This window comes from Ruegeria sp. E8 (assembly GCF_056533985.1).
This window is the reverse complement of the sequence record NZ_JBQFOY010000004.1, coordinates 57,672-113,166: the sequence shown is the minus strand read 5'-3', so window position 1 is coordinate 113,166 and position 55,495 is coordinate 57,672. Positions and strand designations below refer to the sequence as shown.

The window sequence follows — 55,495 nt, the reverse complement described above, 5'->3', positions numbered from 1 at the left end:
CGCAAAACTAGGATACCGACGGGGGCAGAGCAACGGGTTTTGCCGCATTGGCCTTTTACTCGCGCGGTGATCTGCTAAATGGCAATAGGACTGACGAGGCAAGAGGGCAGCATGGCCGACCGTTTCCGCATCACTTTGGCGCAACTGAACCCGACCGTGGGGGACATCGAAGGCAACTCTGCCAAGGCTGTTGCCGCTTGGGAACAGGGCAAGGCGGCAGGTGCTGATCTGGTGGCTTTCCCCGAAATGTTCATCACCGGCTACAACACGCAGGATCTGGTTCTGAAGCCTGTGTTCCACCGCGCCGCCATGGCTGCGGTTGAGGCACTGGCCGAGAAATGTGCCGAGGGTCCCGCGATTGCCATTGGTGGTCCTTGGGTTGACGACGGAAAGCTCTATAACGCCTATCTGATCCTGAAGGGCGGGCGCATCACCAGCAAGGTTCTGAAACATCACCTGCCGAACGAGACTGTCTTTGACGAAGTTCGCCTTTACGATGCAGGCGCCCTGGGTGGGCCGTATTCGGTTGGCAATTTCCGCATTGGCAGCCCGATCTGCGAGGATGGCTGGCACCCTGACGTAGCCGAAACGCTTGAGGAAACCGGCGCCGAGTTTCTGCTGATCCCCAACGGATCGCCCTATTTCCGGGACAAATACGATGTGCGGCTGAACCATATGGTCGCGCGCGTGGTCGAAACGGGTCTGCCGCTGATCTACCTGAACATGGTCGGCGGGCAGGACGATCAGGTCTTTGACGGTGCCAGCTTTGGTCTGAATCCCGGCGGTGAACTGGCGTTTCGGATGCCGGTTTTTGACGAGGCCGTTTCTCAGGTCGATCTTGAGCGCGGCGATGACGGTTGGCGAATTGTGCTTGCTGATATTGTTCCGCAACCGGATGTGTGGGAACAGGATTACCGCGCAATGGTTCAATCCTTGCGTGACTACATGGGCAAAACCGGTTTCAAAAAAGCAGTGCTGGGATTGTCCGGCGGTGTTGATTCCGCGCTGGTGGCGACCATTGCGGTCGATGCCATCGGGGCCGACAATGTCCGTTGCGTCATGTTGCCGTCAGAATATACCAGCCAGACGTCACTGGACGATGCCGAGGCCATCGCCAAGGCGCTGGGCGTGCATTATGACTTTGTGCCGATTTCGGAAAGCCGAACAGCTGTCACCAATACTCTGGCCCCTTTGTTTGCGGGGCTCGACGAAGGGCTGACCGAGGAAAACATTCAATCCCGTCTGCGTGGGCTTCTGTTGATGGCGATCTCGAACAAGTTTGGCGAAATGCTGTTGACCACCGGCAACAAGTCCGAGGTCGCGGTGGGTTATGCCACGATATATGGCGACATGAACGGTGGCTATAATCCGATCAAGGATCTGTACAAAACCCGCGTGTTCGAAACCTGCCGCTGGCGCAACGCCAACCATCGCGACTGGATGATGGGGCCTGAGGGTGAGGTCATTCGCCCCTCGGTCATCGACAAACCCCCAAGCGCCGAACTGCGCGAGGATCAAAAGGACAGCGACAGCCTGCCGGACTATCCGGTATTGGATGGGATACTGGACATTCTGGTCGATCAGGACGGGTCCATCGCCGATTGCGTCGCCGCCGGATTTGACGAGGCGGATGCACAACGGGTCGAGCATCTGGTCTATATCAGCGAGTACAAACGGTTCCAGTCCGCTCCGGGCACGCGCCTGACCAAGCGGGCGTTTTGGTTGGATCGGCGATACCCGATCGTGAATCGCTGGCGCGACCGTCCCTGAAAATCAAAGCTTCACCTAGCTATTTGGAAACAGTGAGGTTTCCCTTGTGGGCATTGTTCCCGAGGGAGCGAGATTTTGCACGAATTTTGGGGAAAGAACACCGCCTCTGACTTGTTTCGGTGACATTTTTCTGCCACATTTTTGCTCAGAAGTTGCCCAATGTGGGGCGGGTGTGACGCATTGTTCGTTGAGGTCACAAAGCTGATTTTACTGAACGCGGCGCATCCGGGGTTGGATGTCTGAGTGAATGGTTTGGTGGTAAAATGTACGAGGAATTTGAAAGACCGTCTCATGGACCTTTGAAATGGCGGACGATGGAATCTCCGCCGCAGGTGCTGGATGAAGAAAAGCTGGATGCAGCGATTGCCGATTTGCTGAAAGAAGATCAGCAGTTCGAGGATCGGACCGTGGCCACGTTACGGCCAGAGTTTCCGAGCTTGAAGCCGCAGGAAGACGTGACTGCACAAGCGGTTTTGAAGGACACGCGCTTGTCCGCAGTGCTTCGTCAGAAATGGGCTGAACTGTCCGGCGCGGCGTAACCTTTACCTGAACTTCTAACTTTTGGCGTCTGGGTCACAGATGCCGAAATTCGGCAGGTCATCCTGGCAATTCGTATTGCCTGCGCCTTGTCTCTTGGTCTCCATAGCAACCAAGCGACAGAGTAAGGCCCTTTGATGACCGCTCCTAAACCGACCCCTGTAGAATCGGACCTTTCCCTTCCCAAGTCTGTCGATGTCGTCGTCATCGGCGGCGGCATCATCGGCGCTTCGACCGCACTGGAATTGGCAGAGCGTGGCGCATCGGTTCTTCTGTGCGAAAAAGGGCAGATCGCCGCTGAACAAAGCTCGCGCAATTGGGGGTGGGTGCGTTTGGGGATGCGGGACCCCAGGGAAATCCCCCTGATGCTAGAGGCTCTGGACATCTGGAAAACGCTCGACGATCGTCTTGAGCGCAAGACGGGGTATATCCGGTCCGGCATTCTGTTTGGCGCGTCTGGCAAGCGGGATGGGGGCAATCTGGAACGTTGGTCGCAGAATGTAGATGGTTTGCAGACCGGAGCGCGGATGGTTTCGGGGGGTGAGTTGGCAGACCTTTTGCGGGGGCACCACGAGGGTTTTGAAAGCGCATTGTATATGCCGCAAGACGGACGCGCCGAACCCCAATGGACCGCCCCGGCCATTGCCGAAGCCGCTCGGAATTTGGGTGCGGTGATCATGACAAATTGTGCCGTGCGATGCGTGGACGTTCAGGTAGGCCGCATCGCAGCTGTGTTCACGGAACGCGGTAAGGTCGCTTGTGGCCGTGTCGTTCTGGCCGGGGGCGCGTGGTCGCGCCTGTTTGCGGGCAATGCCGGGATTGAGGTGCCGCAGCTCAAGGTTCTGAACACGGTAATGCGCACATCTCCGGTCGAGGACGGACCCGAGGCTGCGTTGTGGTCGGATGATTTTGCGATCCGCAAGCGGGCCGATGGTGGCTATACGATCGCGTCCGGCCACGAAAACACAGTAGACATCGTGCCAGACAGCTTCCGTCTGGCGAAGCAATTCCTGCCTGCCTTCGCGCAGGAGTGGAAGTCTCTGCGTTTTCGCCTGTCCAAACGATGGACCATCGAAGCGCGACAGGACCGAAGATGGCTGCCCACCGATGTGACTCCGTTCGAGCATTGTCGGATTCTGGACCCGGAACCCTCGCAAAAAGTACTGCGCAACGCTTGGGCGCATGCCTGCAAGGCATATCCCGCAATGCAGAAAGGCGAGATCGTTCAAAGTTGGGCGGGTATGATCGACGTGACCCCGGACGCCATCCCCGTCATCTCGGGCGTGGAGGAACTGCCGGGAATGTACATTGCCACCGGGTTTTCCGGCCACGGTTTTGGTATCGGACCCGGGGCAGGGCGGTTGATGGCCGATCTGGTTGCCGGAACAACGCCTTGCGTGGATCCGGCCCCCTTTCGCCTGTCGCGGTTCACCGACGGGTCGAAAGTGCGGCCGGATCCGGGGTACTGATGGCTTATCCCATCATCTGATAGCTAACGGGGACAAATCGGAAGCCTTCGCCCCGTGTCTCGACATAGCCTGCGCCGGGGAACGGCATGTGATATCCGACCATCGGCACCTTGTCGGCCGCCAACATGCCAAGAACATTACGGCGCGCGGCTGTAGCGGCGGCTTTGTCCATGTCAAACCGGACTTCCCATTCCGGATGGGCAAAGGACCAGACATAGTGGTTGGCCAGATCTGCTGTCAGCACCAGACGCTGCCCGTTGCTTTCCAGATGGTAAACTGTATGCCCCGGCGTGTGGCCGTAGGCGGCAACTGCAGTGATGCCCGAGGCGGCCTCGTCTCCGTCCCCGATAAAGCTCATTTTTTCCGCCAATGGCGTGACTTTTTCAGCGACCAGATCACCGACACGGTTGCCTGCATCCTGAGCTGCCCAGAAATCATATTCCGGAGTGGCGGTCACATAGCGTGCGTTGGCGAAAGTGGGGGCGCCGTCAGTTGTCATGCCGCCGATATGGTCGGGGTGCATATGGGTAATCACAACTACGTCGATCTGATCCGGGGTTACACCGGCATCTGCCAGCGCCGCCTGAATGCCACCTTGCCCAAGGCCGGTGTCAAACAGAACCAGTTCCGATCCTGTGTTGACCAGTGAGGGGGTAAAGAAAAACTGCGCGGCATCTGCCGGAATAAAGTTTTCTGCCGAAACTTTGGCGAATTCTTCGTCCGATGCTCCGCCGCCGAAAATCTCTTTGGCTCCGTCGCGCGGAAAGCTGCCATCCAGCAGGGTCGTTACAGTGAAATCGCCAACGTGAAAGGACTTGGCGATGGTCGAGTTTGCTTTGGTTTCCGGGCTTGCGGCCAGAACCGGTGCGGCTGCTGAGGCAAAGGGTAAAGCGGCGGCAGCCCCTAAGGCGCTTCGGCGTGTGAGTTTGATCGTCATCTTCGTTCTCCCTGTCAGGACATCATTGGTTCAGTTAGGGCGTCGTGAGGCTCTGGCCAGTTTATACGCTATTCAGATGGGGTGCGTGGTTGAACATTCCGTGTTAATTTTTGTTCATGGCGAGTTCAGGCAACAAGACTGTCCCAACGGATCAAAGCGTTGAAGAGTTTCTGAAGACTGTCGAGCCGGCGCGGCGGGCCGAAGATGCACATGTGTTGGACAAACTGTTTCGCGCGACTACCGGATACGACCCTGTCATGTGGGGGCCGTCGATCATCGGCTATGGCAGCTATCACTACCGCTACAATTCGGGTCGTGAGGGGGATTTTCTGGCAACCGGGTTTTCCCCGCGCAAATCCGCATTGGTGATTTACATCATGCCGGGTTACGCAGATTTCGGTGACATCCTGGCCAGACTGGGCAAACACAAATTGGGTAAATCCTGTCTCTATGTGAACAAGCTGGCGGATATCGATACGGGAGTACTTTCTGAGTTAATCCGCGCCGGGTTGGATGACCTTGGCAGGTTGTGGCCCGTGGAACCTTCCTGAATCACCTGTTGGATCAAGCGGCGGCTGGACAAAAACGCGCCTTTGTGACAAGAGCCGCGCCAACAGGAGACACCCATGACAACCACCCGTTTTGCCCCGTCGCCCACAGGTTACATCCATGTGGGCAACCTGCGCACCGCCCTGATGAACTATCTGATCGCCCGCAAGGCAGGCGGCACGTTCATCCTGCGCATCGATGACACCGACCCCGAGCGGTCGAAGGAAGAATATGTCGATGCCATCAAGCAGGATCTGGAATGGCTGGGTCTTCACTGGGACAAGGTCGAGCGTCAGTCGGATCGATTGGACCGCTATGCCGAAGCCGCAGACAAGCTGCGCGAGATGGGCCGGTTCTATGAGGCGTTCGAAACGCCGACCGAATTGGACCTGAAACGCAAGAAGCAGCTGAACATGGGCAAGCCGCCAGTCTATGACCGTGCGGCTCTGAACCTGTCGGATGCCGAGAAAGAGGCGCTGCGGGCCGAGCGTGGCAATGGGGTCTGGCGCTTCAAGCTGGATCATGAGCGGATTGAATGGACCGATGGCATTCTGGGCGACATCTCGATCGATGCGGCCTCGGTTTCTGATCCGGTGCTGATCCGGGGTGACGGTCAGGTTCTTTACACGATTGCGTCTGTTGTGGATGACACCGAGATGGGCGTGACCGATGTGGTGCGTGGTTCGGACCACGTGACCAACACCGCGACGCAGATACAGATCATCGAAGCACTGGGCGGCACTTGCCCGCGCTTTGCGCACCATTCGCTGCTGACCGGTCCACAGGGTGAGGCTCTTTCGAAACGTCTGGGTACGCTGGCCCTGCGTGATCTGCGCGAACAGGGCGTGCAGCCGATGGCTCTGTTGAGCTTGATGGCGCGTCTGGGCTCGTCTGATCCGGTTGAGCTGCGCTCGGAGATGGCTGAACTGATCGAAGGGTTCGATGTGAACCGGTTTGGCGCGGCACCGACCAAGTTCGACGTGCAGGACCTGTTCCCGCTGACCGCCAAGCACCTGCAATCGCTGCCGTTGGCCGATGTGGCCGATGCTGTTGCGGATGCGGGCGTTCCGGCCGAGTTGGCCGAACCGTTCTGGGCCATGGCGCGCGAGAACATCACCACTCTGGCCGATCTCAAAGGCTGGTGGGATCTGTGCCGCGACGGGGCCGAGCCTTTGATCGCCGATGAAGATCAAGCGTTCATCACCGAGGCGATGTCTCTACTGCCCGAAGGTCCGTTTGATGGTGAGACTTGGGGCACGTGGACCAAAGCCGTGAAAGAGGCAACTGGCCGCAAGGGTAAAGGCCTGTTCATGCCGCTGCGCAAAGCGCTGACCGGTATGGAGCGTGGGCCGGAGATGGCCGCTCTGCTGCCGCTGTTACAGGTAATCCGCGCGCGGAGCAATTGAACACGCCTGTCGGCGCGTGCCTCCGGCGGAGGTATTTTTGAACAGAAGAAGGGGTAGGCGGTCGCGCTTACCCCTTTTTCATGAATGAACGATCAGTTGCGCCGCGGTTTTGCTGAGGCGGTGGTCCACAAAGGCGGTTTCGGACGGGTTGAGCTGTTGGTGGCGCGGATAGCGCGGCTCGGTGCGATCGTTCAGGATCGGGACGTCCCAGCCGCTGGTAGTTGCAAAGAACCGGTCTGCGCCATCTTCTCCGAACGCGCGGAGGTATCCTTGCACGACCACGTCGATATAGCTGAGCAGCAGTGGGTGTTGGTTGCTGGGTTCGTTGTGTCGACCCTGCGGGACGGCATAGACGGCGATTTCGACTTCATGTGTCAGGGGGTGTGAAACTGCCTCAGTCGCTGGAATTCGGTCATACGCCCATTCACGCTGATCCAGAGCGGCCCAGTCATTTTTAGGTACATGCGCAATCATTCCCTCGATCTCAGACTCAGCGTCCGGCACGGCGGTCAGAAAGGCTACGGGGCGCAGATCGGTGTGCCGCCAAACGCGTTTCCAGCCTTTGAGTTTTGCCGGGCGCGGGTCAGGAAAATCGTGGGTGGCCAGGTTCACCAGGCTGCCATAGCCAAAGAAATAGGGGTCAGCCATACAAAGGGCATCCTTTTGATCGATTGATGTATGTCAAACCGCTTTTTTCCCGGACATGCAATAAGGCTGCATCTTGTATTTAGGGAGGCCCTCATGCGGATTACCAAGCGGACGAATATCGCTGTGCGCCTGTTGATGTATTGCGCAGCTCACCCGGACAGACTGGTTACGAAAGCCGAAATCGCCGAGGTGTGCAACATTTCGGAAAACCATCTGGCGCAGGTGATCAATCAGTTGAGCCAGTTGAATTACCTGAGCACCCAGCGCGGTCGCAACGGCGGCATGTCGCTGGCACGCCCGGCGGATCAGATTCGCATTGGGGCTGTGTTCAGGCATGTTGAAGGCGCTCTGCCCATTGCCGAGTGTTTTGCCGATGCGGACAATACCTGCCCGTTGACGGATGCCTGTCGATTGCGGTTGGCGTTGCAAGACGCGGCAGAGGTTTTCTATGCATCCTTGGATGACGTTTCTTTGGACGCGCTCGTGTGCGACAACGATCCTCTGCTCAGGTTGTTGCAGCCCGTGGCTTGCGTGCGGTGAACTCAGTCGCTGGCGCGCAGAATGCGGGCCGGTCGAACAGAGAGTGGGCGTAGGGCAAAAACAAGCCCTGCGCATAACGTGACGCCGATCCCGGCCAGAACGATGCTGAAGGCCGACGACCAGATGATCGTGAAATCGGTGTCGAAGATGTAGGTGGCTACAGCCCAACCGCCCAGGATGCCAACCAGCAGGGCGACGCAGCCTGCAGCGGCCCCAAGCAGGATGGAACGCAAGCCAAAGCTGCGCAGGATACGGCCACGGTCGGCACCCAATGTCTTGAGGATGGCTGCTTCGTACCTGCGGGCGGGTTCACCTGCCGCTGCGGCGCCTATCAGGACCAGAAAGCCGGTCAGCAGGGACACACCCGCGCCATAAGAGGTTGCGGCGGCGATACCCGCCAGCAGGCCTGAGACGCGGTCTATGGCGTCGCGTACCCGAATGGCTGTGATGTTGGGGAACTGGCCTGCGAGGTCCCGCAGGATGGCGGCCTCGGCCTGTTCTTCGGCATAGACCGTTGCGATAAAGCTGTGCGGCGCACCGGCGAGCGCAGACGGGTTCATCGACATGACGAATCCCATGCCCGCCGTGGAAAAATCCACCTCGCGCAATGAGGTCAGTTCTGCTGTGATATCACGCCCCAGGATATTGACGGTCAGTTGATCGCCGAGGTTCAGGCCCATCTCTTCGGCCTCTTCGGCGGCAAAGCTGACCTGGGGCGAACCTGCATAGTCTTCGGCCCACCATTCCCCCGCCGTCACGCGTGCGTTCGAAGGTGGTTCGACCGAATAGGTTACGCCGCGATCCCCTTCTAACACCCAGTGATCTCCGGCCACGTCCCGCGCGGGTTGGCCGTTGATCTGCGTGATGATCCCACGCAGCATCGGTGCACTTTCAATGCGGCTGACGGCAGGATCGGTTTGCAGGCGTTCGGTGAAGCCGGGCATCTGATCCTTCTGGATGTCGACGAAGAAATAGGACGGGGCGACATCCGGCAGATTGCCCGAGATAGCGTTGCGCAAAGTGCCGTCAATCTGTCCGACCGCTGCCAGAACCGACAGGCCCAGCCCGAGCGACAAAACCACCGACCCTGCGCCTTCGCGCGGGTCCGAGATGGCGGACAAGGCCCATCGCAGAGTTGGACGGCCACGCGCCAAAGGCGTACCTGCACGGGCCAGTTTGCGTATTGCATATGCTGCAAGGGTCAGCAGCGCCAGCGCGCCTACAAGCCCACCGTTTGTCCAGAGCGTAAGTTGGGTTGAGCCGCTGAACCAGGACGCAAGCGCGATGAGCAATGCCAGCCCGATCCCCGTGGCCACGACGTAAATCAGACGTGGAAAGGTGCGGGCCGAACTTAACGCATCGCGAAACAGGGTTGCGGCGCGTACATCCTCGGTTCTGGCAAGAGGCCAAAGTGTGAACAGGAATGCGGTGAGCATGCCATAGATTGACGCCTCGATCAGCGGTTGCGGGTAAAGGGAGAATACCGCCGGAACAGGCAGCTGGCTTTCCAGCAGAGGGGCTAGCACAAGCGGTGCCAGCCCACCCAGTGCGAGGCCGATCACGATACCGATGGCGGACAGCACACCGATCTGGATCATGTACGTCTGAAAGATGGTTGCGCGATCCGCCCCCAAGGTGCGTAGTGTAGCAACCGTTTCTGTTTTCTGGGTCAAATAAGCACGCACGGCAGAAGACACGCCGATTCCGCCGACGGCAAGACCGGACAGTCCGACAAGGACCAGAAAGGCACTCAGGCGACTGACAAATTCGGATATTCCGGGCGCACCATTTCGCGCATCAGTCCAGCGCATTCCTGTACCGTCGAAGGCCTCGCTGGCCGTTGCAGACAAATCCGAAAGATTGGTGCCCTCGGGCAAGATCAACCTGTATTTCGTTGAAAACAGGGTGCCAGGTTCAAGCAGGCCGGATGCCTGTAACGCCTCGGTCCGTACCAGGGTGCGCGGTCCAAGGCCAAACCCATCAGCTGCACTGTCAGGTTCATTCAACAAGGCAGCCGCAAGAACGAATTCTTGTGTGCCAAGCGCAAAGCGATCACCGACTGACAGCCCAAGCCGGTCGATCAGTACAGGCTCCATAATGGCCCCAGGCAAGCCGGAAGCGCCGTTCAAGGCGTCTTCCAGCGTGATGTCGGGCTCCAGCTTAACCAAGCCAATCAGGGGGTAGGCGTTGTCGACGGATTTGACTTGCGTCAGTGCCCTTTCCGGCCCGCCGTCGCGTGGCACAACGGCCATCGAGCGGAAATCGACAATTTCGGAAACCTGATCGGACGCCTGCTGCATCCACGCACGCTCGGTCTCATCGGCGAAACGATAGGTAAACTCCAACTCGGCGTCGCCGCCCAGCAGCGCGGCCCCCTCTTGCGCAAGCCCGGTCTGGATGGCCTGACGCACAGACCCGACGGCGGCGATGGCTGCAACCCCGAGCGCCAGACAGGCCAGCAAGATCCGAAAACCCCGCAATCCGCCGCGAAGCTCGCGACGAGCCAGCCGCCCGGCCAGCCGCAGGCTCATTCTGCGGCCTCTTGCCGGGTCTCTTCTGCGATACGGCCGTCGCGCAGGCGGATTACCCGATCACACCGCTCCGCCAGCGCATGGCTGTGTGTCACCAAAACGAGGGTCGCGTCATACTTGCGACGAAGCCCGAACAGAAGATCAACAATCGCGGCGCCATTGGTCTCATCGAGATTCCCGGTCGGTTCGTCCGCTAGCAGGATTTTGGGGCGCGGCGCAGAGGCGCGCGCCAGGGCAACGCGTTGCTGCTCGCCACCTGACAGTTGGGCTGGGTAATGGTCGCGCCGATGTGACAGACCAACAGCGTCCAGCTCTTGCTCGGCCCGGACGAAGGCATCCTTGTGCCCCGCCAATTCCAATGGGGTCGCAACGTTTTCAAGCGCCGTCATCGTCGGGATCAGGTGGAAGTTCTGAAACACCACGCCCATGTTATTGCGCCGAAACCGGGCCAGTGCGTCTTCATCCATACCGGTCAAGTCCTGATCCAAGGCAGAAACCTGGCCACTCGTCGCTTGTTCCAGTCCGCCCATCAACATCAGCAGTGACGATTTTCCGGACCCTGAAGGTCCAATAAGGCCCAATGTCTCGCCCTTGTTCACGTTCAACGTGATGTCATGCAGAATATCGACCCGTCCGGCATTGCCATCCAGCGACAAAGCGGCATTTTGAAGGGCGAGAACAGCAGATGTCATGGGTCTACCCAGTAAAGGAGCGGTCTTTTGGGATATGGAGCAATCACCACGTTGCGCAAGACTTTGATGACATGTCTTTTTACGTGCTGCGCTTTCGCGGCCACAGCTGAACAGGTGGTGATAGCCGCTTTGGGGGATTCACTGACCCAAGGTTACGGTCTGGTGGAGGAGGATGGATTTGTCCCACAGCTTGACCGTTGGCTGCAGGTACACGGGGCGGATGTTCGGGTGATCAATGCCGGGGTTTCCGGAGATACCACGGCAGGTGGGGCCGCACGGGTCGAATGGACCCTGACACCGGATGTAGACGGGATGATCGTGACCTTGGGGGGTAACGACCTGCTGCGTGGGATAGATCCTGCCGTCTCAAGGGCCAATCTTCGCACAATTCTTGAGGTTGCGCGTGATGCGAAAGTTGCGGTTCTGCTCATTGGAATGGAGGCACCGGGCAATTACGGAAGCGATTACAAGCAGGCTTTCGACGGTATGTACCCCGATTTGGCACAGGAGTTCGGGGCTCTCTTTGCCAACAGCTTCTTTGAAGGGCTCGACGCAGAGGGCAATCCCGGAGCGGTGTCGCAGTTCATGCAACCTGACGGAATTCATCCGAATGCAGCAGGGGTGGCAAAGATCGTTGAAGCTCTGGGTCCATCGGTGCTGACGCTTGTGGACCAGGCGGGTGAAGAGGGGTAAGTGCCCCTCAACGCCCGATCAGACGACTGTGACAACGGTTCCGATCGGGACCCGGTTGTACAAATCAATGACATGTTCGTTCAGCATCCGAATGCACCCGTTCGATACTGCATGACCAATGGTTTGCGGCTGAGTTGTGCCGTGAATGCGGAAATAGGTATCGACACCGTTCTGAAACAGATACAGCGCCCGCGCGCCCAGGGGGTTATCCCCGCCACCGGGCTGGACATAGTCATTGTCCTTGAATTTTGCGTAGGCCACCGGGTCACGCTCGATCATCTCTTCCGTCGGACGCCAAGTCGGCCATTCCTTTTTCACGTCGATGGTGGCTGTGCCGGTGAATTCCAGCCCCGCCTTGCCGACCCCGCAGCCATAGCGGACGGCTTTGCGTGGTTCGGTGACGTAGTAAAGATAGAATGAGCGCGGGGCGACCAGCAACTGCCCGGGCACAAACTGCTTTTTGATGCGCACGAATTGCGGCGTTGGATCATATTCGACCGCTTTCTTGGCGCTGGCGATACCCGGCAACAGGCTGACAGCAGTGCTGGCCAGAAAAACACGGCGTGTGAACATCGAAACCCTCATCGAATGACCAAAGAAACCTAAGAACCAGTTTCATCATGATATGATATTTGGTCAATTCTGAGGCAAACATCACGTGGTCGTGATGTGTCCTGCCTGCCACCGGAAGCAGCGGCAGAAAAAAGGGCAAGGAGGCAACCCCTCACCCAAATTCAAGCTTAGGCCAACTGGATGTTGTCAGCGCTTTCGCGACCGTCACGACCGGCGCGCAGCTCGTACGTGACTTTCTGGTTGTCGGCCAGACCGGTCAGGCCCGAGCGTTCGACGGCCGAGATGTGAACGAAGATGTCTTTGCCGCCCTCTTCGGGCGCGATGAAGCCATAGCCTTTGGTGGTGTTGAACCATTTTACGGTGCCTGCGGGCATATCCGTTGTCTCCTAATTGGTGCTGCCCACGGAGTTGCGGCAGCCTGGCGTCGTCGGTCTGGATCGAATGACTGAGCGCCGAAAATGGAGACAGTAGGTCGAAATAGAAAAACGTTAGCCCCTTGGATATGGCATCGGGAAGGGTGTGTGGCAAGAGAGGAGTGTCCGGAACGTATTCTACTGGCGGTGCTTTACAGACCCATTGGATGTATATCGGCCGCGCAACAAGTACCCGACGGTGAGTTCGTGCCTACCCGTCCTACGGCGTACGCTGTATTTCTTGTTTCAGTAGTCAAGTTGTGATAAAATTCGAAGATTATTTAACGTGGATTGAGTTTATGAAAGTTAGCTTGGGATTGCATCAATTTGACGATGCCGCCAATGATCTATGGAAGGCTTTTAGCGGACCTATTTTAAATCTGATTTTGTTTTCTTTTTTATTTCGAGGAATTGCTTATGACGCTGCAAGTAAAATAGACGTCAATCCAGTCAAAGCTCTTATCGAATTACTGACGGAAATTAAGATTGATAGCTTTGACCTAACTGCAGTTAAAAACGCAACAGAAATTGCATGGGCAAATGTTCTGATTGTGTTGTTAGTATTTTTGGTAGCTGCTGTGGTGTTGGATAGGCTGGTTCGCTTACTCGGAAGCTTAATGCCTGGAGAATTTTCGTTAGATGAGAACATTCTCGTGTTTGGTAAAAAACTAGACCCTGTGTTTTCCTTTGTGTGCGTAAGGTCAGACTCTGATGTAAAGCGACCGGATGGTGAGAATGCTGATGCCAAATCTCCTATGATCCCAGATCGCCTTGAGGCTTGGACCATAGCTAGGAACTGGCTAGATGCGCAAAGTGACATGCTGGATTATCATCGACGTAAGTCAGGTTTGCACAATATCCAAAGACGAGCCGAAGAGCTTTTTAGCTATTCGAAGGCTTACATGGTGCTGATCATTGTCTTTCCAATGTCTGCGTGGCTTTACAGAATATTTGTTTTGGATTCTAGCCCGTATGAGCGAGAAAGCCTTTTGAATTTTGAAAGTTTGGCATGGTATTCTCTCGCGTTGGCTTCATTTGTAGCCACAATTGCCGTTCAAAGGGCGCGATATCTTAGAGCTAGTGAACTTCTCGTCGCGAACGATATGACGACATTTTGCTCACTCTGGAAACTCCAAAATGATCGTCTCAGCTCGACCTCACCCTTTGAAGTCTCGCCCACAACCGCCGAGATAAGTGGGAGCGCGCGAGACCGCGACATTGTGTTTATTTACTACGGGAATTGGGAGAGGCTAGCCCGCAGATGGTTCGGGTGGGGTCGAGACGCAGTACTGGCCCTTTGAGCGGTCACCGCGCAAACTTCTTATGCTTCAACCGCTTGGGCTCCAGTGCGTCCGGTCCCAGACGGCGCTTTTTGTCTTCTTCGTAGTCCTCGAAGTTGCCCTCGAACCACTCAACATGGGCGTCACCCTCGAATGCCAGAATATGCGTGCAAATCCGGTCGAGGAAGAAGCGGTCGTGCGAGATGACCACGGCGCAGCCGGCGAAATCGACCAGGGCGTCTTCCAGCGCGCGCAGGGTTTCGACGTCGAGGTCATTGGTCGGCTCATCCAGCAGCAGGACGTTGCCGCCCTCTTTGAGCAGGCGGGCCATGTGGACGCGGTTGCGTTCACCGCCAGACAGCAGAGAGACCTTTTTCTGCTGGTCGCCGCCCTTGAAGTTGAAGGACGAGCAATAGGCGCGGGAATTGACTTGCGCGTCGCCCAGCTGGATGATCTCGGCGCCGCCGGTGATCGCCTCCCACACGGTGTCGTTGTCTTTCAGGTCGTCGCGGGACTGGTCGACATAGGACAGTTCGACCGTGTCTCCCAGCGTGATGGTGCCGCTGTCGGGCTGTTCCTGACCGGTCAGCATCTTGAAGAGCGTCGATTTACCGGCTCCGTTGGGGCCGATGACGCCGACAATGCCACCGGGGGGCAGGGCGAAGTCCAGCCCTTCGATCAGTTGCTTGTCGCCCATGTGTTTCGACAGGCCTTCAACCTCGATCACCTTGCCGCCGAGGCGCTGGCCGTTGGGGATGACGATCTGGGCGCGCGTGAGCTTTTCGCGTTCTGACTGTTCGGCCAGTTCGTTATAGGCGTTGATCCGGGCCTTGGATTTGGCCTGACGGGCCTTCTGGCCCTGACGCATCCATTCCAATTCGCGTTGCAGCGTCTTTTGCTTGGATTTGTCCTCGCGGGCTTCCTGTTCCAACCGCTTGGCTTTTTGTTCCAGCCATGCCGAGTAGTTGCCCTCGTAGGGAATGCCGCGGCCGCGGTCGAGTTCCAGAATCCACCCGGTGATGTCATCCAGGAAATACCGGTCGTGGGTGACGATCAGGATGGTGCCTTTGTAGTCGATCAGGTGCTGTTGCAGCCAGGCGATGGTCTCGGCGTCCAGGTGGTTGGTCGGTTCGTCGAGCAGCAGCATGTCAGGCGCTTCCAGCAGCAGCTTGCAGAGCGCCACACGGCGTTTCTCGCCGCCTGAGAGGTTGGCGATGTTGGCATCGTCCGGCGGGCAGCGCAGCGCCTCCATCGAGACGTCGATCTGGCTGTCGAGGTCCCAGAGGTTCTCGGCGTCGATCGCGTCCTGCAGGGCGGTCATCTCCTCCATCAGCTCGTCCGAGTAGTTCTCGGCGATCTCCATGGCGATTTCGTTGAAGCGATCGACCTTGGCCTTTTTCGCGGCCACGCCCAGCATGACGTTTTCGCGGACGGTCAGGTTTTCATCCAACTGCGGTTCCTGCGGCAGATAGCCGACCTTTGCGCCCTCAGCCGCCCATGCCTCACCCGAGAAATCGGTGTCGAGACCGGCCATGATCTTCATCAGCGTCGATTTACCCGCGCCGTTGACGCCGACGACACCGATTTTCACGCCGGGCAGAAAGCTCAGATGGATGTTTTCAAAGCACTTCTTGCCACCGGGATAGGTCTTGGAGACACCCTGCATGTGGTAGACATATTGATAGGCGGCCATGTCGCGTCCTCTGGGTCGGGGAAATTGAGTTAAACCGCTGGATATCTGAGGCGGGCGGGCGGGGCAAGCTGGTGCTTTTGTGAATTTTGATTGGTGTCGGACTCACCTAAACACGTTTGGCTGAACAAGGAGTGCAAATTGTCTGAACTGGCAAAGTTAATAGCAGGTTGGTCGCAACTGGGGCGCATAGAATGGATCGGTCTGCGCCCTAACCGGCGGGCCGCAGTGGTCACTACGAAAGAAGCGGTGATCTCTGAGGTCGGCCTCTCCGGCGACCGGGGACGTGCCGGGAAACGGGCGGTGACGCTGATCCAGCAAGAGCATCTAGCGGCGATTGGGTCTTATCTGGGGCAGGGGCCGGTGGCGCCTGAGATCCTGCGGCGCAATCTGGTGGTTTCGGGGATCAATCTGGCGGCGCTCAAAGGGCGCGAAGTGCGGGTGGGAGAGGCCATTCTGCGCTTTACCGTGATCTGCGCGCCCTGCAGTCGGATGGAGGAGGTTCTGGGCAAGGGTGGCTATTCAGCCGTGCGGGGGCATGGGGGCTGGTGTGCCGAGGTCATCCGGCCGGGACGGGTCAGGCTGGGCGATTCGGTGCAACCTGTTGATTGACAAGGCGGCTCAGTTCTGAACAACAGCAAAGAATGGAGCGTTACAGCATTCCATATGCGTGGCCCGGTCAGGTCGTCGGGCTGTTCGGTGGGTCGTTTGACCCGCCGCATCAGGGTCATGTGCATGTCACGCTGGAGGCAATAAAGGCCTTTGGGCTGGATCGGGTGTGGTGGCTGGTGTCCCCCGGTAACCCGTTGAAACAGCGCGGACCCGCGCCAATAGACCAGCGGGTGGCCGCGGCACGGGATGTGATGCAGCACCCGAAGGTCGAGGTGACGAATATCGAGTTGCTGACCGGCACGCGTGCGACGGCGGACACTCTGGCGGTGTTACAGCGGCTTTATCCGCAGGTTCGGTTTGTCTGGTTGATGGGGGCAGACAATCTGGCGCAGTTTCACAGGTGGAAAGACTGGCGGCGGATCATGGACAGCGTTCCTGTTGGCGTCGTTGCACGGCCGGGGGATCGGATTTCGGCCCGGATGTCCCCAGCCGCTCGGGTCTATGCGAAATACCGCATCGACGGGCAGGCGCGGCATCTTTTGGGGCGGGCGACGGCTCCGGCCTGGTGTTTCGTGAACGTGCCGATGGTCGATGTCAGTTCGACTGAAATCCGCACTCGCGGGGACTGGAGCGCGGAAGTGTTGCCGGAATAGCCCCATAGGGCGCATAATCTCATGTAGTGGTTGTGTGCATTTGATCTGTGGGATTTTAATTCAGCTATGACCGATCGTTTTTCACGTCGCATGTTTCTGGGGGGATTGGGGGCGTCTCTGATCCCGGCAACGGGTCTGGCGCAGGCACCATTGGTCTCGCTCAGACCACGGGCACGCGGCGTATTGCTGAGCGGCACCGAGCGTCTGGTGGCTGCCGCAGGGCTAAAAGGCGAGGTTGTTTTCGCGGTGGCGGATGTGGCGACTGGCACGCAGCTGGAGGTTTTTGGTGAGGGTGCAGGATTGCCCCCGGCCAGCGTTGGCAAGGCGATGACCGCACTTTACGCGCTGGATGTTCTGGGCGCGGATCATCGGTTCGAAACCCGATTGATGGCCGATGGGCCGATTGAAAACGGAATTCTGCACGGTGACTTGATACTGGCAGGGGGTGGAGACCCGCTGCTGGATACGGATGCGTTGGCTACGATGGCGGCCAACCTGCGCGAAGTTGGGATTACCGAAGTGCGCGGCGCCTTCAAGGTCTATGACGGGGCGCTGCCATTTGTATTCAGTATCGACCCCGGACAGCCGGATCATGTGGGATATAGTCCGGCGATCAGTGGGATTTCGTTGAATTTCAACCGTGTTCACTTTGAATGGAAGCGTGCCGGTAAAAGCTATGACGTGACTATGGATGCCCGCAGCGCGCGTTATGTGCCCGCGGTGGATGTTGCGACGATGCGGGTCGAAAGCCGAAGCTTGCCGATCTACACCTATCAGCCAAGCGCCCGGCAAGATCGCTGGACCGTGGCCAAGGGCGCGTTGGGCAAAGGTGGGGCGCGGTGGTTGCCCGTGCGCAAACCGGCTTTGTACGCGGGTGATGTGTTCCGCACTTTGGCCCGGTCGAACGGTATCGTCTTGAAGCGTGTTCAGGTGACGCGAGAGACCCCGAAGGGTATCGATCTTGTGGTGCATCGCAGCAAAGCGTTGGACAGTATTCTGCGTGGGATGCTGAAATACTCGACAAATATTACGGCTGAAATGGTCGGATTGGCCGCGACAATGGCTCGTGGCGTGGACCCGCAGAATCTGGCGGAGTCAGCGGCTGAGATGAATCTCTGGGCGGCCCAGAGTTTTGGTGTGACCGGAATTGCGATGGTGGATCATTCCGGTCTGGGCGACGCTTCACGCATGGTCCCGGCGGATTTTGTTGCTGCCCTTGTGGCGGCGCAAAAGACAGGCGCATTGCGACCGTTGATGAAACCTTTTGCACTGACGGACCGAAACGGGAGGCCCGTCAAGAACCACCCCATCAAGGTCGATGCAAAGACCGGGACACTGAATTTCGTGTCCGGTCTGGGTGGGTTCCTGACCACAGCCGATGGGGTCGACCTGGCTTTTGCGATTTTTACGGCGGATGTGGCCCATCGCGCCAAGATTCCACGCGCGCAGCGTGAACGTCCCGAGGGCGCGCGCAGTTGGAACCGCAGGTCGCGGAAACTGCAGCGGGCCTTGCTGGAGCGCTGGGGTTCAATTTACGGAAGCTGAAGCCGTTCGTTTCTAAGGATCTGACGATCAGACCGTGTGGCGGGCGCGTGCTCCGCGTTCGATGGCTGCCGCGTGCAGGCGGTCGATATTCAGCTCGTACCGGATTTCTTCCAGCAGGCGCAGCTCGGTCTCGGCCAGCGATCCGTCAGCGGCCGCGACATCACAGGCCAGTGCATAGGCGGTTTCGTTCAGGCGTTCCGGCAGGTTTTCGCGGATCAGGCCAAACAGTGCATCCAGCCCGTCTTCCTGTTCGAACAGGTCAAATACGATCTGAGACACTCGGCGGGTCCGATCAATATCGTACCCTGCGAAAACCGGCAGCATGTTCACGGCAACTTCGATCTTGACCAGCTCTGCCGTCCGGATGTTTTCGTCAGAGGCCGAGACTGCAACCATGATCGCCACAAGGCAATCCTGCGGAGACATCGGGTGGGGCACTTGCTCGGTCATGGGATGGTCCTGATTGGGGTTGTTCGAGGACGCACGATATGAGCGCAGCGGGTCAGGTTCAACACCTTGTTTCACCCACCATGCGTGATCAGGTGTTCATAACCATCATTCCCGAGATCAGAAGTGCGGCCCCCAGCCAATAGCGCAGCCCAAGGGTTTCTCCGAAGAAGAAGTGTGAGGCCAGCGGTACCAGTACAAAACTGAGGGCCATGAACGGGTAGGCCTGCGACAGGGTCAGGTACCGCAGGACATAGACCCACAGAACGGTTGCCGAGCCATATATGGCAAAGGCGGTCAAAAGAAAGGGGTCGAACAGAGTTTGAACGAGCCCCATCAATCCAGAGGCCTCGCGCCCGTCGATCCGGTTCCCAGCCAGTTTGAACAAAATCTGCCCGGCCGAAATCATAACCGGCGTGCACAGCAAACCGACCCAGACCAGCGCCGCTGGGGCGGACGACGTCATTGAGGCAGCTCCATCTCGGGGCGATCTTCGCAATAGTAAATGTCGCGCCCCAAATCCTCGCAGACGTGGATTTGGGGGCTGGGGTGCACTGCGCGCAGAAAGCTGTGCGTATACGGGAAAAAGTTGAAGTGAGGGTTGAAGGTAAACCTGCTTTCCCGTTCGCGTGGTACAACGATGATGACGCGTTTGCGTGCGACGCGGCGCAGTTCAGCTATGGCGCGGCGGTAATCCAACAGATGTTCGATTACATGGGTGCAGATGACGGTGTCAAAGCTGTTATCTTCGAACGGCAGCTCTTCGATCCGGGCGGCGACATAGTCGATATTGTCGATCGCGTCCGCATCATCCACCACGAAATCCACCCCTGTCAGATGCGTAACATCCGGACGCGCGGCCTTGAGGCGTTGCAACAGAACGCCGGTGCCGCAACCGACATCGCAAATACTCTGCCCGACGATGTCTTCGGCGATCCGTTTGATGCAGGCCTCGGAGTTGTCGGTGCCCTGATGCACGCGCGGATGATCGCGATAGAGTTTCTCGTACTCGTCTTCCGTCAGGTAGGTTGCGCGCTCGCGGAATTCTGCAAGGCGCGTGATGTGATTGCCCCAAACCCTGCACGCAAGCCAATGAAAAGCGGCGCTATCACGCAGGATCGGCGGCAGGACGTCTTCGATCACAAAGCGTATTCGGTTGGTGGTTTCGCGTCGCATCTCGTTTCCTCTGGTGGGGGAGCCTTTGGGTCGCCCCAACTTAGCATTGCCCGGTAAGCGCGTGAAATACGCAGGCCAATCCAGAGCGTACTGCCCGTGTCTTTTTTGTTTCGGGTGGCACAATCATCCCACCAATGTGGCGTCAGTAAGGCTTGTCGGTGAAATAGGCGGTGCAGACAATATGGGTCGAGGGCAAATAGACCGTGCAATTCGCGCCCCTCGCGGGTCTATTCCGGCAGGGTATGGCGCGAATTGCGCTACTGCTTTATTGACTCATGCTGCACTGGCACAATAGGAGGGGCCGGTCCGGTTACATGGGGTAACCGGGACACCTTTCCCGATGGAGCATATTGAAATGACTGAACTGCGCGAAACCGCGATGTCGTCCAAGGCCTGGCCTTTTGAAGAGGCGCGCCGGTTGCTCAAACGCTATCAGAAAGGTGCTCCGGAAAAGGGTTATGTGTTGTTCGAAACCGGCTATGGCCCTTCGGGCCTGCCGCATATCGGCACATTTGGCGAGGTGGCGCGGACAACGATGGTCAAACGCGCGTTCGAGGCTTTGTCCGATATTCCCACCAAGCTGATCTGTTTCTCGGACGATCTGGACGGAATGCGGAAGGTGCCGACCAATGTGCCGAACCCGGAGATTCTGGAGCAGCATTTGCAGCGCCCTCTGACTTCGGTGCCTGATCCGTTTGGCACGCATGACAGTTTTGGTGAACACAATAACGCGATGCTGCGGCGGTTCCTCGATACGTTTGGGTTCGAGTATGAGTTCTACTCGGCCAAGGAATTCTACGAGTCCGGACAGTTTGACGAGATCCTCAAGCGTGCAGTTGAGCGCTATGATGAGATCATGGCGATCATGCTCAAAAGTCTGCGTGAAGAGCGTCAGCAGACCTATTCGATCTTCCTGCCGCTGCACCCCGAAAGCGGGCGGGTCATGTATGTGCCGATGAAAAAGGTCTGTGCTGAGACCTACACCGTGACCTTCGATGATGAGACGGGCAAGGAATGGACCGTTCCTGTCACCGGCGGCAACGTGAAGCTGCAGTGGAAGCCGGATTTCGGTGCACGCTGGGCGGCACTGGGCGTCGATTTCGAGATGTATGGCAAGGAACACGCGACCAACGAAAAGATTTATGACTCGATCTGCCGTGCTCTGGGTGGCCGTGCGCCCGAGCATTTCTCGTACGAGTTGTTCCTGGATGAGAACGGGCAGAAGATTTCCAAGTCGTCGGGCAATGGCGTGTCGATTGACGAATGGCTGACATATGCGCCGACCGAGTCGCTGGCCTATTTCATGTACCAGAAGCCCAAAACGGCCAAGCGGATGCATTTCGATGTGATCCCGAAAGCCTATGATGAGTATCATCAGCAGCTACGTGCCTATCCAGGGCAGGACCTGAAGGCGCAATTGAACAATCCGGTCTGGCATATTCATGGTGGGGATGTGCCGGAGTCGACTCTGATAGTGCCGTTTGCGATGCTGCTGAATCTGGCATCGGTTTCGGGGGCGGAAGACAAAGAAACGCTTTGGGGCTTTATCCGCCGCTATGCGCCGGAAGCGACGGCCGAGAGCCACCCTGATCTGGATCAGGCTGCTGGCTTTGCCGTGCGCTACTTCAACGACTTCGTCAAACCGACGCGCAAGCACCGCGCGCCGACGGATCAGGAGCGGGAGGCGCTGGAAGCGCTTAAAGCTGCCCTTGAAGCCTATGATGGCCCGACCGAGGATGAGGCACTGCAATCGGTGGTCTATTCCATCGGGCGCGAGCGGTTCGATCCCATGCGCGGCTGGTTCACGGCGCTGTACGAAGTGCTGTTGGGCGCTTCACAAGGCCCTCGCTTCGGTGGCTTCATCGCCCTGTACGGCGTGCCCGAGACCATCGCCCTGATCGACAAGGCGCTGGCCGGAGAACTGGTCTGATTTGACCTGAACAGGTGTGAGGCTACCCTCTTTGCAGGAGGTGGCCTCATGCGTCGACTATTGCTTGCGATATCCCTGAGTGCTGGACTGGCGTCAGGAGCGTTTGCGCAAAGTGCCGAGATCGAGGCGAACATCGCGGCGCAGATACAGGCCTTCAAGGCGGATGATTTTGCCACCGCTTTCACGTTTGCCAGCCCCAACATCCAACGTCTGTTCCAAAATCCCGACAATTTCGGGGCCATGGTGCGCAATGGGTATCCCATGGTTTGGCGCCCGGCAGATCTGCGCTTTTTGGAGCTGCGCGAGAGAGCCGGTGCTTTGTGGCAGAAGGTTATGATCACCGACGACAATGGGCGCGTGCACATTTTAGACTATCAGATGATCCCTCTGGACGGCGGCTGGAAGATCAATGGTGTTCAACTGTTGGGCACCGCCGACCCGGCGGCGTGAAGCAACACCACCGTTACGGTGGGATGAGCCGTAGTTAATTTCCTTTCGATACCCAGATTGTCGCGTTCGGGGCGGACCTGAACACGAGGATTGGACGCGTCGCCAAGTTTACGCGGCGCGATTGAGAAAGGGTTTACAATGAACAAGGCAATCACCGACGGCATCGTGTTCATGCCGCCTCAATTCGCGAATGGCTTGAACGTCTGGTCTGCGGGGGATGGGACGCCCGGGTCGCCCACATATGGTGGATCCGGAAACGGGGTATTCGTGTCGGCGGACGCCGATTTTGGCGGCTGTCTCGAGATTACGAAGGTGAACGCCACGCAGCAATTGCGATATATGGGGCAGACGCCGATATTGCCCGGATGCTATTTGCAGATCAAAGCCCGGGTCAAAGCGGTCAGCGGCCCGTTGCCGTCTGTGCGCATCGCGGCCTGGGCCGGGGGTGCAGGCGACGCGCATGTGACGGGTGTCGTGGAACAGGGGTCAGCCACTCAATTGTCAGGCCACGGCGCCGTGCATGAGATCACGGCGATTGTCGGCACCGGCAAACGTCCGGGCGTGGACATGCCTTGGGGGGTTGCCGCCCTGTACGGTCACTTCGGCCTGGATATCGAGGGGGCCAACGGAGCGCTGGTCCGCGTCGACGACCTGGAAATCACCGATATCACCGGTGTTTTCCTGCGCGAGATGATCAGCCTTGTGGATGTGCGGGATTATGGCGCCATCGGCGACGGTGTAACGGACAATTCCACTGCGTTTGTAGCAGCGGATCAGGCAGCGGCTGGTCGCCGGATTTACGTTCCTAAGGGGACCTATCATCTGGCGCAAAACACCAGCATGTCGTCCGAGATGGACTTTGAAGGCACCGTCACGATGCCGGATGACAAGATGCTGTTTCTGACAAAGGATTTCCATCTGCCTGCCTATATCTCGGCTTTCGGAAACGAAGAACTGGCGTTCAAAAAGGCGTTTCAGGCCCTGTTGAACAACTCGGACCATGATTCTCTGGATTTGGGTGGGCGCAAGATTTCAGTGACCGCGCCAATCGATATGGCGGCGGCTGTTCCCAACAAGCAGAGTGGTTTTTCGACCCGCCGGGTGATCCGGAACGGCCAGTTCGATGTCAAAAGCAGCTCGGCCTGGAATACTGAGACGTTCACGTCGACAGCGACCTATGATCCTGCGAACAAAACACGCCTGACGAATGTTGCGAACGTCGCCAATATTCCTGTTGGCTCCTACGTCACCGGTAATGGTGTAGGGCGTGAGATCTATGTGCGGTCAAAAAACGTCGGGGCCGGTGAGATTACGCTGAGCGCGTCGCTGGTCGGAGTGTCGGGGACTCAGACATTCTCGTTCTATTCCTACAAGTACCTGCTGGATTTCAGCGGGTTCAGCACGCTCAGAAAATTCGGAATGGAGCAGATTGAATTTCAGTGCAACAGCCAATGCAGCGGAATCCGTTTGGCCGCCTCGGGCAGCACTTTTTCGTTGAACGACTGTTTCATCAGTCGGCCCAAACATCGGGGGATCACTTCGACCGGGACAGGGTGCAAGGGGATGTTGATCGACAATTGCCAATTCCTGTCCTCAGAGGAATCTTTTACCGTACCGAACCGCCAGTCCATCGCTCTGAACACCAATTCAAACGATGTTAAGCTGCGCCACAACCGCGCGGTACGCTTCAAACACTTCGCGGTTCTGGGTGGTGACAACAACCTTGTCCTGGGCAACCATTTCTTTCAGGGCGACAGTATCCCGCAAGGTTCGCGCACAGCCGGGCTGATCATGATCGGCACCTACAACAGTTCCACCATCGCCGAGAATTATGTCGACAATTGTTTTGTCGAATGGACCAACGAACGCGATCCGGTGCCGACCTATTCCAGGGGCTATTCCTTTAGCGCGATGAGCATCACGGACAACATTTTCTATTGCAGCGAGGCGCCTTCCTGGTTCAGCCACATCGTTATTCGCCCCTATGGGCCCGGACATTTCCTGAATGGTCTGGCGGTGACCGGCAATAAGTTCCGTGCCTCAAGCGGGTCCATTGAGAGGGCCGAGAGGGTGGATACGTCGATTGCCGATCTGAACAAGGACAGGTACACGAATGTAACCTTCCAGAACAATACCTATCACGGTGTCACAAAAAAATCTGCGCATCCGCTGAGGATCCGCCACGAACAAAACACGGCCTCCAATTTTTGGACTATCCCGTCAAATGGTGAGTTGCCGTTCCTAGGCAAGGCCCGCAGTTGCGATGGTGTTACGATGGTCGGCATTGGTGTTTACGGAGTATTCAGCGACTTTATATTCAACGCTCCTCAGGTCGTGCCAGAACAAGGTACAGGTGGCGACAGCTTGCTTTTGCGCTGGCCGGTCCACGCGAGAGGTGAAGTGTCGGTTCTGATGCGAATGGATCGGTAAAACCTGATCTGGCCACCCGGTGCCGGGTGGCCAACTCACGTCAATACGCACGGCACCCTCAGGCGCGACGCGAGAAGCGACAAGGAAATAAGCGACGTTTCTTTTCGATGTGTTAGGCTTAGGAAAAGAAATGGAGAATCCCGATGCTGAAAATCGCCAAAAATGCCAGTGTTCAAACAGTTATCACCACCTTTGAAATGACCCCGGGCACCTGTCAGGATCTTCTGGAAGCCCTGACCGATGCCTATGCAGAATTCATTTCAAAGCAGCCAGGTTTTGTTTCCGCCGGGTTGCACGTCAATGATGCGCAAACCCGGATTGCCAACTATTCGCAATGGCAGCGCCGTGAAGATTTCCTTGCCATGTTGCGGACGCCTGAAATGCGTGACCGCAACCGCAAAATCAATGAACTCTGCAAGAGCTTTGAGCCGGTCATGTATGATGTCGCAGAGACGTTCTGAAGTTCCTGACCTGAATCAAGGCCATTATTGTTTGAATGGTTCACAGTGAGCCTGCAAAACGGAGGCTCACGCTATGTATCACAACATTCTGGTCCCCATTTCTTTCGACGCTGAAAGAGACACGTCCGGGCCGATGAAGCTGGCCCAGGTTCTGGCCACGCCAGACGCGCAGGTGACATTGCTGCATGTGGTCGAGCATATTCCGAACTATGCGATCTCGTACATGCCAACCGAATACCTGACCGAGGCACGAAAGGCGATTCAGGCCGAGTTGGATGAGCTGGCATCGCGCCTGCCGAATGCAAGGGGTTTGGTGATTGAAGGGCATTCCGGCCGAACCATTCTGGACTGGGCCGAGGCGAACCATCCCGATCTGATCATAATGGCCTCGCACAGGCCGGGAATGCAGGACCTGCTGCTTGGGTCCACCGCGTCGCATGTCGTGCGCCACGCGGGATGTGCCGTGCATGTGGTTCGCTGAAGGCTAGAAATCCAGAGCGGTCAGGCGATAGGCCTTGCCAAAACCGCCGTTCAATAGGCCGTCCTGAACGGTGAACCTGACAAAGCTGAAATCCGCGAAATCGACATACAGTTTCGCTTTGGGGCGCTGGGCCAGATAACGGGCCCGCAATTCAGCATAGCCTTCCATGTCCCGGTGAACCGGTTGAGCGATTACGTGCAGGGTCAGGCGCGGATGGGTCAGAGGGTCGCCGTTGTCCGCAGGTTCTCCGACCAGAAGGGCGCAGTTGGGGTTGGCGTTCAGCGCCCGGGTATGCTCTGCCAGAGTGGAGATCAGCGAAATCGGCCTGCCCGTTTCATCAGTGGCTAGTGCGATCCGAGAGATCGACGGCAACCCTGTTTCAAGACGCAATACGGCCAGGGCCGCAAACTGAGCTTGCGCGAGTAACTCCTGCGCCTGCGCCCGTACTGCTTCGTCTGGCGTCAGATAGGGGTTGGGTTCAGTCATTCGGTTGGTCCGCCGGGAATGTGCGTGGGTGTGAGTTTGTTCCCGGTACCTGATCTGAGTGCAGTTCTTTCTTTCGTCTCATTTGATTTTGCGATGCCTCGGCTTTGCCACATATCGGGGTTATAGGTCAGGGAATGCTGTTCAAGAAACCCCCGCAGGATGCACCTGACCTGAATCCACGGTCGTCCAAACGTCACCAACGTGCCGAGGCTGTGCGCAGGCAGGCGTTGTCGCCTGTTCGCATCCTGCTCATGATCTTGTTGCTGCCCTTGACCACGATGTTGATTGCCACCGGCGTCTTTCTTCGGTTGTCCGAATATGAGCAGGACGAGGCGGTGATTCACCTGATTGCACTGGCAGGATGCGACGCGACGCAAGCCATGGGGATTGGACCCTTCCGGGAAGGTCAACCGGGATATCACAAACGCAACGACCCGGATGGCGATGGGATCGCCTGCGGTATCGCCAGTGCGCCGGGCGTGAACGCGCCGCAGGTTCAGAACAGTCCGGAGTCGCGCGAACGCTCGGTCGGGAACGCCAAATTCGTGCGTCCTTGACCGGATTTCCGATCTTGTCCACAGGTTGTGGCTGCCGCAGTGGGCTATCGTCTGACCTGTGAGTGTTCGGGATTTCGACTTGATGTGTTAATTTCTACTGGCTCGGTCTGGTTTCCGCGCTGTGGTAAAGCGGACATGTATCCCTAACCTTTCATCGCCTGTAGCAATTCTAGTAACCCCTTGCGGTCGTCGTCATCGGCGTAGTCGCCAGTGGCCAGCCGTTCAGCGATGCGCAATCGCAGGCGTTCCTGCTGGGTGCGCACCTCTTCGCCTGCGGTCTCGGCCAGGGTCTTCATGATCATCGCCACCGCCTGCTGGCGCTTGGTGGTGGGGTTGGCGATGTAATCGACAAGGCTCTGCTGCCCGGAATCGAGGATGTTTTCGGCCAGATTTCGCAACTGCTCACCATTGGGCAGCAGCGGGGCGGGGGCACCCTCGGGTGGCAGGATTTCCGGCACGCTGCGCGGGGTTTCGGCCAGAGCGTTCGCACCGTCAACAAAGGCCTCGGTGATCATCCGGGTGATCCTGATCGCGCGCGGGTCCTTGAACAGGGCCGAGGCGATGGCCACGCCGTAATCCGTATAGACCCACGGATTAACCCGCCGCCCGCCGCGGCCCTTGGGCTTTGAGATCACATTCTGTGATTGCAAATCGGCAACCTCGGCATCGGTCAGCTGAAAGCGGTAGCCCTCGAACAGGTCGGTGTTGCGCGAGACGGCCTGATTGAAGGCGCTGACGGATTTTCCGTAGAACTGCGCCAGATCCTCGGCCAGTACGACACGGGTGCCGCGCACTCGGTGAATAGCGCTTTGGACCTCATGCGTGGAGGGCAGATTTTTAGGGTTCGTCATGGCAACCGTTTGGAATCACAATTTGTGATTTCAAACGTGGCGGAGGGAGCGCTGGCCTGCAAGGTTGGAGTGTGGTTTCTGATTCCTCCTAAGTACGAAAAGGAATGGTCGATACTTGCAGTTTTGGCTTCAAGTTCGGTTTCTCAATCTTATCAAGAAGAATGCTTGCGGCCCGTTTACTAAGAGGAGAGGCCGCTCGTGGGCCAATGATTATTGAATGAACCACATTCTCAAAGTCTAACCTGAGGCTACCCGGACCTTGATCTTCAGTTAGAGCAAGTTTGAGCTTCGGCTCCAAACCTTTAGGACCATTGAAGAAGTCGATCATGCCAGTAAATCTATCAGAACTATCCAGATTGGGCATGTACACAAGTCGCCACTCACGCTCTTCTTTGAATCCGCGATGCTTTGCAAAAACTGCAGCTAATGCCACTCTGCGAAAAACAACATGCGCCAATCCCCCGGCTTCATCAATCGAGATGGTTTCTGATTTGATTGCCGCTGCCAGTCGGCAAATCATGTCTCTGATGCGTTCGACGATTTCTTCATTCGTCAGATAACGGACCTCAGACAAAATAAGAGGAGAATTCTGTTCGAGCACTAACGCACCAGTGTCAAAAGCGATGGCGGCACCGTTTCCAAAATCACCATAACCCCTCCACATGCTCAATTTACCATCCGGTAGTTCGGACGGGTCGTGTTCTGAGAAGCAAGTAATAAAAAGGTTAAGAACCTCTTCAGTGTCGAAATAATCGTACTGCCCATTCAGGGCGGAAAGAAACTCTCTGTGAACGCTTTCGCTATCAAAAGCATCCCTTAGTAACGGACTAGCATGAATTTCCAAGATTGCCCGATTAATGAGAAATCCCACTTCTTGGTGGTCATTCATGTTAAGAGGGCTGGACATCCACAAACATGGTTTTGTCAGAATTTTCTGAATAACGTCAATCGTGGTATAATGAACCAATAGCGGTTTTGAACTTTCAATGTCACGATTACTCTGTAGATCGCTGGTTAGTTTATTCCAAAATCTTAAAAATTTTTCTTTTTCCATCATGCTCTTATCTTTTTCGCCTCTTCACATTCCCACCCCGCTGCCCCGGGCGTCCAGCCGTTGACCGTCCACGTGATTTCACCGCGTCTTCCGAGGCTTTCTCGACCGCCCATTGGCGTGCCATGGGGTCGTCGGCGACGGCCAGATCGACCGCTTCCAGACGTTTGATCTCATCCCGGATGTTGGCGGCCTCTTCGAATTCCAGGTTCTCGGCGGCTTTGCGCATCTGCTCGCGCAACCCGTCCAGATGAGCCTCCAAATTCGCGCCGTGCATCGGTTTGTCGATGGTGGCGGTGACGCGGTTCATGTCGACGTCGCCCTCGTAGAGACCGGCCAGAACGTCCTCGACATTCTTCTTCACCGTCTCAGGGGTGATGCCGTGCTCCTCGTTATAGGCGAGTTGCTTGGCGCGGCGGCGGTTGGTTTCGCCCAAGGCGCGTTCCATCGAGCCGGTGATCTTGTCGGCATACATGATGACCCGGCCATCGGCGTTCCGCGCAGCACGTCCGATGGTCTGGATCAGCGAGGTTTCCGAACGCAGGAAGCCTTCCTTATCCGCGTCCAGAATGGCGACCAGTCCGCATTCCGGGATGTCGAGCCCTTCACGCAGCAGGTTGATCCCGACCAGAACGTCGAACGCCCCCAGCCGCAGGTCGCGTAGGATTTCGATGCGTTCCAGCGTGTCGATGTCCGAGTGCATGTAGCGCACTTTGATGCCCTGTTCGTGCAGGTATTCGGTCAGGTCCTCGGCCATGCGTTTGGTGAGCGTGGTGACCAGTGTGCGGAACCCGTTGGCGGCGACCTTGCGCACTTCGTCCAGCAGGTCGTCCACCTGCATGCTGACGGGGCGGATTTCGACCTCTGGGTCCAGCAGGCCGGTGGGGCGGATCACCTGTTCAGTAAAGACGCCGCCGGTCTGCTCGATCTCCCACTTCGCCGGGGTGGCCGAGACGAAGACGGATTGCGGGCGCATGGCGTCCCATTCCTCGAACTTCAGTGGGCGGTTATCCATGCACGACGGCAGGCGGAACCCGTGTTCGGCCAGCGTGAACTTGCGCCGATAGTCGCCCCGGTACATGCCGCCGATCTGCGGGACGGAGACGTGGGATTCGTCGGCAAAGACGATGGCGTTGTCGGGGATGAATTCGAACAGGGTCGGGGGCGGTTCGCCCGGTGCGCGGCCTGTCAGATAGCGCGAATAGTTCTCGATCCCGTTGCAGACGCCGGTGGCCTCAAGCATTTCAAGATCGAAGTTGGTACGCTGCTCCAGACGTTGGGCTTCCAACAGTTTGCCTTCGCCCACCAGTTGGTCCAGCCGGATGCGGAGTTCCTTTTTGATCCCGATGATGGCCTGCTGCATCGTCGGTTTCGGCGTCACGTAGTGCGAATTGGCATAGACGCGCACCTGCTCCATGGTGGCGGCGCGTTCGCCGGTCAGCGGGTCAAATTCGGTGATGGTTTCCAGTTCCTCGCCGAAAAACGAGAACTTCCACGCGCGGTCCTCAAGGTGGGCGGGCCAGATCTCCAGTGAATCGCCGCGTACCCGGAACGAGCCACGCTGAAACGCCTGATCGTTGCGGCGGTACTGCTGCGCGACCAGATCGGCCATCACCTGCCGCTGGTCGTAGTCCTTCCCGACCTTTAGGTCCTGCGTCATCGCTCCGTAGGTCTCGACCGAGCCGATACCGTAGATGCAACTGACCGAGGCCACGATGATCACGTCATCGCGTTCCAGCAACGCGCGGGTGGCCGAGTGGCGCATGCGGTCGATCTGTTCGTTGATCTGCGATTCCTTCTCGATATACGTGTCGGACCGCGGCACATAGGCCTCCGGCTGGTAGTAGTCGTAATAGGACACGAAGTACTCGACCGAATTCTCGGGGAAGAAGCCCTTGAACTCACCATAAAGCTGCGCCGCCAGCGTCTTGTTCGGAGCCAGAATGATAGCCGGGCGCTGTGTTTCCTCGATCACCTTGGCCATGGTGAAGGTCTTGCCCGTTCCGGTCGCGCCCAGCAGAACCTGATCGCGCTCACCGTCCAGAACACCGCCTGCCAGTTCCTTGATCGCCGTTGGCTGGTCGCCCGCCGGGTTGAATTCGGTATGCATCACGAATTCCTTGCCGCCTTCCAACTTCAGGCGGGCGCGGACGTCTTCGGTGGTCAGCTGGGTCTTGTCGGAATGTGCATAGGCCATCAGAGGGGATTCCTTTCGCGCCTGATTTTGGTCTGTTTTTGTTCTTGTTCAAGGGGGCATTTGCAAACCCGGAAATTGCGACAATTGCGGACTTGCCCGCAGGTCCCGCGTGGCGCATAAACATTCCTGTCCAAGTGAGTACGGAGAGGCGACATGCGCGCACGGATTTACCAGCCCGCAAGGAATGCGATGACCTCGGGAATGGCCAAGACCCGCAAGTGGGTTCTGGAATACGCCCCGTCATCTGCGCGTGAAGTTGATCCGCTGATGGGTTGGACTTCGTCCGATGACACGCAAACCCAGATTCGCCTCAAATTCGACACCAAGAAAGAGGCGATGGATTACGCCAAGGACAATGGGATCGATGCGCAGGTCAGCGAACCGCACACGCGCAAGCCCAACCTGCGCGCACGGGGGTACGGTGAAAACTTTGCCACCGATCGGCGTAGCCCGTGGACTCACTGAATGATCGACATCCGCGAGGCTGATCCGACCTCGGACGCACTGCGCCCGATTGTCGAAGCTCATTTTGCCCACAGCGAATCGGCAGGGCCTGCGGAAAGCAACCACACGATGAACGCCGAAGCATTGGCCGGACCGGGGATACGGTTCTGGGCGATTTACGAAGGGCAACACCCTTTGGGGTGCGGCGCGTTGAAAGCGTTGCCCGATGGTACGGCTGAGGTGAAATCGGTGCATATCCTTGCACAGGCGCGGGGGCGTGGGCTGGCGCGCGTGATAATGAATCACCTGGCCGAATTGGCGCGTGATGAAGGTGTCGAAGCCTTGGTTCTTGAAACCGGGGCAGACCATCTTCGGGAATATGATGCGGCCCGCAAGCTCTACGAAGTGTTGGGTTATTCCTATTGCGGGCCCATCTTCGGGTACAGTGACGACCCGAACAGCGCATTCATGCGCTTGGCTCTTGAACCTCGCCCATAAAAACCGCAAGAAGGGTGCAGCGGTCCCTTAGCTCAACTGGATAGAGCAGCTGACTTCTAATCAGCAGGTTGAGGGTTCGAGTCCTTCAGGGATCGCCATTTTCGAACAGAAATCAAACACGTATGCAGGACAATCTTGCATGGCGCTGTTGTGGCTGCTTGGTGTGGTATGAGGGGCTGGGCGAGGGGGTCGTGCCAGCCCCTCTAAGGGGTCACAGAGTGGTAATGTGTGTTCCTTAACCAATCTTTAACCTGATTCACCCTTTTGCGAAATTGGGGGATTCCCGTAGGGCCTTTTTTGCGCGGATTTCAGCGTGCGAGATACCACCGACGAACAAGAAGGCAGGGACGGTTTGCAGAGTTCCATGGGGTCTTTCGGGCTTCACAGCACAATAGTAGCGAAGTTGCGAAAAAATATATTGCAACCGGTTGCAAAGAGAATCATTGTTACGCACAGCAACAAGATTCGGGAGAGTTGCATGTTGAACGTCGGATTGCTGGGTGCCGGACGCATTGGGCGTGTTCACGCACAGGCTATTTCATCCCATCCGGGCAGCACACTCAGTGCAATATCTGATGCCGTGCCCGAGGCCGCGGAAAGCCTTGCCAATGAATACGGCGCAGATGCACGTAATTCTGACGAAATCATTGCCGATCCGGGCATTGATGCGGTTCTGATTGCAACCCCGACGGACACGCATTCTGATCTGATTGAGGCTGCAACAAGCGCGGGCAAAGCCGTTCTGTGTGAAAAGCCTGTTGATTTGGACCTGCAACGCGCAATGGATTGTCTGAATACTGTCTCAGATCGCGGCCAGCCTGTGATGATTGGGTTTAACCGGCGGTTCGATCCCAATTTCGCGGCCCTGAAAGCCGGGTTGAACGCTGGTGAAATCGGCAAGGCAGAGTTGCTGTCGATCACTTCCTTTGATCCGGCCCCCCCTCCTGTCAGCTACGTAAAAGTGTCGGGCGGATTGTTTCGGGACATGATGATTCATGATTTCGACATGGCCAATTTTCTGATGGGTGATGTGCCCAAGACGATATCGGCGGTCGGATCTTCGCTTGTGGATGCGGACATCGGTGCTGCCGGTGATGTGGATACGGCAGCGGTCACAATGACTTATGCGGATGGCCAGATTGTGGTCATCAAGAATTCGCGTCGGGCCGCCTATGGCTATGATCAGCGGGTTGAAGTGCTGGGGTCCGAAGGGCTGCTACAAGCGCATAACATGCTGGAAAACACCGTCGTAAAATCGACGGTGGACGGCGTTGTGGGGGCAAAGCCAACTTATTTTTTCCTGGAACGTTACATGCCTGCCTACCGGGTCGAGTGGGCTGCTTTTGTTGAAGCCGTCCAAGGCGGGTCCGAGGTTCCGGTCACCTTGCAGGACGGGGTAGCCGCGTTGGCGATGGCTGAGGCTGCAACCCTGTCGGCGCAGGCAGGAAAACCTGTTCGGCTGGAAGAAATTTTGAAACCGGTTGCAAAATGATCGAAATGCTTCAAACTTACGTTAGCTCGGCCCAACGCCGCAGCCACTGAGATTCGGCAAGGCCGGATGATTGGGGCCGGGACCCCAACAGAAGATCAAACTGAACCACTGGGAGGAAACTGAAATGAAGAAATTCGTTAAAGGTGCACTTGCTGCGGGGGCACTGGCCCTTGCTACACCAGCATTTGCGCAGGAAATCGTGGTCGTGTCGCACGGCCAGGCCAATGACGCGTTCTGGAACGTTGTGAAAAACGGCGTTGAGCAAGCCGGTAAGGACGTCGGCGTGAACGTGGAATACCGCGCGCCAGAAACCTTTGACATGGTGGCCATGTCGCAGTTGATCGATGCTGCGGTGAACCAGGAACCCGACGGCCTGATCGTTTCGATCCCAGATGCGGATGCGCTTGGCCCGTCAATCGAACGCGCTGTTGCCGCCGGTATCCCGGTGATCTCGATCAACTCGGGTTCGGATGTGTCGAAAGAGCTGGGCGCGTTGCTGCACGTGGGTCAGGATGAGTTCGATGCCGGCAAGGCCGCCGGTGAGGAACTGGCTTCGATGGGCGGTAAAACGGCGATCTGTGTGAACCACGAAGTCGGTAACGTTGCACTGGACCTGCGCTGCGCTGGTTTTGCAGAAGGTTTTGGTGGTAATGTCGAAGTTCTGCCGACCTCGAACGACCCATCGGAAATCGAGTCGAAGGTTGCCGCCGCTCTGGCCGCTAACGAGGCGGTTGATACCGTGATGGCACTGGGTGCAAGCTCGGCCGGCGAGCCGACTGTTGCAGCCGTCAAAGGCTCGGGCCGTGATGTGAACGTTGCATCCTTCGACCTGTCGGCCAACTTCCTGCAATCGATCGCGGACGGTGACGCAGCCTTTGCCATCGACCAGCAGCAGTATCTGCAAGGGTACCTGTCGGTCAACTTCATGGGTCTGCACGCCAAATACGGCCTGATGCCCGGTGGTAATGTTCCTTCGGGTCCGAACCTGATCACTCAGGACAAGGCTGCTCAGGTGATCGAGCTGTCGTCACAGGGCATTCGTTGATCTGCTCTTGAACCTGAACAAAACGGAGCGGCGCCGCAGCGCCGTTCCAACCCAAATGGGAGGAAACGATGAGTGACTCAGCTCAAATCGCCGGAGACGAAAGGGTCAAAAAAGAACCTTTCATGACCAAGCTCATGAAGCGGCCCGAACTCGGTGCGATGGCCGGTGTAGTCCTGGTGATAATCTTCTTCGCAATCACGGCAGACGAGTCGATGTTTACCCTGGCCGGGATCATGAATTTCATGACCCCAGCGGCTCAGCTGGGTATTCTGGCAATCGGCGCGGCCCTTCTGATGATCGGGGGCGAGTTTGACCTGTCCATCGGTTCGATGGTGGCATTCGCGGGCCTGTTCTTTGGGGTTTGCGTGGTCACATGGCAATTGCCTTTGATCGTCGCCATTCCCATGACATTTGTGTTTGCGGCCTGCGTCGGTGCGATCAACGGAAACATCGTGATCAGGTCCGGGTTGCCGTCCTTTATCGTGACTCTGGCCTTCCTGTTCATCCTGCGTGGTTTGTCACTGGTCGGGCTCAAGGCCGCGACCGGAGGGTCGACCCAGCTGCGCGGCGTGCGCGATGCGGTTGAAAACGATTGGCTGGCGCCGTTCTTTTCGGGCGAAGCCTTCGGCGGCCTGTTCGCTTGGCTGGCCTCCAACGGGATGATCGATACCTTCAAAAGCGGCGCGCCCAAAGTGCCCGGTATCCCGGTCGAAATCCTGTGGTTTATTTTTCTGGCCCTTGCGGCCACTTACGTGCTGTTGCGCACTCCTGCGGGGAACTGGATTTTCGCGTCGGGCGGTGACAGCACGGCAGCGTCGAACTCTGGTGTACCTGTAAGCCGGGTCAAGGTTTCGCTGTTCATGCTCACCGCCTGCTGTGCGGCACTCGTGGCCATCATAACCGTGATCGACGCGGGCTCGACCGATGCGCGTCGTGGTTTCCAAAAAGAGTTTGAGGCGATCATCGCTGCCGTGATCGGTGGCTGTCTGCTGACAGGCGGCTATGGCTCGGCCATTGGGGCGTTCTTTGGCTCGATTATTTTCGGCATGGTCGTCATCGGCCTGACCTATACGGACTTCGATCAGGATTGGTTCCAGGTCTTCCTTGGCGCGATGCTGTTGATTGCGGTTCTGTTCAACAACGCGATCCGCAAACGCGTAACCGGGGAGCGCTGATATGACCGAAGATACCAAGTTCCATCATGGCGATGCCGCCGGTGATCAGGCGCCCATCGTTCAGATGAAAGACATCGAAAAGCACTTTGGCAACATCATCGCGTTGGCGGGCGTCAGTTTTGACGTCAAACCGGGTGAATGCCACTGCTTGCTGGGCGATAACGGTGCCGGCAAGTCGACCTTCATCAAGACCATGTCCGGGGTGCACAAACCCACCAAGGGTGAGATCTTTTTCGAAGGCCAACCGCTGCATTTCGACACCCCTCGGGACGCGATGGAAGCGGGCATTGCAACGGTGTTCCAGGATCTGGCGATGATCCCGCTGATGAGCGTCACGCGAAACTTCTTCATGGGGCGCGAACCGACCAAGGGCAAAGGCCTGTTGAAGCGGTTCGATGTCGAACAGGCAAATCATGTCTGCATGGAAGAGATGCGCAAGATGGGCATCAACCTGCGCGGCCCGGATCAGGCCGTTGGCACCCTGTCAGGTGGTGAGCGTCAGACGGTCGCAATTGCCCGCGCCGTGTATTTCGGTGCCAAGATTTTGATCCTGGACGAACCTACTTCGGCTCTTGGTGTGCGTCAGACTTCCAATGTTCTGGCCACTATCGACCGGGTGCGCAGCCAAGGCGTCGGTGTTGTTTTTATTAGCCACAACGTGCGCCATGCGCTTGCGGTGGGTGACCGTTTTACCGTGCTGAACCGTGGTAAAACGCTGGGCACGGCCAAACGAGGTGAAATCACCCCCGAAGAGCTGCAGGACCTGATGGCAGGTGGTCAGGAAATGGCCGAGCTGGAAGGCTCGCTGGGCGGTACGATCTAAACATCTTAAAATTCGGGTGCCCCCACGGGGGCATCCATCGGGTTGTGGCACCTGACGCCACTCTGTTTTCAGGCTCTGGTAAAAGGCCTGACACCTTCGCAAATGAGAAAACCCGCGGACCGCCATTGGCGGCGTTGTGTTGAAAGGGATCATGATGAGCAAGACAGTCCGACTGACCGCGGCGCAGGCTCTGGTGCGCTATCTTGGGGCGCAGATGAACGAGGCCGGAGAGCCCTTTATCGCAGGTGTCTGGGCGATTTTCGGCCACGGCAACGTGGCCGGACTGGGTGAGGCGCTGCATGGCGTGAAAGACAGTTTGCCGACCTATCGCGGCCATAACGAACAGACCATGGCGCATTGTGCGATTGCCTATGCCAAGCAACTGGGCCGGCGACGCGCAATGGCTGTGACCTCGTCGATCGGGCCGGGGGCCACCAATATGGTCACGGCTGCCGCGTTGGCGCATGTGAACCGTTTGCCTGTTTTGTTGCTGCCCGGCGATGTGTTTGCGACACGTGGGCCCGATCCGGTGCTACAGCAACCCGAAGTATTCTCGGATGGGACCATAAGTGCGAATGACTGTTTCAGACCGGTCAGCCGGTACTTCGACCGTATCACGCGCCCGGAACACCTGTTGACGGCCCTGCCGCGTGCTTTCCGTACGATGACGGACCCCGCAGATTGCGGGCCGGTGACACTGGCCTTTTGTCAGGATGTGCAGGCCGAGGCTTACGACTATCCCGAAAGCTTCTTTGAGCCGCGCGTCTGGTATCAGCGTCGTATTCGTCCGGACGAAGGTGAATTGGCGCGGGCTGTTGCCGCAATCAAAGCGGCCAAGCGTCCTGTGATCGTTGCTGGTGGCGGCGTGCACTATTCGGACGCGACGGCTGCGCTGCAAAGCTTTGCCGAGGCGCACAACATTCCGGTGGCCGAGACGCAGGCGGGCAAGTCTGCCTTGGCCTGGGATCATCCGCTGAACCTCGGACCCATCGGTGTCACGGGTGGCGAACCCGCCAACGACATCTGTGCCGAGGCCGATCTGGTTCTGGGGGTCGGCACCCGGTTTCAGGATTTCACCACTGGGTCATGGGGATTGTTCGCGAACCCTGAGCGGGAATTGGTCAGCTTGAACACCGCCGCCTACGACGCCGAAAAGCACGGCGCGATGCCATTGCAATCTGATGCTCGGGTCGGTCTGGGTGAATTGACCGCAGCATTGGGCGACCATCGCGCGCCGGAACTACCTGCGACGTTGAAATCCGATTGGTTTGGCAAGGTTGACGCGCTGACCGATGCGCCGACAGACAGCAACGCGCTGCCTACGGATATGCAGGTCATCGGCGCGGTACAGCGGGCGGCCAATGAAAACACTGTTGCGATGTGTGCTGCGGGCACGATGCCGGGTGAGTTGCACAAGCTGTGGAAAGCGCCGCGCCCCGGTGCCTATCACATGGAATATGGTTTCAGCTGCATGGGTTATGAGATCGCGGGTGCCATGGGGATCAAGTTGGCCCAGCCGGATCGCGACGTGATCTGTTTTACCGGAGACGGTACGTACATGATGGCCAATTCCGAAATGGCGACAGCGGCGATGATGGGTATTTCCTTCACCGTTGTCGTCACCGACAACCGTGGTTTTGGCTGCATCAACCGTTTGCAGATGGGCACAGGCGGGGCCGAGTTTAACAACCTGCTGGATCACACGGTTCATGAGACGGCGTCAGCCATCGACTTTGCAGCCCATGCCGCGGCGATGGGGGCGACTTCGGTCAAGGTCGGCTCAATTGCCGAGCTCGAGGACGCGTTGGCCAAACGCGGCGAGGTCAAAGGCCCTTACGTCGTGGTGATCGATACCGACCCGTACCCCTCGACTGAATATGGCGGAACATGGTGGGAAGTGGCGGTGCCCGAGGTCAGCACCCGCCCCGAAGTGAATGAAAAACGCGCGGCCTATGAAGTCGCCATCAAGGAAAGAAACACGAAATGAGCGTGAAGATCGGTATCTCTCCGATTGCCTGGCAGAATGACGATCTGCCGGATCTGACTGCGGCCTACACGATGGAGCAGGCACTGAAGGAAGCCCGCGAAATCGGCTATACTGGGGTCGAGCGTGGCCAGCGGATGCCCGGCGACACCGAAGGGCTGCGCGCTTATCTGGATGCCAATGACATCGCGCTGTGTGGCGGCTGGTGTTCCGGTGCGTCACTGGTCAATGACTTCGCGACCGAGTGTGAGGCGGTGCGTGAGCAGGTCGAACAGTTCGTCGCCCTGAACAGCCCGTGCATTGTGTATGCCGAATGCTCCAACACTGTGCAGGGGCAGATGGGTACTCCGGTCAACCATCGCCCGAAGCTCTCTAGGGATGAGGTCAGAGCCTATGCCGCCAGGATCACGGAACTGGCGAAATGGATGGCCGATCAGGGCATGCCGATGGCGTATCACCACCACATGGGCACGATTATCGAAAGTGAGGATGACGTGAACTGGCTGATGGACGGGTCGGGCCCCGAGGTAAGCCTGTGCTTTGATACTGGTCACCTTCTGTTTGGCGGCGGCGATGTGATGGCCACGTTGAACCGCTGGGGCGACCGGGTGCATCACGTGCATTTTAAGGATATTCGCCCTCACATCGTGCAGAAAACCCGCGAGAACGACCACAGTTTTCTGGATGCAGTCGTGGGCGGGGCCTTCACGGTTCCAAGCGACGGCTGCATTGACTTTCAGGCGGTCGCTAACGCGCTCAAGGCAATGGACTACGACGGCTGGATCGTGGTTGAGGCAGAACAGGACCCGGCCAAGGCACCACCCTATGAGTACTCCAAAATGGGCTACGACCACATCGTCGATGTGTGCGGCAAGGCAGGGCTGGAGATCACCACATAAGTCACCGCCCCACGGGGCAACACCGAAGCCATGAGAGAGGAGTATGTCATGGTCCATCAGGAACTTGGATATGTCGGCTATTTCGACCGGGAATCCTGTGATCTGGATGAATTCAAGGTGTTGACCTCGCAAAACCTGACACCCGATGCGGTCCCCCATGCCGCATCGGTGAAAAAGAACGTTCCAATATACGACATGAACGCTCTGCGCCCGGTTCTGGCAAATGGCGATCAGCGAACGGCCCTGTTGGCGGAATGGGCCTGGGTTCTGAGCAAATCTGCTGGCGTGGTCGTTCTGAAAGCGGCTTATGCAGACACTTCTGTAATCGACCGGGCGAGCGATGTCTTTCGGCAGATCATCGAGGAAGAGCGTCAGGGGGCCGGCGGCGAAGGGGATCACTTCGCAGCTTCGGGCGCAAATGACCGGATCTGGAATGCGTTGCAAAAACAATGCCTGCGTGATCCGGAGGGGTTTGCGCACTACTTTGGCAACGTGGCAATTGCAGCAGCGTGTGAGGCGTGGTTGGGCCCGAACTACCAGATGACCGCTCAGGTCAATCAGGTGCGCCCCGGCGGCAAGGCGCAACAGGCGCATCGGGATTACCATCTGGGGTTCCAGACGTCAGACAGCGCGGCCCGCTACCCGGCCCATGCCCATCACCTGACCGCTGCGCTGACCTTGCAGGGGGCCGTGGCGCATTGCGATATGCCGGTTGGGAGCGGACCAACCAAGCTGTTGCCGTTTTCGCAGCTTTACGCACCGGGATACCTCGCTTTCCACGACCCGGCGCATCGCGATCATTTCGAGCAGGCCTATATCCAACTGCCACTGAACAAAGGGGATGCGGTGTTCTTCAACCCCGCACTTTTCCACGCGGCGGGTGAAAACAGCAGTGGCGACATTCACAGGATGGCCAACCTGCTTCAGGTCTCGTCAGCCTTTGGTCGCGCGATGGAAGCTGTTGACCGTGCTGCCATGTCCCAGGCCGTGTTTCCTGCGCTGGTGGCCTTGAAACAACGTGGCGACCTGAGTGCCGTGGAAATCGAGGCTGCGATCGGGGCGACGGCCGAGGGCTATCCCTTTCCAACCAACCTTGACACGGATCCGCCGGTTGGTGGCAATGCACCGGACAGTCAGGCCGATATTCTGCGCCGCGCTGTGACAGAGGGATGGAGCGAAGCGGAACTGGCCGACGCCCTTTCGGCCTTACGTACCAGACAGGCCGCTTAAGGCCCAAACGGGCGGGCCACCGTGCCCGCTCCAATCGGAGAAAAACTATGGCAGATCTGCTCAAGAAGCCCTTCGGCACCCGTGGCAAGGTGCATGACATCACACCGGCCAGCGCTGGATGGCGGTATGTGGGTTTCGGGCTTTATCACCTGAAGGCAGGGGACAGTGCGGCCGAGGCCACTGGTGACCGAGAGGTTATTCTGGTGATGGTCGAAGGCAAAGCGAAGATCACCGGTGCCGGGCAGGACTGGGGCGTGCTGGGTGACCGGATGAATGTGTTCGAAAAGACGCCTCCGCATTGCCTGTACCTGCCGAACGGGACGGAGTGGCAGGCGGTGGCTGAAACCGATTGCGTTGTGGCCGTGTGCTCGGCCCCAGGTAAAGGTGGTCATCCGGCGCGTCGGATCGGTCCGGACGGTATAACTCTGACCGAACGCGGCAAGGGTGTGAACACGCGATATATCAACAATATTGCCATGGAGAATGAGGACTATGCCGACAGCCTGTTGGTGACCGAGGTGTTTACACCGAACGGACACTGGTCTTCGTATCCGAGCCACCGTCATGACGAGGATGATTTCCCCCGGATCACCTATCTGGAAGAGACCTATTACCATCGGCTTAACCCTGCGAACGGGTTCGGAATTCAACGTGTCTATACGGATGACGGCCAGTTGGATGAAACGATGGCGGTTTCTGATGGCGATGTTGTGATCGTCCCGCGCGGTCATCACCCTTGCGGTGCGCCTTATGGGTTTGAGATGTACTACCTGAACGTCATGGCCGGACCCTTGCGGAAATGGCGATTTGTACCGGCCCCCGAGGTCGAATGGATCATGGAGCGGGACGGATGAGCATAGATTTCGCCAATTACCCAAGCCTTGCGGGCAAGACGGTTTTCATCACCGGCGGGGCCGGAGGAATTGGCGCGGAAACGGTAAGGGCCTTTGCCAAACAGGGCGCAAAGGTCGGGTTTCTGGACCTCAATGCTGATACCGGGCTTGATTTGCTGTCGGAACTGGACGGCGAGCACGCCTTTGCCCAATGTGATCTGCGCGATATCGAAGCAATGAACGCCGCAATGAGGCAATTGGTTGAAGAGTTGGGCGAGGCAGATGTTCTGGTCAACAACGCCGCTCATGATGATCGTCACGATTGGCGCGAAGTGACGCCCGAGTATTGGGATGAACGCATGGCGACCAACATCCGCCATATGTTCTTTGCCATTCAAGCGGTAGCCCCCGGCATGATCGCCAAGGGCGCAGGCTCGATCGTCAATATTGGGTCGAATTCGTGGTGGGAGGCCGGGGCAGGCTTCCCGGCCTACGCCACCGCCAAATCCGCCGTGCACGGCCTGACCCGCACCATGGCGCGCGAGTTGGGTAACCACCGCATTCGCGTGAATACGGTCGTACCGGGTTGGATCATGACGGACCGGCAGAAAGACCTGTGGGTCACGCCCGAGGCGCTGGCCAAGCAGGTGGATCGCCAATGCTTGCCAGATGCGATCGAGCCGGTCTACGTGGCGCGGATGGTGCTGTTCCTGGCCTCGGAGGACGCAGCCATGTGCAGTGCGGGGAACTTCATGGTTGAAGGCGGCTCGATCTGAATTTTCAAAACACGTGGAGAACTGACATGCCTCAACCCTTTCAACTCGCGGCATGTGCTGAAATGCTGTGGCTCGACAAACCTGTGGACTGGCGCGCCGCGCGGCTGACCGAGATGGGGTTCGGCGTCGGGCTGTGGGACTGGTCAGCGCTGGATCTGGACAAGCTTGAACGCGTTGGCGCGAACTACACGATTATGGACGGATACCTTCAGGGTCGCCTTACGGACGATGAAGGGGCCGACGTGCTGCTGAATTCTGCGCGCGAGACGGCACAGGTTGGCAAGCGTTTGGGCGTGGATCGTTTGAACCTGCACGGCACTGGATTGGGGGATGGTGGAATTCCGATCTGGCAACATGAGGTCGTGACCGGTGACATGTGGCTGAAGGCGCGGGACACGTTGCACCGTATCTGTGATCTGGCTGAGCAGGAAGGTGTTGTTTTTACGATGGAAAACCTGAACTTGCTGGATCACCCCGGTTGCCCGTTTGGATCGACCGGGGATGTTCTGGCTCTGGTTTCCTCGGTCAATCACCCACGCCTGCGGATCAATCTGGATCTTTATCACACACAGATCGGAGAAGGCGACCTGATCCGCTGGTGCGAGAAATGTCTGTCCTGGATCGGAGAGATTCAGGTCGCGGACAACCCCGGTCGGTGTGAACCCGGAACCGGCGAAATCAACTATGCCGCCATTGCACAAGCGCTCAAGGATATGGGGTACCGAGGGCCCGTAGGCATGGAGGCGTACGCGGCGGGCGACCCGGAAACAGCGCTCGAAGCCTTCCGGACCGCCTTTACGCTTTAAGAATTACCGCTGCGGCGGGGCGCCAAAGGCGCGGATCACGGTGCGGGCAGCGGCCTCAACCGGATCGTGGGTTTCCTTCAGGATTGTGACGCGGTCGAACCGATCCGGATCTCGGTTAACGGCCTCACGCATGGCATTCCCGAACGCCATGCGCAGCTCGGTCCCGATGTTGAATTTGCAGATTGAGGTTTCACGCGCCAGCTTCATGCGCTGACCCACCGGCACACCGGAACCGCCGTGGATGACCAGAGGCACCTCGGTCATTGCGTCAATCTCAGCAATGCGCGCTTCGTCCAGACCACCTTCCTTGTTTTGCTGAAGGTGAACATTGCCGACCGAAATCGCCATCGCGTCCACCCCGCTTTCCCGTGCAAATTTCGCGGCTTCTTCGGGGTCCGTGCCGTTTGATCCTTCACCACCCGAGTATCCGACAAAGCCGATCTCACCCTCGCATGAAATCCCGGCGGCGTGGGCCATCTCGGCAATCGCGGCGGTCTCGTCGATATTCTGCTGCAGAGGCTTGCGCGACCCGTCGAACATCAGCGATGTGAACCCACTGTCCAGCGCAATCTTGCAGTCTTCGAATGTGTAGCCGTGATCCAGATGTGCGACCACCGGGACCGAGGCGTTTTCGGCCAGATAGCGGAACATCTTACCCAGAACGGGCAGCGGCGTGTGTTCGCGGCAGCTTGGCCCGGCTTGCAGGATCACGGGGGCATTCTCGGCCTCGGCGGCGGCCACATAGGCGCGCATATCCTCCCAGCCGAGGGTAACCAGCCCACCCACGGCATAGCCTTGTTCAAATGCGGGTTGCAGAACGTCCTTCAGTGTGACGAGGGTCATTTGAACTTCGCGATCATATCTTTGATGCCCGGGATCGTTTCGATCTGATAGGCATGTGTGGGTTGGAAAAACTGCACCAACGAACGCTGGCTCAGGCCGCCGAGGATGGTGAAATAGTACATCTCGTACCCCGGCAGAACGCAGCAGGGATGATAGCCCTTGTCGATGCAGATCGTTGAGCCGTCGACGATGTGATACGCGTCACCCGGCTCGTTATCCTCACGTTGCAGCATTTGTAGGCCCGAGCCCCAGTTGGGCTTGAAGCGGAAATTGTAGGTCTCGTCGTGGCGCGATTCATCCGGCAGGCGGTTGGTATCGTGCTTGTGGCTGGGAAAGCCCGACCAGCCGCCCTGACCGACGGTAAACAGCTCGCTCACCAGCAGGCGACCGACTTTGTCGTGCTGCTTTTGGCCAAGGATATGTTTGATTTTTCGATGGGTTTTGGTGTCATCGCTGCCGTATTGCACAAGGTCGTGGTCGCGCACATCGAAGGGGTCCAGAACCTTGTCGTATCTCGCTCCGGCAATAAACACTTCGGTCTCATCCGACAAGCAGACCATCTGCACTTTCGCACCCACGGGCACGTACGCGCCTTCCGGTTCGCCATCCCAAACGTCTTCGCCCCGTTTGCCCAGCTTGGGGAATGCAACGCCTTCGACGTCCACATCCACACTTCCAGTCGCGGGGACGATGCAGGTCTCATAGCCCGGCACCTGATACTCGAAGGCTTCGCCCTTTTTCAGTTTGACGATGTTGAAATAATTCAACGGAACTGTTGGATCATCGGCATCGACGATGGGTTTGTTCTGATTGTCATAGGGCGCGATGTGCATGGGTAACTCCTATGTGGTCGGACCGGGGTGTGAGGCGAGGAACGCGTCCAACTCCGAGGTCGTAGGCATGGCTGGCGCGCAGCCCGGTTGGGACACGACGATCGATGCACAGGCCGAACCGCGCATGACAGCATCTTTCAGTTCGTGTCCGGCTGCGATTGAGGCCAGCAAACCCGCCATGAAACTGTCGCCTGCGCCTACGGGTTTGATTGCATCGACCGGGTAGATGCCCGTGGTGATCTCCTGCCCGTCAGCAAGTGTTACGGCTCCTTTCGCACCCATCTTGTAAATGACGACGCGTCCTGGCTTTTCAGCCAGTTCGCGGGCCTTGGCAAAGCCCTTGTCGATGCCGCCCGCCATAAAGCCAAACTCTTCGTCATTGCCGACGATCAGATCGCTCAACTCTCCCGCCCGGGACAGGACGTCGGCGGCAACCTCGGGGGATGGCCAGCTATAGGGGCGATAGTCGATGTCGAATACAATCGGCAAACCTGCCTGTCGCGCGTTGTCAAAAGCGCGGAACGTGGCGCTGCGCGAAGGTTCAGAGGCAAACACTGTTCCGGCGGAAAGAACGGCCGAGAACGTGCTGTAATCGACCTTGTCCACATCTTGTTCGGTCACCTGAAAATCAACGGCACCGTTGCGATAGATGACATTCTGGAAATCCTCGGTGCGACTTTCGTAAATCGCAAGCGAAGTGCGGTACTCACCCCCCAGAACACGGATATAGGACGTATCCACACCGTAATGCTGAAGCCGGTTCAGACAGAACCGTCCAATCGCGTCGTCCGAGACTGACGTGATCAGCGACGCCTGACTGCCCAGCTTGATTAACCCAGCGCATATGTTTGCGGACGAACCGCCCAGATCGGCATGAAACGTGTCGGCATCCTCGCTTTTGACGTCAATGGGGTCCGCATACATATCCATGCCTGCGCGCCCGAAAACGGCGAAGCGGTTTCCTTTGATACCGTCTATCAAAGCGCTCAAGTCATGTCCTCCGGCAAAATGGGGTCGGCAAAGTTTGGACCTTGCGTTGAATCGATTCACACGATACTGATTTTGCAACCGGTTGCAAATACAATGTGCGAGGCCGTAGCAGATGCCAGAAATCGGAATTGGAATCGTGGGTGGCGGCTATATGGGCAAGGCCCATTCCGTTGCCATGTCCGCTGTCGGCGCGGTGTTCAACACGGCTCTGCGCCCGCGTCTTGAGATGATCTGTGCCTCAACCCCCGACAGCGCTGAACGATATCGGACGGCCTATGGGTTTAACCGCGCGACCGAGGATTGGCGGGTTCTGGTCAATGACCCTGCTGTTGAGGCCGTGGTTATCGCCTCACCGCAGGAAACGCATCGCGAAATCGCCGAGGCGGCGTTTGCCTTGGGTAAACCTGTACTGTGCGAAAAACCCCTGGGTGCGTCGATGGCAGACGGTGCTGCCATGGTTGCAGCTGCCGAAGCGGCGGGTGTTGCCAATATGGTCGGCTTCAACTATGTCCGCACGCCTGCCACGCAATATGCGCGCGAGCTGATCGCGGACGGAGAATTGGGTGATATCACCTGGTTTCGGGGTGAACACACCGAGGATTTCTTTGCCGACCCCGACGCTCCGGCGACGTGGCGTACTACGGGTATGTCGAACGGGACCATCGGCGACCTCGCCCCGCATATGATCAACGGAGCTTTGGCCCTGATGGGGCCGATCAAAGCGGTTATGGCCGAGGTCGAGACCGTTCACGAAACCCGCCCTGGCGGCAAGGTTACCAACGATGACCACGCCCAGATCATGTGCCGGTTCGAAAATGGCGCGATGGGCAATATCTATGTCAGCCGCATCTCGACGGGGCGTAAAATGGGCTACGCCTATGAGATTTCGGGCACAAAGGGCGCGCTGCGTTTCGATCAGGAGGACCAGAACGCGCTGTGGTTCTATCGCCGGGAAGGGCCAGAGGCGCAACGCGGGTTCACAAAGATTCTGACCGGCCCGGCCCATCCCGACTATGAACCCTTCTGTCAGGGTCCGGGCCACGGCACCGGGTATCAGGATCAGATCATAATAGAGGCCAAGGATTTCCTTGAGGCGATCCATTCAGGCCGACCGATCTGGCCCACTTTCCGCGACGGGCACGACGTCAACCGGGTGCTGGCTGCCGCATTGGCCTCGTCCGAGCGTCAGCAGTGGCAAGACATCCGCGACTACTGATCGCACAACCGCTAAAACCTGAAGAGAGACCAAGACCATGGCAAAGCTGAGATGGGGCATGATCGGTGGTGGCGAAGGCAGCCAGATCGGGCCCGCCCACCGATTGGGAGCGCTGGCAGACGGGATGTTCGAATTCACCGCAGGCGCGCTGGATCACCGGCCGGATGTGGGCCGCGAGTATGCGCAACGGCTGGGTGTCGCCGCCGACCGCGCCTATGGCGACTGGCAAGAGATGTTGGCGGGCGAGAAGGACCGTGAAGACCGGATTGATCTGGTGACAATTGCGACACCCAACTCGACCCATTTCGAAATTGCCAAGGCCTATCTTGAGGCAGGCTTCAACGTCTTGTGCGAAAAGCCGATGACCATGACAGTGGAAGAAGGCGAAGAGATCGTCCGCGTCGCTGACGCTTCGGGAAAGATCTGCGCGGTGAACTATTGCTATTCGGCTTATCCGATGGTGCGTCAGGCCCGTGCGATGGTGCGAGCAGGTGATATCGGCAAGGTGCGTCTGGTCGTGACCAATTTCAGTCATGGACATCATGGCGACGCCACCGACGCAGACAACCCTCGTGTCCGCTGGCGCTATGATCCGGCTATGGCAGGTGTCTCGGGCCAGTTCGCCGATTGCGGCATCCATGCCTTGCATATGGCCAGCTTTGTCTGCGATGACGAGGTGAAGTCTCTTTCAGCCGATATGGCCTCGACCATCTCCAGCCGTGAGCTGGAAGACGATGCAATGGTCAATTTCCGGATGGAGGGCGGTACGGTCGGGCGTCTTTGGACGTCATCGGTGGCGATCGGACGGCAGCATGGTTTTGATATTCAGGTCTTTGGTGAAACCGGCGGGCTGCGCTGGGCGTCCGAGCAGCCCAACCAGCTGATCTATACGCCTGTTGGTGGCCGTACTCAGATCATCGAAAAGGGCGAAGGCGGTCTGCATGACGAGGTTCAGCGCCTGTCTCGTGTTGCCATTGCGCATCCCGAAGGCTTTCCGCTGGCTGTTGCCAACATCTATTGCGATCTGGCCGATGCCATCCGGGGTGAAACCCGCGATGGTTTGCCCGGCGCGGCAGATGGCGTGCGATCCATCGCAGCGGTCCACGCCGCCGTTGCATCCGGCAGGGCCGATGGCGCGTGGCAGGATGCGCGACCGCCAATGTTTCGCTGATCAGGGGCGGGGCCGCAATGTTCCCCGCTCGATCACACGACACGGGAAAATCCGGGCCTCGGGATAACGCTGAGGCTCTTTCAACATCTCCGTAACCAGATCGACGGATGAGGTGATGATCTGCTTGATCGGCTGGTGGATAGTCGTCAGGTCGATGTTCTCCCAGCGCGACATTTCCATGTCGTTTAGACCGATGATTCCGATGTCCTGACCCGGTTTCAGTCCATGATCTTCCAGCGCTGAAAGAGCGCCGATGGACAGGATGTCGTCGCCGCAAAAATAGGCCTCGGCCGGTTTGTCAGCCAACAGCCGAAGCATTTCGGCTCGCCCGGCTTCGAAAGAATAAGCGCCAGCAAAACAATGGTTCACTTCGACGTCCGGATGATCCGCCAGTTCCTCCAGAAACCCGCGATGCCGGTCCAGGGCCGAGGTCGCATCCTGCGGCCCGCCCAGATAACCTACGCGCTTATACCCGCGCGCCAAAAGTTCCCGTGCGGCCATGCGCCCGCATTCAACGTTGTCAATACCAACCACATGTACCTCGGGCGAGGTGGCCGAGCGTCCAAACGTGTGCACCACAGGCACGCCCGCATCATGAAAAGCCTCGGCAAAGCTGGGTGGCAGCGTCGAAGATGCCACGATGGCGGCATCCACCGAATACTGCCGCAACATTCGGACCGAGTTGGCGGGCTCGGTCTCATCCGTCAGGTTCACGATCAGGGGACGCAGCCCGCGTTCCTGTAAGGCACGGGTGAATTGATCGAAAACCTCCAGAAAAATCGGGTTGTGAAAGTTGTTCGAAATCAGCCCGATCAATTTGGTACGCCCCGTCGTCAGAGACGAGGCCAGCGCATTGGGGCTGTAACCAAGTTCACGCGCTGCTTTTTCGACCTTGCTGCGCGTTTTTGCCGAGACCGAAGCGCCTTCGGTAAAGGTGCGCGAGACGGCAGATCGCGATACGCCAGCCAGGGCGGCGACATCTTTCAGTGTCACGCTCACGCTGTGTAACTCCGGTGGGATTGGGCGGGGGAAATCGTGATGTTTCGCATAGCCCAAACATTATGCATTATCGGCTATGGCCTGCAACCGGTTGCAGGGCCGTTTCAGCAAGTCGATCGTGTCGGATGTATTCTGTAGTGAAGACGGAAGAATCCTCGATGCTGCTATGTGCTTTGTCGCAACTTCGCCGCGCACTGCAAGATTCCGAGCCAGAAAAGCGTGAGAAACGCATGCAGTTTCATTGTGTGTCTCGCTTTGGTGTCACGTTCCAAATTACGCAATCTCTTCTGTCAAGCTGTGTACAGCAAAGCAAGCAGACCTCTGCGCTGCCCAACTTAATCTACTGTTCGGACCTCTGTTCCGGTCTACTGCTTTTTACCAATTTGAAGTGTGGCGAATGATTTGAAACGGCTGTGTGCGGGTCTGTTTGGCATCTGGTGCAGCCGTATTGATGTTGTCGCGGCGATGCGCGGAGTGAGCATCAAGGAAACCGCGAAGCAGCTTCTCGACGAGGCGTCGCAACCGGCGGAAAAGCTTGGTGATGTGATTGTCGTATACGTGCAGAGTCTAAACGCGGTCTTGCCTGAGACTGAACGTCGTGACGACGCGGCAGAACCGGCAGGCTTCGGTAGGTTGAGTGTGAAACCCTTGCTTCAGAACTGGCTATGTCGGGCGGAATTGACTTGGCGAACATGGATCGCGAAGGTCAACTCACACACAGAATCCGCCTGTTTCACCTAAACTCCGCGTTTGGAATCTGATCCTGGGGCGATCTTAGGTTTACTGGATCGACCTAATACCTTGCGACGGAACCGTATCAAGATAGCACCCGCGTTTTCTCCACCGTCGGTAACTTGCATCTGCACTTTTCAAGTCAAGTGCTTCTGTAAAAACCGATGCAAGACCAAACCGGCACGACTAGGCCAATTGCTTTAGCCGGGGCATCAATTCCAAGAGTTCCCTTGTGTACGGATTCTCCGGAGCTGTGAACAACGCGTCCGTCTCCTGAACCTCAAGCAGCTTGCCCTGGCGCATCACGCCTACCCGGTCACACATCTGTCGCACAACCGGAAGATCGTGGCTGATAAAGAGCATAGTCAAACCGAGGTGGTCCTGCAGGTCTTTGAGGATATTCAGGATTTGCGCCTGAATCGATACATCCAAGGCACTGGTCGGCTCATCACAGATCAGAAAACGGGGCTGAGTTGCAAGGGCGCGGGCAATACAAATGCGCTGGCGCTGCCCACCGGAAAATTCATGTGGATACTTACGCCACGCGTCCTTGGCCAGCCCAACCCAGTCAAGCAATTCGCGCACACGTGGTTCGATAGCGGGCTTGGGCAGGATCTTGTGGTGATGGATCGGTTCCGCGACGAGATCGCCAACCTTCATGCGAGGATTTAAGCTGGAGAACGGATCCTGAAAGATCATCTGGATTTGCCGGCGATAGGCTTGCAAGGCTTCTGCACCCATCGCCGTAACGTCCTCTCCATCAAAGATCACGCGACCTCCGTCCACCGGATAGAGCGTTCCAATCATCCGCGCGACAGTCGACTTGCCAGAGCCGCTTTCGCCGACAAGGCCAAAAACCTCGCCATCCCGAATATCGAAACTGACCTGATCGACGGCGGTGAAATAGCGCCGCTGCGATGGCAACAGACCACCCTTTTGCAGGAACGTCTTGGTGATATTCTTGACCTCAAGCAGTTTGCCGGACTTTGACAATTCGGTCTTGTCCCAATGCGCCGCCAGGTCATCAATCTTGAAGGTTCTTTCCCGCTCGCCATAGCTGACCAACGGAAAGCGTTCTACTTTGGTATGAGGCCGCGGCACGGCGGCAATCAGGGATTTGGTGTAATCATGTGTGGGCGCGCCGAGGATCTGATCGGTGGTGCCGCTTTCGACAACATGGCCGGAATACATGACTGTGACCGTATCGGTAGTGTCGGCGATAACACCCATGTCATGCGTCACAAGGATTACTCCCACCTGACGCTCCTTCGCCAGTTCCTTGATCAGATCCAGTACTTGCGCTTGAACGGATACGTCCAGGGCCGTCGTGGGTTCATCTGCGATCAGGACACTGGGTTCGGTGCACAGGGCCAGGGCGATCACAACCCGCTGACGCATCCCGCCGGAAAACTGGTGCGGATACTGATTGAACCGATCCGCCGGGTCGGGGATCGAGACGCGATCCAGCAGAGCAATGGCACGCTTTTTGGCCTCTGATGCCGACAGGCCCAGGTGCAGTTGGATCGTCTCCACCAGTTGCTGACCCACTGTGAACAGCGGATTGAGCGAGGTCAGCGGGTCCTGGAAGATCATTCCGATCTCCTTGCCCCGGATTCTGCGCTTATCTTCCGCATCAAGTTCGTCGATCCTGCGACCGTTTAGCCAGACCTCGCCCTCGGACACATGGGCCGGTGGGTCCAGCAGACCGATCACGGCATTGCCGGTCATGGATTTACCGGCGCCGCTTTCGCCCACCACGCCTCGGATTTCGCCGGGATGGAGGTCATAAGTCACGTGCTCCACCGGTTTGAAGATACCGTGGCGGGTGGGAATTTCCACCGTCAGGTTGCGGATCGAAAGAACGGGGTCGGTCATTTTAGCCTCGGATTCAGAACATCGCGCAGCCAGTCGCCCAGCAGGTTCACACTCAACGCCAACGCCAGCAGGGTGCAGGCTGGGAAGAACAGAATCCACCACTCGCCCGAGAACAGGAAACCCTGCCCAATGCGGATCAGCGTACCCAGCGAGGGCTGTGTCGGCGGTGCACCAACACCCAGAAAGCTGAGCGTCGCCTCGGCAATGATCGCCAGCGCCAATGAGATGGTCGCGATCACCAACACCGGTGACAGCACGTTGGGCAGGATATGCCGTAACATGATGGTCAGCGGGCTTTGTCCGATAATACGCGCGGCGGCGACGTAATCCTTGTTCTTCTCTACCAGAGTCGCGCCCCGAACCACCCGGGCGAACTGTACCCAGTCAGACAGACCTATCGCCAGTATCAACACCCAGATTGCCATCTGGTCGCGATACTCCACCGGAGTTATGCCTTTGGCGATACCAAAAATCAGCATGGCCAGAAGGATCGAGGGGAAGGTCAGTTGCACATCCGCCGTGCGCATGATGATGGTTTCGGTCCAGCCACCGAAATAGCCGGACAGCAGGCCCAGAATGATCCCCAGAACCATGGCAAACAGGACCGCCGCGACCCCGACAAACAGCGATATTCGCATCCCGTACAGGATTGTCGAAAACACATCCCGCCCTTGATCGTCGGTACCCATCAGAAAGCTTTCACCGGTAAAGGCGTTCGGTTGCAACGGTGGGGTAAAGCCGTTCATCAGATTCAGGCTCGACGGGTCGAACGGGTTCGTCGGCGCAATCAGCGGCGCAAATATGGTGGCGAGGACAAGCACCAGGGCCACAGCCGCAGAAACGATAGCTACTGGGGAACGACGAAAGGCGTAGAACTGGTCGCTGTCCAGGATTGCTTGAAGACGGCTCATGCGCTGACCCTCAGGCGTGGGTCGATGAACGCATAGAGAATGTCGACCGCGAGATTGATGGTGACGAAGATGACTGAAATCATCATCAGGTAGGCTGCCATGACAGGGATATCAACGAACTGGATTGCGTTGATAAACAGAAGACCCAGTCCCGGCCATTGGAATACCGTTTCGGTGATGATGGCGAAGGCGATGATCGCCCCTAATTGCAGGCCGATTATGGTGATTACGGGCACCATCGTGTTTTTCAGGGCGTGGCGATAGTTGATCACCCGATCACTCAGTCCACGAGCACGGGCAAAACGGATGTAGTCTTGCCGGAGTACTTCCAACATTTCAGAACGTACCAATCGCATGATCAGGGTCATTTGGTATAGGCCGAGCGTAATTGCAGGTAAAATCAATGCTTTAAGCCCGCTTGCGGTCAATAACCCGGTGTTCCACCAACCAAGGTCCACGACTTCTCCACGCCCGAAACTGGGAAGCCAGCCGAGCTCGACCGAGAAAATATAAATGAGCAGGATGCCGATCAGGAAAGTGGGTAGGGAAACCCCGATCAACGAAGCCGACATAATGAAATTTGCAGCAAAACCATCCCGCTTTATGGCAGTAAAGACGCCTAGCGCGATGCCGAGGACAATCGCAAACACGGCCGAGACCAGCGCCAGTTCCAGTGTTGCCGGAGCGCGTTCAGCCAGAATCTCGGCGACCGGGCGGCCCTGGCGGAAGCTGACGCCAAAATTTCCCTGGGCGGCCTCTTGCAGAAACTTAACATATTGCACCGGAAATGGCTGATCGAGGCCCAACTGGCTGCGCAGTCGCTCCACATCCTCCATGGTTCGCTCCTGCCCCAGCATGTTGTCGATCGGATCGCCGACAAAGCGGAACATGGAAAAGGCGACAAGACCCACCACGAACAAAACCAGCGCCGACTGGGCAACACGCCTGATGATGTATGACAGCATTTAGTTGACCGTGACCCAGCGCAGTAGGAAGAAGTTATCTGACCTTTGAGTCAACTCGATATTGCTGCGTGCACCCCAGACCAGCGCTTCGACGTAGAGGGGCACATAAGCCACTTCGTCTTGTAGGATGCTTGCGACTTCATCCAGCATGGCCTGACGTTTTGATTCATCGATCTCGGACTGGATCATCGGCAGCAGCTCATCCACGCGGGCATTCGAATAGCCGCCAAAGTTCCACGATCCCAGCTTCTTTTCGTCATTCGGGGTAGAGGCTAGGAAACGCACGGGGTGTTCGGCATCAAAGGTCCCCGGCGACCAGCCCAGCAGGTACATGTCGAAATTGTCGGCGCGCAGTTCGGGCCAGTAGTTCTGCACCGGCATCGCATCGAGCGTCACGCTCAGCCCGGCCTGAGTCAGCATAGCGGTAATCGCCTGACAAACGGATTCGTCGTTCAGATAGCGATTGTTAGGGCATTTGAAACTGACCTCGGCACTTTCAGCGCCCGCCTCGGCCAATAGCGCTTTCGCGCCTTCGGGGTCGAAGCCATACGGGTCTGCATTTACAGCCGAGAACCCACGCATTGCCGGGCTAACAAGCTGACTCGCCACTTCGGCGTTACCGCGCATGATGGTTTGCAAGATGGCTGGAACGTTGACGGCTTTGGCTACGGCCTCACGAACGCGCTGGTCACGGAACAGATCAGAACCGCCTTGCCCTGCTTCGCTGGCGCCTTCCTGCTGGTCAAAGCCCAGCATGATAACGCGCGCCTCGATACCCTGAATGACCTTTACGTCCGGATTGCTTTGCAATCGGGCGACGTCCTGAATGGGTACAGGATTGATAAAGTCCACATCACCCGACAGCAGCGCCGCCAGCGCGGTTGCCGGATTTTGGATGGGCACCAGCACAGCGCGGGTCAGGTTATGTTCTGGCTCATCCCACCAACCTTCAAATGGCTCCAGAACGGTGCGCAAACCCGGCTCCCGCGCGGTGACGCGGAATGCGCCGGTGCCGTTGGCGTTCAGTGTCGCATAGTTGCCAGCCTCTTTGTCCGGCAAAGCGGCGTCATTCGCTTCGGCCCAGCCGCTGTCCAGGATCATCCAGTTGGCGATGCTGTCAGGAAAGATCGGGTTGGGCGCGGTCGTCATGACATCAACGGTGTATTCGTCAACCTTCACCATCTCGCTGACCGGGGCGAACCAGCTGCGGGTGTCGGAATTTTCGTCCGAGGCGCGTTGATATGAGAAAATCACATCATCCGCGTTGAATTCGGACCCGTCATGAAACGTCACGCCCTCGCGCAACTTGAACCGCCAGCCCGCGCCGTCATCGATGGTCTCCCAACTGGTCGCAAGTGCCGGTTCGATGGTCATATCCTTGCCCCGCCGAACAAGCCCTTCGTAGACGTTATTCAGAAAACCCAGCACAGGGGCGGAGTTGACGGCATGAGGGTCCATCGTTTGCGGGTCTGTTGTTACGGCAAAGATGAATTCTTCGGCCGCGACAGGATAGGCAAGCGCGCCCAAAAGCGCGGCAGTGGTCAGACGTTTCATGATAGCTCCCACTTATTGGTGGCGGGCCTCGTGTCCCGAGGCCCGGCCACGTTTCTTAATTCAGGCCGAAATGCTTGACCATAGGCTGATCTTCGGGATCAACGTTGATGTCCAGATTTTCGGCCATACCCCAGTTCAGCACCTGATGGTGGATCGGGATATACAGCTGCTCATCCTGCACCACGCGCCAGATCTCGGCGATAGCCTGATCGCGCGCAACAAGATCCGTGTTCGAGGCCAATGATTTGATCTTGGCGTCAAGCTCATCGTTGTTGAAGCCGGTGCCGTTCCAAGTGCCGATGTCGCTTTCACGGCCATGGACGAGGAAGTTGAAGATATACTCCGA

At 57.7% G+C, this 55,495-nt stretch carries 55 protein-coding genes and 1 tRNA gene (1 of these 56 running past the window's edge); 33 read left to right on the top strand and 23 right to left on the bottom strand.

Translation table 11 applies throughout. The features are described 5' to 3' along the window. The first annotated feature begins 111 nt into the window (after positions 1-111). The 3 genes from ACR0LF_RS07360 to ACR0LF_RS07350 all read left to right on the top strand — a co-directional run bounded on the left by ACR0LF_RS07360 (position 112) and on the right by ACR0LF_RS07350 (position 3,776). Complete coding sequence (locus ACR0LF_RS07360) at positions 112-1,770, top strand: NAD+ synthase (protein ID WP_480582366.1); 1,659 nt, start codon at positions 112-114, stop codon at positions 1,768-1,770. Between the two features lie 314 nt (positions 1,771-2,084). Continuing rightward, a complete protein-coding gene (locus ACR0LF_RS07355; protein WP_480582364.1) occupies positions 2,085-2,309 on the top strand; it encodes a hypothetical protein in 225 nt (74 codons plus the stop codon). Positions 2,310-2,444: 135 nt separating this feature from the next. Further along, positions 2,445-3,776, top strand: coding sequence for an NAD(P)/FAD-dependent oxidoreductase (locus tag ACR0LF_RS07350; RefSeq protein ID WP_480582362.1), 1,332 nt, complete (start codon positions 2,445-2,447; stop codon positions 3,774-3,776). Positions 3,777-3,780: 4 nt separating this feature from the next. Here ACR0LF_RS07350 and ACR0LF_RS07345 read toward each other — a convergent pair whose 3' ends face one another. Beyond that, a complete protein-coding gene (locus ACR0LF_RS07345) occupies positions 3,781-4,713 on the bottom strand; it encodes an MBL fold metallo-hydrolase (RefSeq protein ID WP_480582361.1) in 933 nt (310 codons plus the stop codon). A 116-nt stretch (positions 4,714-4,829) separates the two neighbouring features. On the opposite strand from ACR0LF_RS07345, the gene ACR0LF_RS07340 reads away from it, so the two are divergent. Both ACR0LF_RS07340 and gltX read left to right on the top strand, forming a co-directional pair. Next, a complete protein-coding gene (locus ACR0LF_RS07340) occupies positions 4,830-5,264 on the top strand; it encodes a DUF1801 domain-containing protein (protein WP_480582359.1) in 435 nt (144 codons plus the stop codon). Between the two features lie 75 nt (positions 5,265-5,339). Beyond that, a complete protein-coding gene (gene gltX / locus ACR0LF_RS07335; RefSeq protein WP_480582357.1) occupies positions 5,340-6,668 on the top strand; it encodes a glutamate--tRNA ligase in 1,329 nt (442 codons plus the stop codon). Positions 6,669-6,746: 78 nt separating this feature from the next. Here gltX and ACR0LF_RS07330 read toward each other — a convergent pair whose 3' ends face one another. Next, positions 6,747-7,316, bottom strand: coding sequence for a gamma-glutamylcyclotransferase family protein (locus tag ACR0LF_RS07330; protein ID WP_480582355.1), 570 nt, complete (start codon positions 7,314-7,316; stop codon positions 6,747-6,749). 93 nt (positions 7,317-7,409) lie between these two features. On the opposite strand from ACR0LF_RS07330, the gene ACR0LF_RS07325 reads away from it, so the two are divergent. Beyond that, on the top strand, positions 7,410-7,856 hold the full coding sequence (locus ACR0LF_RS07325; protein ID WP_480582353.1) for an RrF2 family transcriptional regulator: 447 nt from the start codon (positions 7,410-7,412) through the stop codon (positions 7,854-7,856). 2 nt (positions 7,857-7,858) lie between these two features. Here ACR0LF_RS07325 and ACR0LF_RS07320 read toward each other — a convergent pair whose 3' ends face one another. Next, positions 7,859-10,387 carry an ABC transporter permease gene (locus tag ACR0LF_RS07320; RefSeq protein ID WP_480582351.1) on the bottom strand — a complete coding sequence of 843 codons (2,529 nt, stop codon included), beginning with the start codon at positions 10,385-10,387 and terminating at the stop codon, positions 7,859-7,861. Then, positions 10,384-11,079, bottom strand: coding sequence for an ABC transporter ATP-binding protein (locus ACR0LF_RS07315; protein WP_480582349.1), 696 nt, complete (start codon positions 11,077-11,079; stop codon positions 10,384-10,386). Before ACR0LF_RS07315 ends, ACR0LF_RS07320 begins: the two co-directional genes overlap by 4 nt. 66 nt (positions 11,080-11,145) lie before the next feature. On the opposite strand from ACR0LF_RS07315, the gene ACR0LF_RS07310 reads away from it, so the two are divergent. Continuing rightward, on the top strand, positions 11,146-11,772 hold the full coding sequence (locus ACR0LF_RS07310; RefSeq protein ID WP_480582380.1) for an arylesterase: 627 nt from the start codon (positions 11,146-11,148) through the stop codon (positions 11,770-11,772). 18 nt (positions 11,773-11,790) lie between these two features. On the opposite strand, the gene ACR0LF_RS07305 is transcribed toward ACR0LF_RS07310, so the two are convergent. Both ACR0LF_RS07305 and ACR0LF_RS07300 read right to left on the bottom strand, forming a co-directional pair. Further along, positions 11,791-12,345, bottom strand: coding sequence for a L,D-transpeptidase (locus ACR0LF_RS07305; protein ID WP_480582347.1), 555 nt, complete (start codon positions 12,343-12,345; stop codon positions 11,791-11,793). A gap of 167 nt (positions 12,346-12,512) precedes the next feature. Beyond that, entirely contained in the window at positions 12,513-12,719 is a 207-nt protein-coding gene (locus tag ACR0LF_RS07300; protein ID WP_480582345.1) for a cold-shock protein, read from the bottom strand. Between the two features lie 338 nt (positions 12,720-13,057). Here ACR0LF_RS07300 and ACR0LF_RS07295 point away from each other — a divergent pair, with 338 nt between their 5' ends. After that, the gene (locus ACR0LF_RS07295) at positions 13,058-14,059 is read left to right on the top strand and encodes a hypothetical protein (protein ID WP_480582343.1); all 1,002 of its coding nucleotides are present in this window, start codon (positions 13,058-13,060) and stop codon (positions 14,057-14,059) included. Positions 14,060-14,063: 4 nt separating this feature from the next. Here the strand turns inward: ACR0LF_RS07295 and ettA are convergent, their stop codons facing one another. Next, complete coding sequence (gene ettA, locus ACR0LF_RS07290) at positions 14,064-15,731, bottom strand: energy-dependent translational throttle protein EttA (protein WP_480582342.1); 1,668 nt, start codon at positions 15,729-15,731, stop codon at positions 14,064-14,066. A gap of 138 nt (positions 15,732-15,869) precedes the next feature. Here ettA and ACR0LF_RS07285 point away from each other — a divergent pair, with 138 nt between their 5' ends. The 3 genes from ACR0LF_RS07285 to dacB all read left to right on the top strand — a co-directional run bounded on the left by ACR0LF_RS07285 (position 15,870) and on the right by dacB (position 18,538). Continuing rightward, a complete protein-coding gene (locus ACR0LF_RS07285; RefSeq protein WP_480582340.1) occupies positions 15,870-16,340 on the top strand; it encodes an MOSC domain-containing protein in 471 nt (156 codons plus the stop codon). A gap of 32 nt (positions 16,341-16,372) precedes the next feature. After that, positions 16,373-16,993, top strand: a complete 621-nt coding sequence (locus ACR0LF_RS07280; RefSeq protein WP_480582338.1) for a nicotinate-nucleotide adenylyltransferase — start codon at positions 16,373-16,375, stop codon at positions 16,991-16,993. Between the two features lie 66 nt (positions 16,994-17,059). After that, the gene (gene dacB, locus ACR0LF_RS07275; RefSeq protein ID WP_480582336.1) at positions 17,060-18,538 is read left to right on the top strand and encodes a D-alanyl-D-alanine carboxypeptidase/D-alanyl-D-alanine endopeptidase; all 1,479 of its coding nucleotides are present in this window, start codon (positions 17,060-17,062) and stop codon (positions 18,536-18,538) included. A gap of 27 nt (positions 18,539-18,565) precedes the next feature. On the opposite strand, the gene ACR0LF_RS07270 is transcribed toward dacB, so the two are convergent. From ACR0LF_RS07270 to ACR0LF_RS07260, 3 genes are all read right to left on the bottom strand, one after another. Continuing rightward, complete coding sequence (locus ACR0LF_RS07270; RefSeq protein WP_152459150.1) at positions 18,566-18,988, bottom strand: tellurite resistance TerB family protein; 423 nt, start codon at positions 18,986-18,988, stop codon at positions 18,566-18,568. Between the two features lie 88 nt (positions 18,989-19,076). Next, complete coding sequence (locus ACR0LF_RS07265) at positions 19,077-19,451, bottom strand: EamA family transporter (protein WP_480582335.1); 375 nt, start codon at positions 19,449-19,451, stop codon at positions 19,077-19,079. Continuing rightward, positions 19,448-20,161: a class I SAM-dependent methyltransferase gene (locus ACR0LF_RS07260; RefSeq protein WP_480582333.1), complete on the bottom strand. Its 714-nt coding sequence runs from the start codon at positions 20,159-20,161 to the stop codon at positions 19,448-19,450. The genes ACR0LF_RS07265 and ACR0LF_RS07260 overlap by 4 nt, the downstream gene beginning before the upstream one ends. 355 nt (positions 20,162-20,516) lie before the next feature. Between ACR0LF_RS07260 and ACR0LF_RS07255 the strand changes: the two genes are divergently transcribed. The 5 genes from ACR0LF_RS07255 to ACR0LF_RS07235 all read left to right on the top strand — a co-directional run bounded on the left by ACR0LF_RS07255 (position 20,517) and on the right by ACR0LF_RS07235 (position 25,913). Beyond that, positions 20,517-22,091: a lysine--tRNA ligase gene (locus ACR0LF_RS07255; RefSeq protein ID WP_480582331.1), complete on the top strand. Its 1,575-nt coding sequence runs from the start codon at positions 20,517-20,519 to the stop codon at positions 22,089-22,091. A 48-nt stretch (positions 22,092-22,139) separates the two neighbouring features. Beyond that, positions 22,140-22,541, top strand: a complete 402-nt coding sequence (locus ACR0LF_RS07250; RefSeq protein ID WP_480582329.1) for a DUF4864 domain-containing protein — start codon at positions 22,140-22,142, stop codon at positions 22,539-22,541. Positions 22,542-22,679: 138 nt separating this feature from the next. Further along, positions 22,680-24,971, top strand: coding sequence for a glycosyl hydrolase family 28-related protein (locus ACR0LF_RS07245; RefSeq protein ID WP_480582327.1), 2,292 nt, complete (start codon positions 22,680-22,682; stop codon positions 24,969-24,971). A 143-nt stretch (positions 24,972-25,114) separates the two neighbouring features. Next, positions 25,115-25,432 carry an antibiotic biosynthesis monooxygenase family protein gene (locus ACR0LF_RS07240; RefSeq protein ID WP_480582325.1) on the top strand — a complete coding sequence of 106 codons (318 nt, stop codon included), beginning with the start codon at positions 25,115-25,117 and terminating at the stop codon, positions 25,430-25,432. A gap of 73 nt (positions 25,433-25,505) precedes the next feature. Continuing rightward, positions 25,506-25,913 (top strand): universal stress protein, encoded by a 408-nt coding sequence (locus tag ACR0LF_RS07235; protein WP_480582323.1) that lies wholly within the window; start codon positions 25,506-25,508, stop codon positions 25,911-25,913. Positions 25,914-25,916: 3 nt separating this feature from the next. Here ACR0LF_RS07235 and ACR0LF_RS07230 read toward each other — a convergent pair whose 3' ends face one another. After that, entirely contained in the window at positions 25,917-26,399 is a 483-nt protein-coding gene (locus tag ACR0LF_RS07230; RefSeq protein WP_480582321.1) for a HugZ family pyridoxamine 5'-phosphate oxidase, read from the bottom strand. Between the two features lie 251 nt (positions 26,400-26,650). Between ACR0LF_RS07230 and ACR0LF_RS07225 the strand changes: the two genes are divergently transcribed. Further along, the gene (locus tag ACR0LF_RS07225) at positions 26,651-26,956 is read left to right on the top strand and encodes an excalibur calcium-binding domain-containing protein (RefSeq protein ID WP_480582319.1); all 306 of its coding nucleotides are present in this window, start codon (positions 26,651-26,653) and stop codon (positions 26,954-26,956) included. A gap of 143 nt (positions 26,957-27,099) precedes the next feature. Here ACR0LF_RS07225 and ACR0LF_RS07220 read toward each other — a convergent pair whose 3' ends face one another. From ACR0LF_RS07220 to uvrB, 3 genes are all read right to left on the bottom strand, one after another. After that, the gene (locus ACR0LF_RS07220) at positions 27,100-27,807 is read right to left on the bottom strand and encodes an ORF6N domain-containing protein (RefSeq protein WP_480582318.1); all 708 of its coding nucleotides are present in this window, start codon (positions 27,805-27,807) and stop codon (positions 27,100-27,102) included. An 88-nt stretch (positions 27,808-27,895) separates the two neighbouring features. Further along, positions 27,896-28,864 (bottom strand): DUF2971 domain-containing protein, encoded by a 969-nt coding sequence (locus ACR0LF_RS07215; protein ID WP_480627552.1) that lies wholly within the window; start codon positions 28,862-28,864, stop codon positions 27,896-27,898. Positions 28,865-28,868: 4 nt separating this feature from the next. Further along, positions 28,869-31,055 (bottom strand): excinuclease ABC subunit UvrB, encoded by a 2,187-nt coding sequence (gene uvrB / locus ACR0LF_RS07210; RefSeq protein WP_480582315.1) that lies wholly within the window; start codon positions 31,053-31,055, stop codon positions 28,869-28,871. A gap of 153 nt (positions 31,056-31,208) precedes the next feature. On the opposite strand from uvrB, the gene ACR0LF_RS07205 reads away from it, so the two are divergent. From ACR0LF_RS07205 to ACR0LF_RS07145, 13 genes are all read left to right on the top strand, one after another. Beyond that, complete coding sequence (locus tag ACR0LF_RS07205) at positions 31,209-31,520, top strand: ETC complex I subunit (RefSeq protein ID WP_480582313.1); 312 nt, start codon at positions 31,209-31,211, stop codon at positions 31,518-31,520. Further along, positions 31,521-31,997, top strand: a complete 477-nt coding sequence (locus tag ACR0LF_RS07200) for a GNAT family N-acetyltransferase (protein ID WP_480582312.1) — start codon at positions 31,521-31,523, stop codon at positions 31,995-31,997. It begins immediately after the preceding gene. A 21-nt stretch (positions 31,998-32,018) separates the two neighbouring features. Then, positions 32,019-32,095: transfer RNA gene (locus ACR0LF_RS07195), tRNA-Arg, on the top strand. A gap of 380 nt (positions 32,096-32,475) precedes the next feature. Next, positions 32,476-33,489: an inositol 2-dehydrogenase gene (gene iolG, locus ACR0LF_RS07190; RefSeq protein ID WP_480582310.1), complete on the top strand. Its 1,014-nt coding sequence runs from the start codon at positions 32,476-32,478 to the stop codon at positions 33,487-33,489. Positions 33,490-33,613: 124 nt separating this feature from the next. Then, positions 33,614-34,534 (top strand): sugar ABC transporter substrate-binding protein, encoded by a 921-nt coding sequence (locus tag ACR0LF_RS07185; protein ID WP_480582308.1) that lies wholly within the window; start codon positions 33,614-33,616, stop codon positions 34,532-34,534. A gap of 68 nt (positions 34,535-34,602) precedes the next feature. After that, positions 34,603-35,709 carry an ABC transporter permease gene (locus tag ACR0LF_RS07180; RefSeq protein ID WP_480582306.1) on the top strand — a complete coding sequence of 369 codons (1,107 nt, stop codon included), beginning with the start codon at positions 34,603-34,605 and terminating at the stop codon, positions 35,707-35,709. 1 nt (position 35,710) lies between these two features. Next, a complete protein-coding gene (locus ACR0LF_RS07175) occupies positions 35,711-36,532 on the top strand; it encodes an ATP-binding cassette domain-containing protein (protein WP_480582304.1) in 822 nt (273 codons plus the stop codon). Between the two features lie 154 nt (positions 36,533-36,686). Beyond that, complete coding sequence (gene iolD / locus ACR0LF_RS07170) at positions 36,687-38,519, top strand: 3D-(3,5/4)-trihydroxycyclohexane-1,2-dione acylhydrolase (decyclizing) (protein ID WP_480582302.1); 1,833 nt, start codon at positions 36,687-36,689, stop codon at positions 38,517-38,519. Then, positions 38,516-39,415: a myo-inosose-2 dehydratase gene (iolE, locus tag ACR0LF_RS07165; protein WP_480582300.1), complete on the top strand. Its 900-nt coding sequence runs from the start codon at positions 38,516-38,518 to the stop codon at positions 39,413-39,415. Before iolD ends, iolE begins: the two co-directional genes overlap by 4 nt. 48 nt (positions 39,416-39,463) lie before the next feature. After that, positions 39,464-40,645 (top strand): phytanoyl-CoA dioxygenase family protein, encoded by a 1,182-nt coding sequence (locus ACR0LF_RS07160; protein ID WP_480582298.1) that lies wholly within the window; start codon positions 39,464-39,466, stop codon positions 40,643-40,645. 47 nt (positions 40,646-40,692) lie between these two features. Beyond that, positions 40,693-41,499 (top strand): 5-deoxy-glucuronate isomerase, encoded by an 807-nt coding sequence (gene iolB, locus ACR0LF_RS07155; protein WP_480582296.1) that lies wholly within the window; start codon positions 40,693-40,695, stop codon positions 41,497-41,499. Next, positions 41,496-42,254 carry an SDR family NAD(P)-dependent oxidoreductase gene (locus ACR0LF_RS07150; RefSeq protein ID WP_480582294.1) on the top strand — a complete coding sequence of 253 codons (759 nt, stop codon included), beginning with the start codon at positions 41,496-41,498 and terminating at the stop codon, positions 42,252-42,254. The genes iolB and ACR0LF_RS07150 overlap by 4 nt, the downstream gene beginning before the upstream one ends. A gap of 26 nt (positions 42,255-42,280) precedes the next feature. Further along, positions 42,281-43,060, top strand: coding sequence for a TIM barrel protein (locus tag ACR0LF_RS07145; RefSeq protein WP_480582292.1), 780 nt, complete (start codon positions 42,281-42,283; stop codon positions 43,058-43,060). 3 nt (positions 43,061-43,063) lie between these two features. On the opposite strand, the gene ACR0LF_RS07140 is transcribed toward ACR0LF_RS07145, so the two are convergent. From ACR0LF_RS07140 to iolC, 3 genes are read right to left on the bottom strand one after another with little or no spacing between them, the layout of a single operon-like run. Continuing rightward, complete coding sequence (locus tag ACR0LF_RS07140; RefSeq protein ID WP_480582290.1) at positions 43,064-43,903, bottom strand: class II fructose-bisphosphate aldolase; 840 nt, start codon at positions 43,901-43,903, stop codon at positions 43,064-43,066. Then, on the bottom strand, positions 43,900-44,736 hold the full coding sequence (locus ACR0LF_RS07135) for a 5-deoxy-glucuronate isomerase (RefSeq protein ID WP_480582288.1): 837 nt from the start codon (positions 44,734-44,736) through the stop codon (positions 43,900-43,902). Before ACR0LF_RS07135 ends, ACR0LF_RS07140 begins: the two co-directional genes overlap by 4 nt. A 9-nt stretch (positions 44,737-44,745) precedes the next feature. Continuing rightward, a complete protein-coding gene (gene iolC, locus ACR0LF_RS07130) occupies positions 44,746-45,726 on the bottom strand; it encodes a 5-dehydro-2-deoxygluconokinase (RefSeq protein ID WP_480582286.1) in 981 nt (326 codons plus the stop codon). Between the two features lie 112 nt (positions 45,727-45,838). Here iolC and ACR0LF_RS07125 point away from each other — a divergent pair, with 112 nt between their 5' ends. Continuing rightward, positions 45,839-46,942 (top strand): Gfo/Idh/MocA family protein, encoded by a 1,104-nt coding sequence (locus ACR0LF_RS07125; protein WP_480582284.1) that lies wholly within the window; start codon positions 45,839-45,841, stop codon positions 46,940-46,942. Positions 46,943-46,979: 37 nt separating this feature from the next. Next, positions 46,980-48,113 (top strand): Gfo/Idh/MocA family protein, encoded by a 1,134-nt coding sequence (locus ACR0LF_RS07120; RefSeq protein ID WP_480582282.1) that lies wholly within the window; start codon positions 46,980-46,982, stop codon positions 48,111-48,113. Here ACR0LF_RS07120 and ACR0LF_RS07115 read toward each other — a convergent pair whose 3' ends face one another. Further along, positions 48,114-49,112, bottom strand: a complete 999-nt coding sequence (locus ACR0LF_RS07115) for a LacI family DNA-binding transcriptional regulator (protein ID WP_480582280.1) — start codon at positions 49,110-49,112, stop codon at positions 48,114-48,116. Between the two features lie 402 nt (positions 49,113-49,514). Here ACR0LF_RS07115 and ACR0LF_RS07110 point away from each other — a divergent pair, with 402 nt between their 5' ends. After that, on the top strand, positions 49,515-49,853 hold the full coding sequence (locus ACR0LF_RS07110) for a hypothetical protein (protein WP_480856176.1): 339 nt from the start codon (positions 49,515-49,517) through the stop codon (positions 49,851-49,853). A 177-nt stretch (positions 49,854-50,030) separates the two neighbouring features. Here ACR0LF_RS07110 and ACR0LF_RS07105 read toward each other — a convergent pair whose 3' ends face one another. The 5 genes in view from ACR0LF_RS07105 to ACR0LF_RS07085 are tightly spaced (at most 55 nt apart) and all read right to left on the bottom strand, a layout consistent with a single transcriptional unit that may run on beyond the window. After that, a complete protein-coding gene (locus tag ACR0LF_RS07105) occupies positions 50,031-51,719 on the bottom strand; it encodes an ABC transporter ATP-binding protein (protein WP_480582276.1) in 1,689 nt (562 codons plus the stop codon). Further along, complete coding sequence (locus ACR0LF_RS07100) at positions 51,716-52,630, bottom strand: ABC transporter permease (protein ID WP_480582274.1); 915 nt, start codon at positions 52,628-52,630, stop codon at positions 51,716-51,718. Before ACR0LF_RS07100 ends, ACR0LF_RS07105 begins: the two co-directional genes overlap by 4 nt. Continuing rightward, positions 52,627-53,595 carry an ABC transporter permease gene (locus ACR0LF_RS07095; RefSeq protein WP_480582272.1) on the bottom strand — a complete coding sequence of 323 codons (969 nt, stop codon included), beginning with the start codon at positions 53,593-53,595 and terminating at the stop codon, positions 52,627-52,629. The genes ACR0LF_RS07100 and ACR0LF_RS07095 overlap by 4 nt, the downstream gene beginning before the upstream one ends. Then, positions 53,596-55,149: an ABC transporter substrate-binding protein gene (locus tag ACR0LF_RS07090; protein ID WP_480582270.1), complete on the bottom strand. Its 1,554-nt coding sequence runs from the start codon at positions 55,147-55,149 to the stop codon at positions 53,596-53,598. A gap of 55 nt (positions 55,150-55,204) precedes the next feature. Then, on the bottom strand, positions 55,205-55,495 hold the 3' end of the coding sequence (locus ACR0LF_RS07085) for an ABC transporter substrate-binding protein (protein WP_480582268.1). 1,284 nt of this gene lie beyond the right edge of the window; the window shows 291 of its 1,575 coding nt (coding positions 1,285-1,575); the start codon falls outside the window, past its right edge — the gene reads right to left on this strand; it ends in the stop codon at positions 55,205-55,207.

What these genes read in the sequence shown, in the direction of transcription:
- ACR0LF_RS07360 (WP_480582366.1), top strand. Translation starts at nt 112, where the DNA reads ATGGCCGACCGTTTCCGCATCACTTTGGCGCAACTGAACCCGACCGTG.
- ACR0LF_RS07355 (WP_480582364.1), top strand. Translation starts at nt 2,085, where the DNA reads ATGGAATCTCCGCCGCAGGTGCTGGATGAAGAAAAGCTGGATGCAGCG.
- ACR0LF_RS07350 (WP_480582362.1), top strand. Translation starts at nt 2,445, where the DNA reads ATGACCGCTCCTAAACCGACCCCTGTAGAATCGGACCTTTCCCTTCCC.
- ACR0LF_RS07345 (WP_480582361.1), bottom strand. Translation starts at nt 4,713, where the DNA reads ATGACGATCAAACTCACACGCCGAAGCGCCTTAGGGGCTGCCGCCGCT.
- ACR0LF_RS07340 (WP_480582359.1), top strand. Translation starts at nt 4,830, where the DNA reads ATGGCGAGTTCAGGCAACAAGACTGTCCCAACGGATCAAAGCGTTGAA.
- gltX (WP_480582357.1), top strand. Translation starts at nt 5,340, where the DNA reads ATGACAACCACCCGTTTTGCCCCGTCGCCCACAGGTTACATCCATGTG.
- ACR0LF_RS07330 (WP_480582355.1), bottom strand. Translation starts at nt 7,316, where the DNA reads ATGGCTGACCCCTATTTCTTTGGCTATGGCAGCCTGGTGAACCTGGCC.
- ACR0LF_RS07325 (WP_480582353.1), top strand. Translation starts at nt 7,410, where the DNA reads ATGCGGATTACCAAGCGGACGAATATCGCTGTGCGCCTGTTGATGTAT.
- ACR0LF_RS07320 (WP_480582351.1), bottom strand. Translation starts at nt 10,387, where the DNA reads ATGAGCCTGCGGCTGGCCGGGCGGCTGGCTCGTCGCGAGCTTCGCGGC.
- ACR0LF_RS07315 (WP_480582349.1), bottom strand. Translation starts at nt 11,079, where the DNA reads ATGACATCTGCTGTTCTCGCCCTTCAAAATGCCGCTTTGTCGCTGGAT.
- ACR0LF_RS07310 (WP_480582380.1), top strand. Translation starts at nt 11,146, where the DNA reads ATGACATGTCTTTTTACGTGCTGCGCTTTCGCGGCCACAGCTGAACAG.
- ACR0LF_RS07305 (WP_480582347.1), bottom strand. Translation starts at nt 12,345, where the DNA reads ATGTTCACACGCCGTGTTTTTCTGGCCAGCACTGCTGTCAGCCTGTTG.
- ACR0LF_RS07300 (WP_480582345.1), bottom strand. Translation starts at nt 12,719, where the DNA reads ATGCCCGCAGGCACCGTAAAATGGTTCAACACCACCAAAGGCTATGGC.
- ACR0LF_RS07295 (WP_480582343.1), top strand. Translation starts at nt 13,058, where the DNA reads ATGAAAGTTAGCTTGGGATTGCATCAATTTGACGATGCCGCCAATGAT.
- ettA (WP_480582342.1), bottom strand. Translation starts at nt 15,731, where the DNA reads ATGGCCGCCTATCAATATGTCTACCACATGCAGGGTGTCTCCAAGACC.
- ACR0LF_RS07280 (WP_480582338.1), top strand. Translation starts at nt 16,373, where the DNA reads ATGGAGCGTTACAGCATTCCATATGCGTGGCCCGGTCAGGTCGTCGGG.
- dacB (WP_480582336.1), top strand. Translation starts at nt 17,060, where the DNA reads ATGACCGATCGTTTTTCACGTCGCATGTTTCTGGGGGGATTGGGGGCG.
- ACR0LF_RS07270 (WP_152459150.1), bottom strand. Translation starts at nt 18,988, where the DNA reads ATGACCGAGCAAGTGCCCCACCCGATGTCTCCGCAGGATTGCCTTGTG.
- ACR0LF_RS07265 (WP_480582335.1), bottom strand. Translation starts at nt 19,451, where the DNA reads ATGACGTCGTCCGCCCCAGCGGCGCTGGTCTGGGTCGGTTTGCTGTGC.
- ACR0LF_RS07260 (WP_480582333.1), bottom strand. Translation starts at nt 20,161, where the DNA reads ATGCGACGCGAAACCACCAACCGAATACGCTTTGTGATCGAAGACGTC.
- ACR0LF_RS07255 (WP_480582331.1), top strand. Translation starts at nt 20,517, where the DNA reads ATGACTGAACTGCGCGAAACCGCGATGTCGTCCAAGGCCTGGCCTTTT.
- ACR0LF_RS07250 (WP_480582329.1), top strand. Translation starts at nt 22,140, where the DNA reads ATGCGTCGACTATTGCTTGCGATATCCCTGAGTGCTGGACTGGCGTCA.
- ACR0LF_RS07245 (WP_480582327.1), top strand. Translation starts at nt 22,680, where the DNA reads ATGAACAAGGCAATCACCGACGGCATCGTGTTCATGCCGCCTCAATTC.
- ACR0LF_RS07240 (WP_480582325.1), top strand. Translation starts at nt 25,115, where the DNA reads ATGCTGAAAATCGCCAAAAATGCCAGTGTTCAAACAGTTATCACCACC.
- ACR0LF_RS07235 (WP_480582323.1), top strand. Translation starts at nt 25,506, where the DNA reads ATGTATCACAACATTCTGGTCCCCATTTCTTTCGACGCTGAAAGAGAC.
- ACR0LF_RS07230 (WP_480582321.1), bottom strand. Translation starts at nt 26,399, where the DNA reads ATGACTGAACCCAACCCCTATCTGACGCCAGACGAAGCAGTACGGGCG.
- ACR0LF_RS07225 (WP_480582319.1), top strand. Translation starts at nt 26,651, where the DNA reads ATGATCTTGTTGCTGCCCTTGACCACGATGTTGATTGCCACCGGCGTC.
- ACR0LF_RS07220 (WP_480582318.1), bottom strand. Translation starts at nt 27,807, where the DNA reads ATGACGAACCCTAAAAATCTGCCCTCCACGCATGAGGTCCAAAGCGCT.
- ACR0LF_RS07215 (WP_480627552.1), bottom strand. Translation starts at nt 28,864, where the DNA reads ATGATGGAAAAAGAAAAATTTTTAAGATTTTGGAATAAACTAACCAGC.
- uvrB (WP_480582315.1), bottom strand. Translation starts at nt 31,055, where the DNA reads ATGGCCTATGCACATTCCGACAAGACCCAGCTGACCACCGAAGACGTC.
- ACR0LF_RS07205 (WP_480582313.1), top strand. Translation starts at nt 31,209, where the DNA reads ATGCGCGCACGGATTTACCAGCCCGCAAGGAATGCGATGACCTCGGGA.
- ACR0LF_RS07200 (WP_480582312.1), top strand. Translation starts at nt 31,521, where the DNA reads ATGATCGACATCCGCGAGGCTGATCCGACCTCGGACGCACTGCGCCCG.
- iolG (WP_480582310.1), top strand. Translation starts at nt 32,476, where the DNA reads ATGTTGAACGTCGGATTGCTGGGTGCCGGACGCATTGGGCGTGTTCAC.
- ACR0LF_RS07185 (WP_480582308.1), top strand. Translation starts at nt 33,614, where the DNA reads ATGAAGAAATTCGTTAAAGGTGCACTTGCTGCGGGGGCACTGGCCCTT.
- ACR0LF_RS07180 (WP_480582306.1), top strand. Translation starts at nt 34,603, where the DNA reads ATGAGTGACTCAGCTCAAATCGCCGGAGACGAAAGGGTCAAAAAAGAA.
- ACR0LF_RS07175 (WP_480582304.1), top strand. Translation starts at nt 35,711, where the DNA reads ATGACCGAAGATACCAAGTTCCATCATGGCGATGCCGCCGGTGATCAG.
- iolD (WP_480582302.1), top strand. Translation starts at nt 36,687, where the DNA reads ATGAGCAAGACAGTCCGACTGACCGCGGCGCAGGCTCTGGTGCGCTAT.
- iolE (WP_480582300.1), top strand. Translation starts at nt 38,516, where the DNA reads ATGAGCGTGAAGATCGGTATCTCTCCGATTGCCTGGCAGAATGACGAT.
- ACR0LF_RS07160 (WP_480582298.1), top strand. Translation starts at nt 39,464, where the DNA reads ATGGTCCATCAGGAACTTGGATATGTCGGCTATTTCGACCGGGAATCC.
- iolB (WP_480582296.1), top strand. Translation starts at nt 40,693, where the DNA reads ATGGCAGATCTGCTCAAGAAGCCCTTCGGCACCCGTGGCAAGGTGCAT.
- ACR0LF_RS07150 (WP_480582294.1), top strand. Translation starts at nt 41,496, where the DNA reads ATGAGCATAGATTTCGCCAATTACCCAAGCCTTGCGGGCAAGACGGTT.
- ACR0LF_RS07145 (WP_480582292.1), top strand. Translation starts at nt 42,281, where the DNA reads ATGCCTCAACCCTTTCAACTCGCGGCATGTGCTGAAATGCTGTGGCTC.
- ACR0LF_RS07140 (WP_480582290.1), bottom strand. Translation starts at nt 43,903, where the DNA reads ATGACCCTCGTCACACTGAAGGACGTTCTGCAACCCGCATTTGAACAA.
- ACR0LF_RS07135 (WP_480582288.1), bottom strand. Translation starts at nt 44,736, where the DNA reads ATGCACATCGCGCCCTATGACAATCAGAACAAACCCATCGTCGATGCC.
- ACR0LF_RS07125 (WP_480582284.1), top strand. Translation starts at nt 45,839, where the DNA reads ATGCCAGAAATCGGAATTGGAATCGTGGGTGGCGGCTATATGGGCAAG.
- ACR0LF_RS07120 (WP_480582282.1), top strand. Translation starts at nt 46,980, where the DNA reads ATGGCAAAGCTGAGATGGGGCATGATCGGTGGTGGCGAAGGCAGCCAG.
- ACR0LF_RS07105 (WP_480582276.1), bottom strand. Translation starts at nt 51,719, where the DNA reads ATGACCGACCCCGTTCTTTCGATCCGCAACCTGACGGTGGAAATTCCC.
- ACR0LF_RS07100 (WP_480582274.1), bottom strand. Translation starts at nt 52,630, where the DNA reads ATGAGCCGTCTTCAAGCAATCCTGGACAGCGACCAGTTCTACGCCTTT.
- ACR0LF_RS07095 (WP_480582272.1), bottom strand. Translation starts at nt 53,595, where the DNA reads ATGCTGTCATACATCATCAGGCGTGTTGCCCAGTCGGCGCTGGTTTTG.
- ACR0LF_RS07090 (WP_480582270.1), bottom strand. Translation starts at nt 55,149, where the DNA reads ATGAAACGTCTGACCACTGCCGCGCTTTTGGGCGCGCTTGCCTATCCT.